This is a genomic window from Flavobacterium enshiense DK69, from assembly GCF_000498495.1.
Lineage (GTDB): Bacteria > Bacteroidota > Bacteroidia > Flavobacteriales > Flavobacteriaceae > Flavobacterium > Flavobacterium enshiense.
Genome location: NZ_AVCS01000028.1, coordinates 1 through 57,074 on the forward strand (window position 1 = coordinate 1; position 57,074 = coordinate 57,074).

At 36.5% G+C, this 57,074-nt stretch carries 64 protein-coding genes (1 of these 64 running past the window's edge); 44 read left to right on the plus strand and 20 right to left on the minus strand.

The features are described 5' to 3' along the window. Positions 1-430: DUF4294 domain-containing protein (locus tag FEDK69T_RS13190; RefSeq protein WP_035656430.1), on the minus strand; the 430-nt coding region annotated here is incomplete at its 3' end. An 81-nt stretch (positions 431-511) separates the two neighbouring features. Here FEDK69T_RS13190 and FEDK69T_RS13195 point away from each other — a divergent pair. From FEDK69T_RS13195 to FEDK69T_RS13210, 4 genes are read left to right on the plus strand one after another with little or no spacing between them, the layout of a single operon-like run. After that, positions 512-1,600 carry a M42 family metallopeptidase gene (locus FEDK69T_RS13195; protein WP_023574674.1) on the plus strand — a complete coding sequence of 363 codons (1,089 nt, stop codon included), beginning with the start codon at positions 512-514 and terminating at the stop codon, positions 1,598-1,600. Positions 1,601-1,606: 6 nt separating this feature from the next. Further along, positions 1,607-2,020 carry a septal ring lytic transglycosylase RlpA family protein gene (locus tag FEDK69T_RS13200; RefSeq protein WP_023574675.1) on the plus strand — a complete coding sequence of 138 codons (414 nt, stop codon included), beginning with the start codon at positions 1,607-1,609 and terminating at the stop codon, positions 2,018-2,020. Positions 2,021-2,022: 2 nt separating this feature from the next. After that, on the plus strand, positions 2,023-3,978 hold the full coding sequence (locus tag FEDK69T_RS13205) for a sensor histidine kinase (protein ID WP_023574676.1): 1,956 nt from the start codon (positions 2,023-2,025) through the stop codon (positions 3,976-3,978). Next, positions 3,978-4,694 (plus strand): LytR/AlgR family response regulator transcription factor, encoded by a 717-nt coding sequence (locus FEDK69T_RS13210; RefSeq protein WP_051385147.1) that lies wholly within the window; start codon positions 3,978-3,980, stop codon positions 4,692-4,694. Before FEDK69T_RS13205 ends, FEDK69T_RS13210 begins: the two co-directional genes overlap by 1 nt. 69 nt (positions 4,695-4,763) lie before the next feature. Here FEDK69T_RS13210 and FEDK69T_RS13215 read toward each other — a convergent pair whose 3' ends face one another. The 4 genes from FEDK69T_RS13215 to FEDK69T_RS13230 form a co-directional block, all read right to left on the minus strand. Then, the gene (locus FEDK69T_RS13215) at positions 4,764-5,150 is read right to left on the minus strand and encodes an ankyrin repeat domain-containing protein (RefSeq protein ID WP_023574678.1); all 387 of its coding nucleotides are present in this window, start codon (positions 5,148-5,150) and stop codon (positions 4,764-4,766) included. A gap of 221 nt (positions 5,151-5,371) precedes the next feature. Then, the gene (locus FEDK69T_RS13220) at positions 5,372-6,319 is read right to left on the minus strand and encodes a phosphoribosylaminoimidazolesuccinocarboxamide synthase (protein ID WP_023574679.1); all 948 of its coding nucleotides are present in this window, start codon (positions 6,317-6,319) and stop codon (positions 5,372-5,374) included. A 76-nt stretch (positions 6,320-6,395) separates the two neighbouring features. Beyond that, positions 6,396-7,091 (minus strand): SIMPL domain-containing protein, encoded by a 696-nt coding sequence (locus tag FEDK69T_RS13225; protein WP_035630521.1) that lies wholly within the window; start codon positions 7,089-7,091, stop codon positions 6,396-6,398. 50 nt (positions 7,092-7,141) lie between these two features. After that, positions 7,142-7,783 carry a rhomboid family intramembrane serine protease gene (locus FEDK69T_RS13230; protein WP_023574681.1) on the minus strand — a complete coding sequence of 214 codons (642 nt, stop codon included), beginning with the start codon at positions 7,781-7,783 and terminating at the stop codon, positions 7,142-7,144. Positions 7,784-7,888: 105 nt separating this feature from the next. On the opposite strand from FEDK69T_RS13230, the gene FEDK69T_RS13235 reads away from it, so the two are divergent. Further along, positions 7,889-8,764 (plus strand): lysophospholipid acyltransferase family protein, encoded by an 876-nt coding sequence (locus FEDK69T_RS13235; protein WP_035630479.1) that lies wholly within the window; start codon positions 7,889-7,891, stop codon positions 8,762-8,764. Between the two features lie 95 nt (positions 8,765-8,859). Here FEDK69T_RS13235 and FEDK69T_RS13240 read toward each other — a convergent pair whose 3' ends face one another. Beyond that, positions 8,860-10,347: an aminotransferase class V-fold PLP-dependent enzyme gene (locus tag FEDK69T_RS13240; RefSeq protein WP_023574683.1), complete on the minus strand. Its 1,488-nt coding sequence runs from the start codon at positions 10,345-10,347 to the stop codon at positions 8,860-8,862. A gap of 205 nt (positions 10,348-10,552) precedes the next feature. Between FEDK69T_RS13240 and rlmH the strand changes: the two genes are divergently transcribed. Beyond that, entirely contained in the window at positions 10,553-11,026 is a 474-nt protein-coding gene (gene rlmH / locus FEDK69T_RS13245; protein WP_023574684.1) for a 23S rRNA (pseudouridine(1915)-N(3))-methyltransferase RlmH, read from the plus strand. A 221-nt stretch (positions 11,027-11,247) separates the two neighbouring features. Further along, the gene (locus FEDK69T_RS13250; RefSeq protein WP_023574685.1) at positions 11,248-11,706 is read left to right on the plus strand and encodes a CHRD domain-containing protein; all 459 of its coding nucleotides are present in this window, start codon (positions 11,248-11,250) and stop codon (positions 11,704-11,706) included. A gap of 122 nt (positions 11,707-11,828) precedes the next feature. Here FEDK69T_RS13250 and FEDK69T_RS13255 read toward each other — a convergent pair whose 3' ends face one another. Further along, positions 11,829-12,449 (minus strand): hypothetical protein, encoded by a 621-nt coding sequence (locus FEDK69T_RS13255; RefSeq protein WP_023574686.1) that lies wholly within the window; start codon positions 12,447-12,449, stop codon positions 11,829-11,831. An 11-nt stretch (positions 12,450-12,460) separates the two neighbouring features. Beyond that, positions 12,461-13,285, minus strand: coding sequence for a dihydropteroate synthase (folP, locus tag FEDK69T_RS13260; RefSeq protein WP_023574687.1), 825 nt, complete (start codon positions 13,283-13,285; stop codon positions 12,461-12,463). 115 nt (positions 13,286-13,400) lie between these two features. On the opposite strand from folP, the gene FEDK69T_RS13265 reads away from it, so the two are divergent. The 12 genes from FEDK69T_RS13265 to FEDK69T_RS13320 all read left to right on the plus strand — a co-directional run bounded on the left by FEDK69T_RS13265 (position 13,401) and on the right by FEDK69T_RS13320 (position 25,012). Continuing rightward, positions 13,401-13,955 (plus strand): DUF1599 domain-containing protein, encoded by a 555-nt coding sequence (locus FEDK69T_RS13265; RefSeq protein ID WP_023574688.1) that lies wholly within the window; start codon positions 13,401-13,403, stop codon positions 13,953-13,955. Between the two features lie 88 nt (positions 13,956-14,043). Further along, a complete protein-coding gene (locus tag FEDK69T_RS13270) occupies positions 14,044-15,147 on the plus strand; it encodes a MauE/DoxX family redox-associated membrane protein (protein ID WP_023574689.1) in 1,104 nt (367 codons plus the stop codon). A 2-nt stretch (positions 15,148-15,149) separates the two neighbouring features. Continuing rightward, the gene (locus FEDK69T_RS13275; protein ID WP_023574690.1) at positions 15,150-15,647 is read left to right on the plus strand and encodes a TlpA family protein disulfide reductase; all 498 of its coding nucleotides are present in this window, start codon (positions 15,150-15,152) and stop codon (positions 15,645-15,647) included. A 9-nt stretch (positions 15,648-15,656) separates the two neighbouring features. Further along, positions 15,657-16,412: a triose-phosphate isomerase gene (gene tpiA, locus FEDK69T_RS13280; protein ID WP_035630477.1), complete on the plus strand. Its 756-nt coding sequence runs from the start codon at positions 15,657-15,659 to the stop codon at positions 16,410-16,412. A 7-nt stretch (positions 16,413-16,419) separates the two neighbouring features. Beyond that, positions 16,420-17,175 carry a Rossmann-like and DUF2520 domain-containing protein gene (locus FEDK69T_RS13285; protein ID WP_023574692.1) on the plus strand — a complete coding sequence of 252 codons (756 nt, stop codon included), beginning with the start codon at positions 16,420-16,422 and terminating at the stop codon, positions 17,173-17,175. Continuing rightward, the gene (locus tag FEDK69T_RS13290) at positions 17,168-17,695 is read left to right on the plus strand and encodes a KdsC family phosphatase (RefSeq protein WP_035630476.1); all 528 of its coding nucleotides are present in this window, start codon (positions 17,168-17,170) and stop codon (positions 17,693-17,695) included. Before FEDK69T_RS13285 ends, FEDK69T_RS13290 begins: the two co-directional genes overlap by 8 nt. Positions 17,696-17,734: 39 nt before the next feature. Then, entirely contained in the window at positions 17,735-18,661 is a 927-nt protein-coding gene (locus FEDK69T_RS13295) for a geranylgeranylglycerol-phosphate geranylgeranyltransferase (RefSeq protein WP_081711726.1), read from the plus strand. After that, positions 18,654-19,247, plus strand: a complete 594-nt coding sequence (locus tag FEDK69T_RS13300; RefSeq protein WP_035630474.1) for a Maf-like protein — start codon at positions 18,654-18,656, stop codon at positions 19,245-19,247. The genes FEDK69T_RS13295 and FEDK69T_RS13300 overlap by 8 nt, the downstream gene beginning before the upstream one ends. Before the next feature lie 63 nt (positions 19,248-19,310). Continuing rightward, positions 19,311-19,766: a hypothetical protein gene (locus FEDK69T_RS13305; protein ID WP_023574696.1), complete on the plus strand. Its 456-nt coding sequence runs from the start codon at positions 19,311-19,313 to the stop codon at positions 19,764-19,766. Between the two features lie 127 nt (positions 19,767-19,893). Continuing rightward, positions 19,894-20,568 carry a hypothetical protein gene (locus FEDK69T_RS13310; RefSeq protein ID WP_023574697.1) on the plus strand — a complete coding sequence of 225 codons (675 nt, stop codon included), beginning with the start codon at positions 19,894-19,896 and terminating at the stop codon, positions 20,566-20,568. 128 nt (positions 20,569-20,696) lie between these two features. After that, complete coding sequence (locus FEDK69T_RS13315; protein ID WP_023574698.1) at positions 20,697-23,186, plus strand: PIG-L family deacetylase; 2,490 nt, start codon at positions 20,697-20,699, stop codon at positions 23,184-23,186. Positions 23,187-23,329: 143 nt separating this feature from the next. Further along, positions 23,330-25,012 carry a sodium:solute symporter gene (locus tag FEDK69T_RS13320; protein ID WP_023574699.1) on the plus strand — a complete coding sequence of 561 codons (1,683 nt, stop codon included), beginning with the start codon at positions 23,330-23,332 and terminating at the stop codon, positions 25,010-25,012. Positions 25,013-25,059: 47 nt separating this feature from the next. Here the strand turns inward: FEDK69T_RS13320 and FEDK69T_RS13325 are convergent, their stop codons facing one another. After that, positions 25,060-25,911, minus strand: coding sequence for a DUF2911 domain-containing protein (locus FEDK69T_RS13325; protein WP_023574700.1), 852 nt, complete (start codon positions 25,909-25,911; stop codon positions 25,060-25,062). A gap of 135 nt (positions 25,912-26,046) precedes the next feature. Here FEDK69T_RS13325 and FEDK69T_RS13330 point away from each other — a divergent pair, with 135 nt between their 5' ends. Beyond that, positions 26,047-26,505 carry an SRPBCC family protein gene (locus tag FEDK69T_RS13330; RefSeq protein WP_023574701.1) on the plus strand — a complete coding sequence of 153 codons (459 nt, stop codon included), beginning with the start codon at positions 26,047-26,049 and terminating at the stop codon, positions 26,503-26,505. 6 nt (positions 26,506-26,511) lie between these two features. Further along, entirely contained in the window at positions 26,512-27,798 is a 1,287-nt protein-coding gene (locus FEDK69T_RS13335) for a cryptochrome/photolyase family protein (protein ID WP_023574702.1), read from the plus strand. 7 nt (positions 27,799-27,805) lie between these two features. Here the strand turns inward: FEDK69T_RS13335 and FEDK69T_RS13340 are convergent, their stop codons facing one another. Next, positions 27,806-28,477, minus strand: a complete 672-nt coding sequence (locus tag FEDK69T_RS13340) for an HAD family hydrolase (protein WP_023574703.1) — start codon at positions 28,475-28,477, stop codon at positions 27,806-27,808. 260 nt (positions 28,478-28,737) lie between these two features. Between FEDK69T_RS13340 and FEDK69T_RS13345 the strand changes: the two genes are divergently transcribed. Genes FEDK69T_RS13345 through FEDK69T_RS13355 form a run of 3 tightly spaced genes read left to right on the plus strand, consistent with a single transcriptional unit; the run spans position 28,738 to position 30,168 of the window. Continuing rightward, complete coding sequence (locus tag FEDK69T_RS13345) at positions 28,738-29,280, plus strand: RNA polymerase sigma factor (RefSeq protein WP_023574705.1); 543 nt, start codon at positions 28,738-28,740, stop codon at positions 29,278-29,280. Positions 29,281-29,310: 30 nt separating this feature from the next. Continuing rightward, complete coding sequence (locus tag FEDK69T_RS13350; RefSeq protein ID WP_023574706.1) at positions 29,311-29,718, plus strand: hypothetical protein; 408 nt, start codon at positions 29,311-29,313, stop codon at positions 29,716-29,718. 3 nt (positions 29,719-29,721) lie between these two features. Beyond that, positions 29,722-30,168 (plus strand): hypothetical protein, encoded by a 447-nt coding sequence (locus FEDK69T_RS13355; RefSeq protein ID WP_023574707.1) that lies wholly within the window; start codon positions 29,722-29,724, stop codon positions 30,166-30,168. 25 nt (positions 30,169-30,193) lie between these two features. Here FEDK69T_RS13355 and FEDK69T_RS13360 read toward each other — a convergent pair whose 3' ends face one another. Further along, complete coding sequence (locus tag FEDK69T_RS13360; RefSeq protein ID WP_023574708.1) at positions 30,194-31,282, minus strand: WD40/YVTN/BNR-like repeat-containing protein; 1,089 nt, start codon at positions 31,280-31,282, stop codon at positions 30,194-30,196. 41 nt (positions 31,283-31,323) lie between these two features. Then, positions 31,324-31,683 (minus strand): DUF983 domain-containing protein, encoded by a 360-nt coding sequence (locus FEDK69T_RS13365; RefSeq protein WP_023574709.1) that lies wholly within the window; start codon positions 31,681-31,683, stop codon positions 31,324-31,326. 101 nt (positions 31,684-31,784) lie between these two features. On the opposite strand from FEDK69T_RS13365, the gene FEDK69T_RS13370 reads away from it, so the two are divergent. From FEDK69T_RS13370 to FEDK69T_RS13385, 4 genes are all read left to right on the plus strand, one after another. Further along, positions 31,785-32,660 carry an AraC family transcriptional regulator gene (locus FEDK69T_RS13370; protein WP_023574710.1) on the plus strand — a complete coding sequence of 292 codons (876 nt, stop codon included), beginning with the start codon at positions 31,785-31,787 and terminating at the stop codon, positions 32,658-32,660. A 49-nt stretch (positions 32,661-32,709) separates the two neighbouring features. Beyond that, a complete protein-coding gene (locus FEDK69T_RS13375) occupies positions 32,710-33,924 on the plus strand; it encodes an RsmB/NOP family class I SAM-dependent RNA methyltransferase (protein WP_035630471.1) in 1,215 nt (404 codons plus the stop codon). Positions 33,925-33,938: 14 nt separating this feature from the next. After that, positions 33,939-35,027, plus strand: coding sequence for an endonuclease (locus tag FEDK69T_RS13380; protein ID WP_023574712.1), 1,089 nt, complete (start codon positions 33,939-33,941; stop codon positions 35,025-35,027). A gap of 65 nt (positions 35,028-35,092) precedes the next feature. Next, complete coding sequence (locus FEDK69T_RS13385; protein ID WP_023574713.1) at positions 35,093-35,479, plus strand: hypothetical protein; 387 nt, start codon at positions 35,093-35,095, stop codon at positions 35,477-35,479. A 10-nt stretch (positions 35,480-35,489) separates the two neighbouring features. Here the strand turns inward: FEDK69T_RS13385 and rho are convergent, their stop codons facing one another. Further along, positions 35,490-37,223, minus strand: coding sequence for a transcription termination factor Rho (rho, locus tag FEDK69T_RS13390; protein ID WP_023574714.1), 1,734 nt, complete (start codon positions 37,221-37,223; stop codon positions 35,490-35,492). A 183-nt stretch (positions 37,224-37,406) separates the two neighbouring features. Here rho and FEDK69T_RS13395 point away from each other — a divergent pair, with 183 nt between their 5' ends. From FEDK69T_RS13395 to FEDK69T_RS15565, 4 genes are all read left to right on the plus strand, one after another. Beyond that, complete coding sequence (locus FEDK69T_RS13395) at positions 37,407-37,817, plus strand: DUF4293 domain-containing protein (protein WP_023574715.1); 411 nt, start codon at positions 37,407-37,409, stop codon at positions 37,815-37,817. A 204-nt stretch (positions 37,818-38,021) separates the two neighbouring features. Beyond that, positions 38,022-38,687, plus strand: a complete 666-nt coding sequence (locus FEDK69T_RS13400; protein WP_023574716.1) for a response regulator — start codon at positions 38,022-38,024, stop codon at positions 38,685-38,687. 27 nt (positions 38,688-38,714) lie between these two features. After that, a complete protein-coding gene (locus FEDK69T_RS13405) occupies positions 38,715-39,005 on the plus strand; it encodes a hypothetical protein (RefSeq protein ID WP_023574717.1) in 291 nt (96 codons plus the stop codon). An 85-nt stretch (positions 39,006-39,090) separates the two neighbouring features. Continuing rightward, complete coding sequence (locus FEDK69T_RS15565) at positions 39,091-40,776, plus strand: tetratricopeptide repeat-containing sensor histidine kinase (protein ID WP_023574718.1); 1,686 nt, start codon at positions 39,091-39,093, stop codon at positions 40,774-40,776. Positions 40,777-40,778: 2 nt separating this feature from the next. Here FEDK69T_RS15565 and FEDK69T_RS13415 read toward each other — a convergent pair whose 3' ends face one another. Beyond that, complete coding sequence (locus FEDK69T_RS13415) at positions 40,779-41,276, minus strand: metallophosphoesterase family protein (protein ID WP_023574719.1); 498 nt, start codon at positions 41,274-41,276, stop codon at positions 40,779-40,781. Positions 41,277-41,517: 241 nt separating this feature from the next. On the opposite strand from FEDK69T_RS13415, the gene truA reads away from it, so the two are divergent. From truA to FEDK69T_RS13460, 9 genes are all read left to right on the plus strand, one after another. Further along, positions 41,518-42,261 carry a tRNA pseudouridine(38-40) synthase TruA gene (gene truA / locus FEDK69T_RS13420; RefSeq protein ID WP_023574720.1) on the plus strand — a complete coding sequence of 248 codons (744 nt, stop codon included), beginning with the start codon at positions 41,518-41,520 and terminating at the stop codon, positions 42,259-42,261. Further along, the gene (locus tag FEDK69T_RS13425; protein ID WP_035630468.1) at positions 42,261-44,015 is read left to right on the plus strand and encodes an ABC transporter ATP-binding protein; all 1,755 of its coding nucleotides are present in this window, start codon (positions 42,261-42,263) and stop codon (positions 44,013-44,015) included. Before truA ends, FEDK69T_RS13425 begins: the two co-directional genes overlap by 1 nt. Beyond that, positions 44,012-44,773 (plus strand): cyclase family protein, encoded by a 762-nt coding sequence (locus tag FEDK69T_RS13430; protein WP_035630466.1) that lies wholly within the window; start codon positions 44,012-44,014, stop codon positions 44,771-44,773. Before FEDK69T_RS13425 ends, FEDK69T_RS13430 begins: the two co-directional genes overlap by 4 nt. A gap of 140 nt (positions 44,774-44,913) precedes the next feature. Then, positions 44,914-46,302, plus strand: a complete 1,389-nt coding sequence (gene lpdA / locus FEDK69T_RS13435; protein ID WP_023574723.1) for a dihydrolipoyl dehydrogenase — start codon at positions 44,914-44,916, stop codon at positions 46,300-46,302. A 429-nt stretch (positions 46,303-46,731) separates the two neighbouring features. Next, positions 46,732-47,151 carry a cupin domain-containing protein gene (locus tag FEDK69T_RS15570; protein ID WP_051385150.1) on the plus strand — a complete coding sequence of 140 codons (420 nt, stop codon included), beginning with the start codon at positions 46,732-46,734 and terminating at the stop codon, positions 47,149-47,151. Between the two features lie 215 nt (positions 47,152-47,366). Next, positions 47,367-47,639: a DUF4242 domain-containing protein gene (locus FEDK69T_RS13445; RefSeq protein ID WP_023574725.1), complete on the plus strand. Its 273-nt coding sequence runs from the start codon at positions 47,367-47,369 to the stop codon at positions 47,637-47,639. A 123-nt stretch (positions 47,640-47,762) separates the two neighbouring features. Next, complete coding sequence (locus tag FEDK69T_RS13450; protein ID WP_023574726.1) at positions 47,763-48,542, plus strand: MlaE family ABC transporter permease; 780 nt, start codon at positions 47,763-47,765, stop codon at positions 48,540-48,542. Between the two features lie 6 nt (positions 48,543-48,548). After that, positions 48,549-49,298, plus strand: coding sequence for an ABC transporter ATP-binding protein (locus FEDK69T_RS13455; protein WP_023574727.1), 750 nt, complete (start codon positions 48,549-48,551; stop codon positions 49,296-49,298). 7 nt (positions 49,299-49,305) lie between these two features. Then, on the plus strand, positions 49,306-50,274 hold the full coding sequence (locus tag FEDK69T_RS13460; RefSeq protein ID WP_023574728.1) for an MlaD family protein: 969 nt from the start codon (positions 49,306-49,308) through the stop codon (positions 50,272-50,274). Positions 50,275-50,301: 27 nt separating this feature from the next. Here FEDK69T_RS13460 and FEDK69T_RS13465 read toward each other — a convergent pair whose 3' ends face one another. The 3 genes from FEDK69T_RS13465 to FEDK69T_RS13475 all read right to left on the minus strand — a co-directional run bounded on the left by FEDK69T_RS13465 (position 50,302) and on the right by FEDK69T_RS13475 (position 54,188). Next, a complete protein-coding gene (locus tag FEDK69T_RS13465; RefSeq protein ID WP_023574729.1) occupies positions 50,302-51,423 on the minus strand; it encodes a cysteine desulfurase family protein in 1,122 nt (373 codons plus the stop codon). Then, positions 51,424-52,332 carry an EamA family transporter gene (locus FEDK69T_RS13470; RefSeq protein ID WP_023574730.1) on the minus strand — a complete coding sequence of 303 codons (909 nt, stop codon included), beginning with the start codon at positions 52,330-52,332 and terminating at the stop codon, positions 51,424-51,426. A gap of 77 nt (positions 52,333-52,409) precedes the next feature. Beyond that, on the minus strand, positions 52,410-54,188 hold the full coding sequence (locus FEDK69T_RS13475; RefSeq protein ID WP_023574731.1) for an MFS transporter: 1,779 nt from the start codon (positions 54,186-54,188) through the stop codon (positions 52,410-52,412). A 190-nt stretch (positions 54,189-54,378) separates the two neighbouring features. Here FEDK69T_RS13475 and FEDK69T_RS13480 point away from each other — a divergent pair, with 190 nt between their 5' ends. Continuing rightward, a complete protein-coding gene (locus FEDK69T_RS13480; protein WP_023574732.1) occupies positions 54,379-54,903 on the plus strand; it encodes a hypothetical protein in 525 nt (174 codons plus the stop codon). Positions 54,904-54,956: 53 nt separating this feature from the next. On the opposite strand, the gene FEDK69T_RS13485 is transcribed toward FEDK69T_RS13480, so the two are convergent. After that, a complete protein-coding gene (locus tag FEDK69T_RS13485) occupies positions 54,957-55,514 on the minus strand; it encodes a Smr/MutS family protein (protein WP_023574733.1) in 558 nt (185 codons plus the stop codon). Further along, positions 55,504-55,686 carry a hypothetical protein gene (locus FEDK69T_RS13490; RefSeq protein WP_035630464.1) on the minus strand — a complete coding sequence of 61 codons (183 nt, stop codon included), beginning with the start codon at positions 55,684-55,686 and terminating at the stop codon, positions 55,504-55,506. Before FEDK69T_RS13490 ends, FEDK69T_RS13485 begins: the two co-directional genes overlap by 11 nt. 101 nt (positions 55,687-55,787) lie before the next feature. Here FEDK69T_RS13490 and FEDK69T_RS13495 point away from each other — a divergent pair, with 101 nt between their 5' ends. After that, positions 55,788-56,066, plus strand: a complete 279-nt coding sequence (locus tag FEDK69T_RS13495) for a DUF2752 domain-containing protein (protein ID WP_023574734.1) — start codon at positions 55,788-55,790, stop codon at positions 56,064-56,066. Between the two features lie 12 nt (positions 56,067-56,078). Continuing rightward, positions 56,079-56,438: a CCC motif membrane protein gene (locus FEDK69T_RS13500; RefSeq protein WP_023574735.1), complete on the plus strand. Its 360-nt coding sequence runs from the start codon at positions 56,079-56,081 to the stop codon at positions 56,436-56,438. Positions 56,439-56,505: 67 nt separating this feature from the next. Here the strand turns inward: FEDK69T_RS13500 and rocD are convergent, their stop codons facing one another. Continuing rightward, positions 56,506-57,074: the final stretch of an ornithine--oxo-acid transaminase gene (gene rocD, locus FEDK69T_RS13505; RefSeq protein ID WP_023574736.1), read on the minus strand. 676 nt of this gene lie beyond the right edge of the window; the window shows 569 of its 1,245 coding nt (coding positions 677-1,245); its start codon lies beyond the right edge, outside the window — the gene reads right to left on this strand; it ends in the stop codon at positions 56,506-56,508.

The window sequence follows — 57,074 nt, forward strand, 5'->3', positions numbered from 1 at the left end:
CTTTAATCAGATTAAAAGTGGTAACCCCGGTTTGACGATTAATAAGTTTTACTAAAATTTGGCCTTCCTTGCGCGAGAATTTTTTCAAGCGATCACCAAATTCATTTTCAAGATAATTTTCTACAATCTTAAAATACTTCTTCTTTTCCTTTTCTGTTTTAAGTTTGGCCATATTAGCGTTCATAATCTTTAAATTCTCGGCTGCTAATTTTGCATAGGGATACACTTTATAAACGCGGCGCTGAATTTTTTTGATACGCTCCATTTCCTCCAGTTTAGCTTTATCCTTACCAATGAACATTTCATCCATTTCTGTTTTAAAAACAACAGATGTATCCTGTTCCTGAGTTCGGACAGTATCATTGGTAACCTGACTATATATATAGGAGGAAAAAAAGAATGAAATACTCAAAAAAAGATATCGCTTCATAGACTTATTTATTATATCAAAATTATGCATTATACTAACAACTCTAATGCCATTTTATTATTTTAGCGAAAAAAATATTTTATGGCAACGAAATCAATACTGTCCGAATCGTCACTTACTTTTTTAGAAAACTACCTAAATAACGCATCTCCAACAGGTTATGAAGAAAGTGGTCAAAAACTTTGGATGGAGTACCTAAAACCTTATGTAGATACATTTATTACGGATACTTACGGAACAGCTGTAGGTGTTATAAATCCGGAAGCAGAGTATAAAGTTGTGATTGAAGGTCATGCGGATGAAATTTCGTGGTATGTAAACTATATTACGGATGATGGATTGATCTATGTTATTCGCAATGGAGGATCTGATCATCAGATAGCACCTTCAAAGCGCGTAAACATTCACACTAAAAACGGCATTGTAAAAGGAGTTTTCGGATGGCCGGCAATCCATACAAGAAATCGCGGTAAGGAAGAATCGGCAACACTTCATAATATTTTCATTGACTGTGGTTGTTCTACCAAAGAAGAAGTGGAGAAATTAGGCGTTCACGTAGGCTGCGTAATTACATATCCAGATGAATTCATGATTTTAAACAACGATAAATTCGTTTGCCGAGCCATAGACAACCGTATGGGAGGATTCATGATTGCGGAAGTAGCGCGTTTGTTAAAAGAGAATAAAAAGAAATTACCTTTCGGATTGTATGTAGTGAATTCGGTTCAGGAAGAAATTGGTCTTCGCGGAGCGGAAATGATTACGCAAACCATCAAACCGAATGTAGCCATTGTTACTGATGTTTGCCACGATACTACCACCCCAATGATCGAAAAGAAAATTGAAGGTGATCTGAAAATGGGTAAAGGTCCGGTTATTGCTTATGCTCCAGCTGTTCAAAACAGATTACGTGAGCTGATTGTAACAACCGCAGAAGACAAAAAGATTCCTTTCCAGCGTCACGCTACTTCAAGAGCTACGGGAACGGATACCGATGCTTTTGCTTACAGTAATGGTGGTGTTGCCTCTGCACTAATTTCGCTTCCTTTGCGTTATATGCATACGACGGTAGAAATGGTTCACCGTGAAGACGTGGAAAATGTCATCAAATTAATTTATGAAAGTTTATTGCGAATTGAGAACAACGAAACTTTCTCTTATTTCAAATAACATTTAATGGTTTCATTACCGACAAAATTCAAGGCAGCTCTCCTACTATTGTCATTTACTTTAGTAATGAACAGTTGTGGGTCATCGCATTCTAAAGGCAAAACTACCACTGTTTCAAAAGTAAAGGGATACAAAAGCACGGGAGTTGCCTCTTATTATCATAATAAATTCAACGGTCGTAAAACCGCAAGCGGAGAACGTTTTAGTAATAAGAAATTAACCGCTGCGCACCGGGAACTTCCCTTCGGCACAAAAGTGAGGGTCACCAACCTTGCCAACAACAAATCGGTTGTGGTTATTATTAATGATCGCGGACCATTTTCAAAAGGACGGGAAATCGACCTGTCCAAAAAAGCCTTCATGAAAATAACCGACAAGAAAACTCATGGTGAGCTAAAAGTAAAAATTGAAGTTTTATAATAATGTCTTCTTTAAAAAACATAATCCGCTGTTTACTCCTTTTTTTCCCTTTATTCATTGGAAACGCTCAAACGACCGATAAAATAGAGGAAACTTATACCTCCAAAAAAGGTATTGATAAAATCAGTTTTTACGAAAGTCTGACTCATCGTCAAAAATTGGATCATCTGGATTTTTTATATCAGAATCTACTTAAACTAACTACTGATGAACAAATTAACTCAGATACAAAATCGTCGATGCGACTTAAATTCGCATTAGCCGAAATCTATGTTTTTAAACAGGAAGACCTAAAAACCATTATTGCTTTTAAAGAAATTCTGAACAACAAGGATTACAAATTCCCCGATTCAAAAAAAATGTATGTATTGGTTCAATTGCAAAGTGCATATCTGAACCTTAATTTATATTCCAATGTTTTTAAAATAAACTCTGAAATAGCCTATCTCAGAAAAAAAGGGGTGAATTATCCTTTGTGGAGTTACAGTAATAAAAGCGGCTTATATGCCCGATTGTTCTTATATGACAAGGCAATTTTACAATTGAAATCGGAAATCAAAGAAATTCTGAAAAATCCAAAACGTGATTCACTCATTGTTCCTTCTGCTTACAACAGTTTAGGATATTATTTTTTTAAGAATAATCAAATTGACAGCGCCTACCATTATTATAATCTGTCACTACAAAAAGCAGAAACAGCTCTTAAGAAAAATGATTTTGGAAATTACAATGCATTATCCGGTCTGGTGAAAGGAAATATAGGTCTTTTAAAAATGAAACAAGGCGATTACAAAGCCGCTGTGCCACTATTGATGGAAGACATTTCCGTCGGAATAAAAATCAAGGACAACAACAACAACGATGGAATCGTCAAAACCATTATCTATCTTTCCACATGTAACATTAAGTTAAAAAACTATTCTGAGGCCCAAAAAAACATAGAACTTGCAGAACAACAAATCCTTTCAAAAGGAATATCACCTGAAACAAGAGTAGCCTACTATAGAACAAAAGCAGAATTACTGAAAGCTCAAAATAAAAAAGATGAAGCCTATACTTATAATGAGAAAGCGTTCAATTTGAGTGATTCGATAAATTCGAAAAAACAGCGCCTTTTATTGGCTGGAAACGAAATCCTATACCAATTAGAAGAAAAGGATAATTTAATTGAAAAACAACAGTCGGATATCAACGCCAAAGAAAAAGGAATACTTTATATCGTTGCAACAGCCTTAGGAATCATTTTGATGACAACTTTGTTATACCTGAATAATTCCCGAAAAAAACAGAAAGAAATCCAGCAGAAGAATGATGAAATTTTAGCAAAAAATGAAACCATCAAAGAATCGCTGGTTGAAAAAGAAATGCTTTTAAAGGAAATTCATCACAGAGTAAAAAACAACCTGCAGATTATTTCGGGAATACTGGAACTTCAGAACCTGAACATCCGTGATGAAAATGCGAAGGTTATTTTAAAAGAAGGACAGTCGAGAATACAGTCTATAGCACTGATTCACAAAACGCTTTATCAGTCGGAAAATTTCAGTAAAGTTCGGTTTCAGAATTATTTATCCGAATTGATTCAAGCCATTCAAATAGCATACAACTCTAACACAAAGATAAATATCGATGTCGAAGCAAATGAGATTGAACTAGGCATAAACACAGCTATTCCGCTAAGTCTGATTATCAACGAAATTGTGACTAATTGTTTCAGGCACGCTTTTAAAAACAAGGAAAGCGGAAATATTACAATCAATCTCACCAAAAAAAACGATATTTACACACTTATCATAAAAGACAACGGCGTTGGATTGCCTGTTGATTTTGATCCCAAGAAACTCCAATCGATTGGTTTTGATCTGATTTTAGGTTTGACAAGACAATTGGAAGGTAGTGTTGATTGGAAAGACGAAAACGGAACCAGCATTATTATTACTTTTAAAGATTTAGCATAATGAACCATCCACTGAACATATTAGTAGTAGAAGACGAATACATAACCCAAAAAACAATAACAGTCCTCTTAACAGAAATGGGCTACAATGTTGTCGGAACCGCTATGAATGCACAGGAAGCTATTGAGGTACTTTCTGAAAATAAAGTTGAATTCGCCCTTTTGGATATCACTATTCAAGGTGAAAAAGACGGTATTTGGCTGGCGAATTATATTCAGGAAAAATATTCAATTCCGCACGTATTCTTAACGGCTTATTCTGATGATGTTACCGTTAAAAATGCCATAGCCACGAATCCTTACGGATATCTGATAAAACCTTTTCAGAAAGCGGAACTTTTTACAGCCATAGAAATAGCGATGCTTAACTACAACAAACAAAACGTTACTATTCCTAAAGAGAGTGCTTACATATATATCAAACACAACGAGGTTTTTGAAAAAGTGGCCATTGAAAACATCATTTATGCAGAAAGTCAGAAGAATTACCTGCTCATAGGTACTCCGGAAAAAGAATATCGTTATCGTTCTACTATAACTGAGTTTATGGATAAACTTCCCGCTAATTTTATTAAAACCCACAAAGGCTTTATCGTAAACAAAACTAAAATTGACGGGTATAACATTTCCTTTATTACAATAGGCAGTAAAAAAATCCCGATTTCAAAAACATATAAAGATTTCGTGATTTCCGAATTGAACAGTTCTCAATCCTAAAATTTATTTTCAAATCATAAAAAAACCGGGTATAAAACCCGGTTCTTAACTACTACAACAAACTTAAACCTATTTTTTTGAAGCCGCTTTGATAATTTCAGCCACTTCGGTAGCTTTTGTTGCTTCGGCAAGTTGCAAAGCGGTACGGCCATTAAGGTCTTTAGCTGAAACATCCGCTCCTTTTTCAATTAAAAATTTTGCTATCTCAGCATTGTTAAAACGAGCTGCAAACATTAATGGTGTCATTCCGTTTTTAGTTTCGTTTACGTCTACCCCGTATTCGATGAATTTTTTAACTGTCGCTACATCTCCTTTACTGATTGCCACGATAAGTGGAGTCACATCGTGATTGTAAATTGCAACATTTTTAAAAGTTGAAGTTTCAACATTTGAAGCTAAAGCAACATTTGTAGCTGCGATTAAAGCTAAACCTAACAAACTGATCGTTTTTTTCATGATGATTTATTTTTTGATTAATGATTTAATGAATAGACGCTTTTAATTTGCTTTCGTTACTCGAAAATCCTGATTATAACACAATTTTAACAAATAGATACTGATAATCGGTGTTTTAAAACCGTTTGTCGATATTCTTAAAACCGGCTTTCATTTTGACATTACAAAGAACAAAAAAACCACGCAAAGCGTGGTTAGTATATCTTTAAATTTGGGTTATCTTATTTACTTAAAAAGGCTACGACGTTTTTCTCAATTCTTTCATTGATATTAGAAATATCAGCTTTTACGAATTTGTCACCAATAATATTCTCATATAATTCGATGTAACGTTCTGAAACAGTTTCAATGTATTCGTCTGTCATGTTAGGGATTTGTTGTCCTTCTTTACCCTGGAAACCATTTTCGATTAACCAGCGGCGAACAAACTCCTTCGACAATTGTTTCTGGTCTTCTCCTCTATCTTGTCTCTCCTGATATCCTTCAGCATAGAAATAACGTGATGAATCCGGCGTATGAATCTCATCAATCAAAACGATTTTTCCATCTTTGGTTTTTCCGAATTCATATTTTGTATCTACAAGAATCAATCCGCGGGAAGCAGCAATTTCAGTTCCTCTTTGATATAAAGCTCTTGTGTATTTCTCTAAAATCAAGTAATCTTCTTCAGATACGATTGCGTTTGCCAAAATTGCTTCACGCGAAATGTCTTCATCATGAGAACCATTATCCGCTTTTGTTGTCGGAGTAATTATCGGTGTTGGAAACTTATCATTTTCCTTTAATCCTTCCGGCATTTCAACTCCACACAACACTCTTTTTCCTGCTGCATATTCACGAGCTGCGTGTCCGGACAAATAACCACGGATTACCATTTCCACTTTAAAAGGTGCACACAAATGACCAACAGCAACATTTGGATCCGGAGTGGCGATTAACCAATTTGGAACGATATCTACTGTTAACTGCATGAATTTAGTAGCAATCTGATTTAGAATCTGCCCTTTGTAAGGAATTCCTTTTGGCATAACAACATCGAAAGCTGATAATCTGTCGGTTGCCACCATTACCAAAAGTTCGTCATTTATATTGTAAACTTCTCTTACTTTACCACGGTAAACAGATTTTTGACCCGGAAAGTTAAAATTGGTAGTCGTAATTGTGTTCATTATTTATGTGTTGTTTTTGAGTAATGCAAATGTAATTGGATTCTGAAAGCCAAACAAAATTATCGGAACAAATTTGTTACTCGATGGCAAAGTTAATAGTTACGTTTGCAATTACTTCAATCTCTCCAATTGCCAATGTTTCTCTTGCCGGTGCAGCCATTTCTGAATCCATTTTCATTGCAGCATAAACAGGTCTAGGGTAATTTGTCATAGAATTATCGGAAACCATAATTGCCTTCCCTACTTTTTGGTTTAAAGCCGATGCATAATCAGCCGCTTTGGCTTTAGCATTCTGAACGGCTTTCACTCTTGCCTGACTTTCATATTCGGCCACTTTAGACGATTTGAAATCCACACCATGGATCACATTGGCGCCTGCATCGACCACTCCCATGATTAACTCATCATATTTAGACAGATCCTTAAGTGTAATAATGATATTTTGTGAAGCTGTATAGGTATTTTTCTTTTTCTGATAATCGTATGACTTATATAAAGACACTCTTTGTGTCTGATAATCAGTGGCCGGTAATTTCATTTTTTTGATGTATTTGATTATAGCATCAATTGTTACATCATTTTTCGTTTTTACGTCGGCTGCATCATTACCGGTATTTTCAGCGCCGACAGTTATCACGGCCTGATCCGGAGTAACCTTAATTTTCCCTTCACCAGAAACTACAATCTGTGGAACCAATTTGTTTTCCTGAGTTTGTGCATAAGAAAATACCGTTGTAAATAATACGATTCCAAATAAAACTAATTTTTTCATTTTTTTTAATTTAAGTTTTTCATTACAAATCAAAAGCGATGCCAAAAGCATTAAATCTTGCCCATTTTTAATAAAATCAACAATATGATAATCGGAATCGCCAATAAAACAACCATTAAAGTATTGTCTGTCAACATTGTCGGAACCTTAGCAAGCGTGATGATATATCCACCGATTGCCCCTCCAAAATGTGCCGTATGACCTATGTTGTCATTCTTTGCTTTCATTCCGTAAATAGAATACAGCAAATAACCTATTCCGAATAAATAAGCAGGAATGGGAATTGGAATGAAAAACATATACAAACTCATCTCGGGATATAACAAGATAGCAGAATACAATACTCCTGTAACGGCTCCCGAAGCTCCGATTGCACGGTAATAATAATCGTTATTATGAAAATACAACGTGAGCAAGCTGCCAAAAATCAAACTCCCAAAGTAAATTATCACAAATGAAAATACCCCAAAAGAATCAATAACCACTGGCGCAAAGAAATACAATGTAAGCATGTTAAATAACAAGTGCCCAACATCACCATGCAAAAATGCGGAAGTTATCATTCGGATATGCTCACCTGCACGAATACTGCCAATGTGAAATTCATATTTTCTGAAAAAAGATTGATCTCCAAAGCCTTTAAAACTTGTAATGACAGTTGCTGCTATAATCAATAATAATACAGAGTTCATATATTTGTATTTTCGTTGGGTAAAAATAACCAATGTTTCTTTATAGAATGTTATTTATTATCCGAATAATCTGTTTTAAATTATATTTGCAAAAAATTTAAATAAATGCAGTTATTAATATTTGTATTGGCATATCCTATCTTATGGTGTATATCAATTCTACCATTCCGATTATTATACTTCGTCTCCGATTGCATTTACGTACTTGTATATCATATCATTGGCTACAGAAAAAAAGTGGTCAGACAAAATCTGGCTTTGGCTTTACCTCATTTATCGGAAAGAGAACGTTTGATCATAGAGAAAAAATCGTATCATCATTTAGTTGACGGTTTCATGGAAATGATTAAAACCATGACTATTTCCGAAAAAGAAATGCGCAAGCGTTTTATCATTACCAATATGGATCTCTATCAGGAATACGAAGCAAAAGACAAAAGCATTATTGCTCTGTCGGGCCATTATGCGAGCTATGAATGGTTAATCATCATGAATAAATACTCCAAATTTAAAGGTTACGGAGTTTACAAACGAATTAAAAACAGGTATTTTGACAATTTGGTCCGAAAAATCCGTAGTAAATTTGATGCCACTTTAATTGATACAACGGAAACTACTCCTACCATATTGGCTAACCATAAAAAAGGAATAAAAAGTCTTTATGGATTCATTGCCGATCAAAATCCAAAAGTATGGAAAGCACACCATTGGACAAAATTTATGGGATTTGATGTTCCTGTACATACAGGAGCAGAAATGCTTGCCAAAAGATTGAACATGAACGTGCTATATATAAAAGGAGAAAAATTAGGCCGTGGCCGATATCAGGCTACTTTCGTTCCGATGGTTGAGAATATCAAAGAAGTACCGGATTATGAAATCACCGACATGTTTTTCAGAATGTTAGAAGAGCAAATCCTTAACAAACCTGAATATTACCTGTGGACACATAAAAGATGGAAACACACTAAGGAAGCATAGCAGTTGGCAGCGTTCAGAAGGCAGGTAACAGAATGCAGACAGCAAAAAAAATCCACTTATATAAGTGGATTTTTTTTTGTCTATATGTATTTTACTTATAAAGAAAACCAGTTTTTAACCATTTCTTTTTCTTTACCTGAAGCCTCTTTGTGAAGGAACTCGTTGGAGTTTTTATTGTATTCGTAATCCTTCGCCCATTCTTTATGATTTTCTGCTAAAGCAACAATACTGTCACAAACGAATTCAATTTCAGCCGAAGTTGTAGTTGGGTGTATTGACATTCTGATCCATCCCGGTTTTTCAATTAAATCCCCGTGGGTAATTTTATCCGTCAGATAATGAGAAGTTTCCTGATCTACATGCAACAAATAATGACCGTACGTTCCTGCACAACTACATCCTCCACGTGTCTGGATTCCGAATTTATCATTTAGTATTTTTACGCCAAGGTTAAAATGCAGTTCGTCAATATAAAACGAAATAACACCTAATCTATCATTATGCTGACCTGCAAGGATATTGATATTTGGGATATTCCCTAATCTGTCGAAAACATAATCAACGATTTCATGCTCGCGTTTCAGAATATTGTCAATTCCCATCTGCTCTTTCAACTGAATTGCCAAAGCCGTTTTGATAACCTGAAGGAACCCAGGCGTACCGCCATCTTCGCGTTCTTCAATATTATCCAAGTATTTGTGCTCTCCCCATGGATTGGTCCAGCTAACTGTTCCTCCACCCGGATGATCGGGAACCATGTTTTTGTAAAGTTTTTTATTGAAAACCAAAACTCCCGAAGTACCTGGTCCGCCAAGGAATTTGTGTGGTGACATAAAAATGGCATCCAAATAACCTTCCGGATTGTCTGAAGGGTGCATATCGATTTTTACGTAAGGACCTGAACAGGCAAAATCCACAAAACAAACTCCGTTGTACTGATGTATCAATTTTGCTATTTCATGATAAGGCGTTCTGATTCCTGTAACATTTGAACAAGCCGTAACAGAAGCAATTTTCAAAGTGTGATCTTTATACTTCTCCAGCAATTCTTTAAAACTTTCCATAGAGATCAGCCCTTTCTCGCAAGCCGGGATTACTTCCACTTTTGCGATAGTCTCCAACCATGAGGTCTGATTAGAATGGTGTTCCATATGGGAAATAAAAACAACAGGTCTTTTCTCTTCAGGAACCTGCGTGTATTTCTGAAGATTTTCAGGAATTTTTAATCCTAAAATACGCTGAAATTTATTGATAACACCGGTCATACCGCTTCCGTCAACAATCAGAACATCGTTTTCATCACTGTTAACGTGTTTTTTGATTATGTGGCGTGCTTCATGGTAAGCCATTGTCATTGCAGTTCCGGATACCGTAGTTTCCGTATGCGTATTGGCAACAAATGGTCCAAATTCATTCATCAGTTTCTCTTCAATCGGACGATACAAACGTCCTGAAGCAGTCCAATCAGTATAAATTATTTTTTTTCTTCCGAAAGGAGAATCAAATTCCTGATCGATTCCGATGATATTTTTTCTGAATTGCAGAAAATATTGTTCCAGTTGTGTTGTTTGTGTTGTAATCATTCTTAAAACTTAAAAAGCATTTGCGGTCAAAGATACATTATTTTGATTATTTGAGGATTTCCAGATCTCCCGTTTTAAAGAGAATAACTAAAATTTAACATATTCATCTGATTCAATGATAATTACAATTCAAATTCAACAGATTTCAGATGCTGAAAAACTGTTTCGTAATTTTCATTTATATTTGCTTTTTTAATCAGAAGTCATGAATATCAAACTCCTAGCTATCGGCAAAACCGATAATAAAGCACTACAAACCTTAATCGACGATTACACGAAAAGGCTTTCGTTCTACATTAAGTTTGAATTGGAGATTATTCCGGACATCAAAAACGTAAAAAATCTTTCAGAGGCACAGCAAAAAGAGAAAGAAGGCGAATTAATCCTGTCAAAATTATCAGCCTCAGACCAATTGATTTTACTGGACGAAAACGGAAAAATGTTTTCCAGCGTTGGTTTTTCGGAGGAATTGCAAAAGAAAATGAATTCGGGCATAAAAACCTTGGTTTTCGTAATTGGAGGCCCCTATGGTTTCAGCCAGGAAGTTTATAAAAAAGCATTGGGAAAAATTTCACTTTCCCAGATGACATTCTCCCACCAAATGGTGCGTTTGTTTTTTATCGAACAATTATACCGTGGTTTCACAATTCTGAAAAACGAACCTTACCATCACCAGTAAAAAACTGTATAACTGCGAATTACACATCAAAATCACTTCTAAAATCAGGGTTAAATTTATCAAAAATTAATGATAATCTTGTGAAAAACACCTAATTTTACTAGTGATTGTAAATGCTACGCTATCGTAACATTATGGGTTTATGCGCAGAACTAAAAATCAAGCGCTTCTTTTCCTCAAAAATTCTATTTCCATTTAATTTTTCAATTATGAAACTTTATATGAGTTTATTAGCGGTTGCTTTATTTACATTTGGTATGGTTTCGTGTAGCGATGACAATGATGATTACATGGCTCCTACACCGACACCGAGTAATACTATTACTTTTAATGCAACTTTAAATGGCGCTAGTGAAGTACCTCCAAATACTTCCGCTGCAACGGGAACCGCAGTGCTAAAATTCAACAACACCACTAAAATATTTACCATTACGGTTACTCATAATGTAGAGACCCCTACTAATGGGCACATACATTTAGGTGCACCTGGGGTTAGTGGTCTACCAGTTTTTCCATTCACGAGTTATACATCACCAATCAATTATACCAGTAGCGCTTTAACTGCTGAACAAGAAGCGGATCTTAAAGCCAATCTTTACTATGTAAATATACATAATGATGCACCTTATGAAGGCGGAGAAATCAGAGGCCAACTCATTAAACAAACTACAGTTTATTAAAACAGATCTGCTTAAACTATCACATAAAAAAGGTCTTCCTAATTATTAAAAAGGAAGACCTTTATCTTTAAAATAAAAATAAAATTTTTACAATATTGACAAGATTAATTGTCTAACTATTTCTAATACACAAACTCAGTAAATTCTATCATTTTCAAATCTAAAGTTCTCATGAATAACTTATTCTGAATATAAGTTCCGAAACTGCTGTTTTTATCAAAACAAAACCTCACATTATCCATAGAATCTTTTGCATTGTTTAGATATCGCCCTAATTCCACTCTTTTAACGAGTGAATCGTTTACAAAAACCTGATTGTCTTTCTTAAAAAATACAATTAGTCCAGATTTTGGTTTTTCTTCTCTGTAAACAATTTTCGTAAACGGAATGAACGCCAGATTCTTCCCTATACTGTCGGCATACGAATAAAAGTTATCTTTAGGAAGATCTTCATCGCTTTTTCGTTTCAGCTTTTTCGCCTGCAATTTTTTAATTTCAGGAATTATGGTCTTTAGAGGCAGACGTTTGTCAATATTAAAAACCCAATTGGTTGTAGTAATAACTGTATTTTTATTAACGACGGCCAGAGTATCATTATTTACAACCGAAAAGAAAAAATCTACTTTGGAAAGATCCAAAACCTCTTTAACTACAGTAACATCTGATTTTGGCAATAATATCTCTTTTTTTTCACCACAGGAAAATAATAATGGCACTAGAAAAAGACAGGTAATTTTCTTCATATTCTAAAAATTTAATTTTGGATCAAGGAACACAAACGGACACACTCCACAGCTTCTTTAACATCGTGTACGCGCAGGATTTTTGCTCCTTTCAGAAGAGAAATCGTATTTAAAACCGTGGTTCCGTTGAGTGCCTCATTCTGATTGGTTTCCAATGCTTTATAAATCATTGATTTTCTTGATACAGCCGCCAAAAGAGGCAAATCCAACATTTCAAATAGTTCTAATTTCTGAAGTACTTCATAGTTTTGCTCCAGGGTCTTTGCAAAACCAAATCCGGGATCAATAATGATATCATTGATGCCTAATTTTCTCGCTTCGGCAATTCGATCAGCGAAATACGAAATCATTTCTTTTACAATATCATCATAATGCGTAAGTGTAGCCATAGTTTGAGGCGTCCCTCTCATGTGCATCATGATGTACGGAACATTAGCATTAGCAATAACATCGAGCATATTTTCATCCAGCAATCCTGCCGAAATATCGTTAATCATAGCAGCTCCGCTGTCAATTGCCTGTTGGGCAACATTGGCCCTGAAAGTATCGATGGATAATATTGCCTCTGGAAAATTTTCACCTATCAATTCCACAATCGGAAGCAAGCGGGACAACTCTTCCAATTCGGATACAAACATCGCATTTGGTCTTGAAGAATAAGCACCAATATCAATAAACGTCGCTCCTTCCTTAAGCATTTTCTCTGTCTGATTCAAAAGTTCTTCATCTGTTTGATACCTGCCCCCATCAAAAAAAGAATCGGGTGTAATATTCAAAATCCCCATTATTTTGGGTTGCGACAAATCAATAAGTTGCCCTTTGCAATTGATATTCATACTATAAATCAGTTATTAAAAGTCGAATACCCGAATAATATTGTAAAATCATTCGGCTTTGTACTTCGCCTTAATTTCTTTACATTTGAAAACTCAAGAAACAAAGATAACTTAAATGAATACGACTTCACAGGAATTTGACAAGGTAATTGCCATTTGCCGCGACTTATATACAAAGAAAATGAAGGATTATGGTAGCGCGTGGCGCATTTTACGCATGCCTTCATTAACTGACCAGATTTTTATCAAAGCCCAGCGCATCCGCAGTCTACAGGAAAACGAAGTGCGCAAAATCGATGAGGATGAAACTGGAGAATTCATCGGTATCATTAATTATTCGATTATGGCACTAATTCAGCTGGATTTAGGCGTGGCAGACCAACCCGATTTAGATTGGGAAACGGCAGTTAAATTGTATGATGAAAAAGTACAAATCACCAAACATTTAATGGAAGCCAAAAACCACGATTACGGTGAAGCTTGGCGCGATATGCGCGTGAGCTCACTTACCGACCTGATTTTACAAAAACTGCTTCGCGTAAAACAAATTGAAGACAACAAAGGAAAAACTTTGGTTTCCGAAGGTATTGACGCTAATTATCAGGATATGATCAACTATGCTGTCTTCTCTCTTATTTTAATGGGATTCGCAAAAAAAATAGTAGTCTAAAATTATGAAATCGTCATGATTCCAAAATTAAAAGTAAAATAAAAAATGGCGATACCATATTCCTTTAAAAAATAAATAATAGCTCTATATGAAATACGTTTCAACTGCAATACGAATTATAATAGCAATCTTGTTCATCATTTCGGCAATAGCAAAAATGTATCCATCACCCTATTTTGCTATTTCAACTTTTGAAGTGAAACAATTGTATCCTCTTGGTTTTTCCGAGACGATCGCACCATGGTTTTCCCGAATTTTAATAGGAATCGAATTAGCCCTCGGTATATTAATTCTGCAGAATAATTATCTGAAAAAATTAATCATTCCGGCTACGATTTTGCTATTGGTGGTTTTCATCGGGCATTTATCGTATCAGACTTTTCTAAGCGGTGGAAACACGGGCAATTGCGGTTGTTTTGGTGAATTACTTCCAATGACCCCGATTGAAGCTATCATAAAAAACATCGTTGCGGTTGTATTATTGGTCTGGCTCTATAAATTGATCAAAGAGGATGCTCCTACTTCAAAATTTTGGCTGGTCGGGTTAATTACAATCCTTACAATTTTAGGGATCTTTTTATTGGCTCCAATCAAAAAAACTACTTCAGATGATGTAATCGCACCGGTAACAAACATCGGTACATTGGAAACAAGCATCGACAGTACATCGATCCCCGCTGAAGAAAATAAATTACCTGAAACTAAAGCAGATACTGTTAAAGATATTCCTACTGCTAAAAAAGAAACTGAAAAAGTAGTCGAAAAAACCCCTGTTAATGAGCCGGCAAAACGAAAATCAGGTTATGCAAAATATTTTTCTGATATCGACAAAGGCCGCAAAACACTATGTTTCTTTGTTCCCGGATGTGATCATTGTATGGAGGCTGCCAAAGAACTTACAGAGATGAAAAGGAAAGATCCTAATTTCCCTGAAATCAAAATCATTTTCATGAATGAAGAACCGGAAAAAATTCCAGATTTCTTCAAATTTGCCGGCGCACAATATCCGTATGTGATGATTGATGTTATTCCGTTTTGGGGCGTACTTGGCTCTGGAAAAGACACTCCGGGCGTAAAATACCTGTGGAACGGAAACGATTATAAATTCTACTACGGAATAACCGATAATAAATTCAACCCCACTGAATATCAAACCATTATTAACAAACCCTACTCGGAATTAAAAAAATAATTATGAACAAATTTTTAGCAATTCTGTTTTTTGCCTTAACGCTTTCTTCATGTGCACAGGAAACGCAGACAACTTTTAAAAAAGAAGCATTAAAAAATAAAATGGTCACTTTAGACGGAAGTTCGATTACATTTAAAGACATCCTGAAAAAATACAAAGGAAAACCTATTGTACTTGACATATGGGCATCCTGGTGTTCAGATTGCGTCAAAGGAATGCCTAAAGTAAAAGCGTTACAAAGTCAGTTTCCTGAAGTTACCTATCTATTTATTTCTATGGATAAAACCCAGGAAGCATGGCAAAAAGGAATCCAAAAACACGAGGTAACAGGCGAACATTATATGGCAACTGACGGTATGAAAGGTGTTTTCGGAAAAGCAATTGACTTAACCTGGATTCCGCGCTATTTGGTCGTTGACAAAAAAGGCAAGATTGCCCTTTTCAATGCAATTGAAGCCGATGATTTAAAAATGATTGAAACATTAAAAACAATAAACTAACATAAAATAATGAGACATAACATAGTTGCAGGCAACTGGAAAATGAATAAAAATGCTGCGGAAACTACGCAGTTATTAGCGGATATCTTAAACCAACTTCCGTCAGGAAAAGAAGTTGAAGTGATTGTTGCTCCATCTTTTGTTAATTTATCGCAAGCTGTAAACATTTTGGAACATACCAATGTGAGTGTGGCTGCACAAAACATGCATCAGGCAGAAGGCGGCGCATTTACCGGAGAAGTTTCGGCGAGCATGTTATCATCTGTAGGTGTAAGCAACGTAATTTTAGGTCACTCGGAAAGACGCGCTTATTTCAAAGAAACCGATGCGCTTTTGGCTAACAAAGTTGATACAGCATTAAAACATGAAATGCGAGTGATTTTCTGTATCGGTGAAGAATTAAAAGACCGTCAGAATAAACAGCACTTCAATGTGGTGGATACTCAATTGCGCGACGGATTGTTTCATTTGGGAGCCAATGCGTGGGTAAATATCGTTTTGGCTTATGAACCTGTTTGGGCTATCGGAACCGGGGAAACCGCCACACCGGAACAGGCACAGGAAATGCACCATTTTATCCGTGAAACCATTCAGCATCAATACGGAAGTTCAGTAGCCGAGAATGTTTCCATTCTTTACGGAGGAAGCGTAAAACCGGATAATGCGAAAGAAATTTTCTCTAAACCTGATGTTGACGGCGGATTGATTGGCGGTGCTGCATTGAGCGCTGAGGATTTTGTGGCGATTGTGAGTGCTGTTGAATAAATCGGAAATGATTACAGTAAACATCATCGGTTCAGGCAATGTGTCGCAGCATTTGATTTCGGTTTTTCAGAAAACTGAAAGTATTGTGTTGCAGCAGGTTTTTTCACGGAAAAAGGAAAACATAAATCATCTGGTTTCCGATGATAAAATCACAACGCTGTATTCCGACATAAAACCGGCAGATATCACTATTATTTCTGTTACGGATGATGCTATTGCAGAAGTTTCGGAACAACTTCCGTTTGAAAACCAATTAGTGGTTCATACTTCCGGAAGCGCTGGTCTGGATACATTAAGTGCCAAAAACCGACGAGGTGTATTTTATCCATTGCAGACATTTTCAAAAACAAAGTCAGTCGATTTTAAAGTAGTTCCAATTTGTTTGGAAACCGAAAACGATCCGGATTTTGCTATCTTGGAGAACCTGGCAAAAGCTATTTCAGATAAAGTATTTAAAATCAATTCAGGACAAAGGCAAAGTTTACATGTTGCTGCAGTTTTCTCATGCAATTTTGTAAATCATTTGTATCAATTGGGAAAAGAAATATGCGACGAAAATCAGGTTCCTTTCGAAATTTTAATGCCCCTGATTCTGGAAACTGCTGATAAAATCAAAATGCTTTCCCCATTAGAAGCACAAACCGGTCCGGCAAAACGCAACGACCAAAAAACTATCGAAAAACATTTGTCTTTTTTAGAAGACGAGAATAAAAAAACAATCTACGAATTGTTAACCCAATCCATACAAAAATATAATGGCTAAGAGTTATAAAGAAATAATGAACGACATCACCACGTTTGTTTTTGACGTTGATGGAGTACTTACTGATGGAACCGTTCACATAACCCCAACCGGAGAAATGCTCCGTGAAATGAATATTCGCGATGGTTATGCTATGAAAGCTGCAGTTGAAAATGGATATACTGTTTGTATCATATCGGGAGGAAGCAACGAAGGTGTTCGTGTTCGATTACGAAACCTTGGTATTACCGATATTCATTTAGGTGTTCCCAATAAAGTTGATACGTTCAAAGAATTCACCGATATCTACAATATCAAACCAGAGCAGGTTTTATATATGGGTGATGATATTCCGGATTATCATGTGATGCAATTAGTCGGATTACCAACCTGCCCTCAGGATGCTGTTCCCGAAATCAAAAACATTTCCAATTACATTTCCCACCGCAACGGAGGAAAAGGTGCCGTTCGCGATGTGATTGAACAGGTTATGAAAGTCCAAGGAAAATGGATGGAGCATTTTGACGCGAAATTTGACTAAATTAAAGAATTCTGAAATTAAGAATTGTATATTAACCCAATGACACATTTTTTTAAACTAATTCGTTTTCAAAACCTACTGATGTTAGCCTTAACACAATTGGTTTTTCATTTTCTTTTCTTCAAAAATCAGCAGGATTTGCCTTTGGCTTTAGCCGATTGGCAATTTATCCTTTTAGTTATTGCAACAGTAACGATTGCGGCCGGTGGATATGTGATTAACAATATTATGGATCAGGAAACCGACGGATTTTCTAAGCCAAATAATGTTATCGTAGGTAAACATATCTCCGAGGGAATGGCTTACAACATTTATGTGGCGCTTAATATTATCGGTGTCGGCATTGGTTTTTACCTGGCAAATATTATTCAGAAGCCAAGTTTTTCGGCAGTATTCATTGTTGTAGCGGCGACATTATACTTATATGCCACCAATTTGAAGCAAAATCTCCTTGTCGGAAATATAATTGTTGCCCTTTTAGTAGCGTTCAGTATTATACTGGTTGGAATTTTTGATTTATATCCGGCAACATACGAAGGAAACCGTGAGCAAATGGGACTAATTTTCAGCATACTCCTGGATTACGCTTTGTTTGCATTTATCATTAATTTCATTCGCGAAATAGTTAAAGACATTGAAGATATGGATGGCGATTACAATTCGGGTATGAGTACACTTCCGATTGTCTTGGGTAAAGACAGAACTTCTAAACTGGTTTTTGGCTTGACTTTAATTCCGATAGCCTTACTAATATTTTATGTAAACAAAAATCTGTCGGACATACAATGGGTGATGTATTATGCTTTGCTTTTCGTTTTAGGGCCACTACTCTACTTCCTGATAAAAATATGGGGCGCATCTACCAAAAAAGACTTTAATCATTTAAGTCTGATACTAAAACTGGTTATGTTGTTCGGAATACTTTCAATAGTTGTCATAACACTAAACATGAAAGGGAATGCTTAGAGATAAACTGAAAAATTTCAACATTATTCTGGCTTCCGGTTCTCCAAGACGCCAGCAATTTTTCAAGGATTTGGATCTGGATTTCGAAATTCGTTTAAAAGAAATAGAAGAAATTTATCCCGATAATTTAAAAGCCGGAGCCATTACCGATTATTTGGCCGAGTTGAAAGCAAGCGCTTTTGATAACGAATTGTCAGATAATGATATCCTCGTAACCAGCGACACACTTGTTTGGCAAGAAAATAAAGCATTGGGCAAACCGAAAGACTATGACGATGCATTCAAAATGCTTAAGTCTTTATCCGGGAAAACACATGAGGTGATAACTTCTGTCTGCATAAAAACAAATGCAAAAAAAGACACTTTCCATGAGGTTACCCACGTAACATTTAATCCACTTTCAGACGAAGAGATTAAGTATTATTTAGATAATTACAAACCCTTCGACAAAGCCGGTTCTTACGGAATTCAGGAATGGATTGGCCTTGTGGCAATTGCAAGGATTGATGGTTCTTATGCGAATGTCGTTGGGCTTCCCGTTGATAAAGTATACCAACATCTGAAAAATTTTACAGAAAACAATTAAAAAACAAATATTTTATTATATTTATCCATTATCCCAAATCTAAACCCTAAAAAAATTAATCGAATGAAAACATTAAAATTTTTATTTTTCGGACTATTCCTCTTTTTATCAACTTCTGCTAATGCTCAAATAGGTGTTAATGTAAATATTAATATCCCGGTTTGGGGGCCTGCAGATACCCACGATGCCCATTTCTATTATATTCCGGATATTCAGGTTTATTATGATGTCCCAAATGCAGTGTTTATATATCCATACAAAGAAAGATGGATCAGATGTAAAAGATTACCAGCACACTATTCTCACTTTGATTTACACTCTGGATGCAAAGTAATCCTTCCTTACAGAGGTCATAGCCCTTATGACTATTTCCACACCCATAAATCAAAATATCCAAAAGGATATATAGTAAAAGGTCAAAAACCTTATAAATCTAAAGGGAATAATGGTCATCATTATGGTGAAGGCAAACATGAATCCAAGCATGGGCATCATGGAAAACATGGGAAAGGACATTAACATATTACCTTTTTTAAAGATGAAAGACGAGTTTTACTTGTCTTTTTTTTTGTTCAAATAATTTTTGGCACGGTAGTTGGAAACACTCCAATAACAAACCCCTTAATGCTAATTAAATTTTAGAACTATGAAAACTTTCAAACTATTATTTGCAGGATTATTTTTAATGACTTTAAGTGCCAACGCACAGGTTTCTGTGAATGTAAACATTAACACACCCCCACTTTGGGGTCCGGTTGGGTATGCCGAAACACGTTATTATTACATCCCTGATATTGAAGCGTATTACGACATCCCATCGGCAATGTTTATTTATTTTGATGGAGGCGGATGGGTAAGAGCAGCCTACTTACCATACAGATACAGACATTATGATTTATACGGAGCCTATAAAGTTTGTTTACATGATTATGGTCCAAACCCATATGTTTATTACAAACACCACAAAGTGAAATACCATCATGGTTACCACAAAGGGCATTATCAAAAGACAATAGGTCATCGTCCTCAAGTTGTTTACAATGGCCCTAGAGATGGTTATCGAAACGAACGAGATGATGATAACAGAAACGACTATTATAGAAACGATTACAACAGAAGTGAAGATGGTAATCGCGGAGAACGTAGACACAATGATTACTACCGTACAGAATACAAAAGTTCAGGTAATGGTTATAGCAGAAATGACGAAGGTTATGGAAATGGCCGTGGAAAAGGAGGAAACGGTAGAGGCAATGGTCATGGCAATGGAAATGGTCATGGCAATGGAGGCGGAAGAGGTCATGGTGGACAAAGAGGATAATCCAAAACTATCATAATCTATATAGAAAAGAAGCAAAGTCATAAGAGACTTTGCTTCTTTATTTTTGTAAAACACCTTCGTCTAAACGTCTATTTCACTATATTTGAAAACAAGAATAACACTACATTATGAAGAAGCCTTGCTTACTTTTATATATATTTTCCCTGCTTTTTTTGCAACCCATTCTTGCGCAACAACCGCAAAAACCAACATCTTCCGATATCTACAATCAGATAGAAAAATTAAATTTTCTGGGATCAGTCCTTTATGTTGCTGCACATCCCGATGATGAAAACACTAAACTCATCTCGTATTTGTCAAATGAGACCAAAGCCCGAACAGGTTATTTATCATTAACCCGAGGCGATGGCGGACAAAATCTTATCGGAACCGAATTAAGGGAACTGTTAGGTGTTTTACGGACACAGGAACTTTTAGCCGCCAGAAGAATCGATGGTGGCGAACAGTTTTTTACCCGTGCTAACGATTTCGGCTATTCAAAAGAACCGCTTGAAACTTTTGAAATATGGAATAAGGATGCAATTCTAAACGATGTAATCCTAACAATTAGACGATTCAAACCTGATGTGATCATTAACCGTTTTAATCACCAGACTCCCGGCACCACACATGGTCACCATACGGCATCTGCAATTTTAAGTTTTGAAGCCTTTGATAAGGCCAATGACCCTGCCATTTATCCGGAACATCTGAAAACAGTTTCCATTTGGCAGCCAAAACGATTGTTTTTTAATACTTCGTGGTGGTTTTACGGAAGCGAAGAAAATTTTAAAAAGGCGGATAAAACCAATCTTGTTGCCATTAATACCGGCGTTTATTACCCTTTAAAAGGAAAAAGCAACGGCGAAATCGCAGCTTTAAGCAGAAGCCAGCATCAGTGCCAGGGATTCGGAAGTACCGGAACACGGGGCAATGAAACGGAATATCTAGAATTTTTAAAAGGGGATTTCCCAAAAGATAAAAACAACATTTTTGAAGGTATAAATACCACTTGGACAAGAGTTAAAGGTGGTGAAACCATTGGTAAAATCCTCACCGATATTCAAAAAAATTTCAACTTCAAAAACCCGGAAGTCCATTTGACAAAATTGATCGAAGCTTACAAACTCATCAATCAACTTGAAGATGAACACTGGAAAAAAATAAAAAAACAGGAACTGGAAAACATTATTATTGCCACCTGTGGTTTGTATCTGGAAAGTGCAGCTTCATTGCAAAATACAAATCCAAATGGTGAAATCTCCTTAAAATTAGAAGCTACAAACCGTTGCAGTGAACCTATAGAAATAATTTCAGTCGATTTTTTAAATACCGTTCTGACAGAGGATGTAAAACTGGAAAACAACGTCCCTTTTAAAATAGAAAAACAAATTAAGATTCCGGAAAATGTGCCGTTTTCATCTCCTTATTGGCTAAACGAAAAAGGAACCTTAGGTTTATTTTCCGTGACCGATATGAATATGATTGGTAAATCCGAAACCGATCCATTGAAATTGCATTGGAAAATCAGACTTTGTGATGTTACGTTAGACATTTACAAAAACCTGGTATACAAGTTTAATGATCCCGTGAAGGGAGAAATGTACAAGCCATTTGCGGTTCTTCCGGAAGTTACCACCGAAATCCTAAACAAAGTGGAGTTGTTTCCGAACAATAGAAAGCACATTGTTACGGTAAAAGTCAGAGCAGGAAAAGACAATTGTAAAGGAGATGTTATCTTCGATTTACCGGCCGACTGGAAAGTATGGCCAAAGAAAATCGCATTTGAAATTCCCCAAAAAGGAGGCGAAAAAACGGTTACCTTCGAAGTAACTCCACCCTCCTATCCAACTGAAGCTGTTGCAAAAAGCATTGCTGTAATTGATGGTGCCCGCTTTAATAAAAGACTGGCTACCATTGATTATTCGCATATTCCGCTTCAACAGGTTCTGATGCCTTCGGAAGCTAAATTCAATAAAATTGAAATTGAAACCCGAGGTACTAATATTGGATATATAATGGGTGCTGGTGATGAAATCCCCGAAAGTTTACGTCAGATGGATTATAACGTAACCTTACTTTCTCCAGAAAAAATAACATCCGAAAATATTAAGGATTTTGACGCTATCCTTATTGGAATCAGGGCTTATAATACCGTTGAAGCATTAAAATTCAAACAGAACACCCTCTTTGATTATGTGAAAAATGGAGGAACGATGATCGTACAATACAATACAGCCGGAAAATTGGTTACGAACGACATTGCTCCATTTGATCTAAAATTATCACAAGACAGGGTTACGGAAGAAACGGCAAAAGTTACATTCTTAAATCCGAAACACCCCGTTTTAAATTTCCCGAATAAAATCACCGAAAAGGATTTTGAATGTTGGATTCAGGAACAGGGACTGTACTATCCAAACAAATGGGCAAAAGAATTCACTCCGATACTTTCTTCCCACGATAAAAACGAAACTCCTAAAGATGGAGGATTATTGGTAGCAAAATACGGAAACGGTCACTATATTTATACCGGTTTAAGTTTCTTTCGTGAATTGCCTGAAGGCGTTCCTGGAGCTTTCCGACTAATGGCCAATCTGATTGCTGTTGGAGAATAATAAGGAGGGATAAGAATCAAGAAATAAAAACAATGAAAGAAGGACGCGAATTTAAGTGGAAAAGAAGCTACACTATTGTATTGTTGCTTAATGCATTTTATATCTTATTGTTCTATTTTTTAATGCAAATGTACGCCTAAGCCATGCAACTAATCGATTGGATTGTATTATCAGTAACGCTATTGTTCATAGTTATTTACGGAACCTTGAAAACCAAAGGAAGTAAAAACGTCGAAGAATATATTTTGGCAAACAACGAAACACCTTGGTGGATGGTGGGTATATCCGTAATGGCAACGCAGGCAAGTGCGATTACATTTCTTTCGACTCCAGGGCAAGCCTATCATGACGGAATGGGCTTCGTTCAGTTTTATTTTGGGTTACCGATTGCCATGGTGGTCATCTGCATCACTTTTATTCCGATTTATCACCGGCTGAAAGTTTTTACAGCTTATGAATTCCTTGAACAACGTTTTGATGTAAAAACACGTTCAATTGCTTCTATCCTATTTTTAGTGCAGCGCGGACTCGGAACCGGTTTAACTATTTATGCACCGGCAATTATCCTATCAGCTTTATTAGGATGGAATCTTACCCTTATGAATGTTGTCATAGGTGTACTGGTAATTATCTATACTTTTTCGGGCGGAGCGAAAGCTGTCAACGTTACCCAAAAACAACAAATGTTTGTCATCATGACGGGAATGTTCATTGCCTTTTTTCTGATTCTGAATTACCTCCCAGACGAATTAAGCTTCAGTAATGCCCTCGGAATTGCAGGAGCCAATGATAAAATGGATATCCTTGATTTTTCGTTTAACCCTGAAACCCGATATACTTTCTGGAGCGGAATTACAGGCGGATTCTTCCTGGCTCTATCCTATTTTGGAACCGATCAATCGCAGGTTGGCCGCTATCTGACAGGAAAATCAATTCGCGAAAGCCAGTTGGGTTTAATCATGAATGGTCTGTTGAAAGTTCCTATGCAGTTCTTGATTCTATTAACCGGCGTAATGGTTTTTGTATTTTTCCAATTCCATTCAGCCCCGTTACATTTCAATCCGACCAATAACGAGCTGGTAAAAAATTCTGACCGTAAAGCCGATTTTGAAAAATTAGAGAAACAACTTGATGCGGTTCAGGAAGAAAAAAAGGAAATAAGCATGTTGTATGTGGGACAATTGAATCAGGATTTTGACAACCCAATTTTACAGCAAAAGATGATTTCCCTTTCCGGTAAAGAAAAAGATTTACGCGAACAGGCAAAGGAAATAATCAGTGAAGTGGACAGCAAAACAGAGACCAACGATAAAGACTATGTCTTCTTATATTTCATTCTGAATTATTTACCGAAAGGACTGATTGGTTTATTGCTTGCCGTAATATTTTCAGCAGCCATGTCGTCGTCGTCGTCAGGATTATCAGCGTTGGCATCAACCACAACGATTGACATCTACAAAAGAAACCTGAAAACCGATAAATCCGAAAAACATTTTGTGAATGCTACAAAATTATTCACGCTGCTTTGGGGTGTTGTGGCTATTCTCTTCGCCTGCGTGGGAACACTTTTTGAAAACCTTATTCAGTTGGTAAACATAATCGGTTCTATTTTCTACGGAACAGTTTTAGGGATTTTCCTTGTGGCTTTTTATGTGAAATTTGTGAAAGCGGAAGCTGTTTTCTGGAGCGCCGTGATTACACAGCTGACCATATTTTATATTTACTATCTTGATGTAGTTAGTTTCCTTTGGTTGAATTTCATCGGAGCAATTCTCACTATAATATTAGGAATGCTGTTTCAGACGGTAATAAAATCAAAAGAATAAAAAAGGCTGTCGATTGACAGCCTTTTTTATTTAAATATCAAAACGGTTTATTTTTTTGACCACTCTGCAATCGAATCTTTATTCATCTTTACATAATCCATATTTTTATCTTTTTCAGCTCCGGCCAAAGATAATTTAGCAGTTTCAATAGCTCCGGCTTTATCGCCTTTTTTTGCCTGAATTAATGATTTAAGACGATAAAACCAATACGGAACATCTTTATCTTTTTTCATTTCAATGGATTTATTCGCCCATGTAAGTGCTTTGTTCAAATCGCCGTTAGACTGATACAAATATTGAGCAGATGAAAAATAATCTTCTGCTTTTGGTCCGGCCAATGTTTTATCGATGCTTTCCATGGCAGTTTTCTGTGTAGGCACTTCAAATTTAAGAGCTACAATAGTTTTCTCCCACATCATTTCCAAAAAGCCATAATCGTTATCCAAATTATTAATACCAATTGTAAACGTTTCAACTTTGCGGTTTAACGACTCCGGTTTTACTGTGGCACGCACTGCTACTTTGGATTCATCCCAATTTTGAGGAACCCCCCAGTTATCGGTATCCTTGTATAAAATAATATCCCAACTGTCCGCCTTAGGGAAAGTGTATAAAGCATATTTCCCTTTTTCAAGTTTCTTACCTGAAATAATTACATCTTCACTGAAGGAAATTGTAGTATTTGCATTGGCACCTGTTCTCCAAATTTTACCAAATGGAACCAATTCACCAAAAACGGTTCGACCTTTTATACTCGGACGGGAATAATCAACTTCAACATTTGTTAAACCTACAAGCTGCTCAATTTTAGCGCTCGGACTCGGCTGTGGTGTTTTAACCTGCGCCTGAATTGCCAATGTCGCGAAAGCAAAAATAGCAGTAATCATTATTTTTTTCATATTTATCAGTTTTTTGATTTATGCCTAACGAAAATAAGGAAAAATATAAATTCAGCTGTTAATATATCTCTAAATTTATTTTGTTTATTATCTTTTATATAAAATTAAACGAAATTGTAATTTTACAGAAAAAAGATGTACTCGATAAGCAACACGCAACAATTACCCGTTGGAATCGACGAAGCATGGGATTTTTTTTCTGATCCTAAAAACCTGAATATCATAACGCCGGATTCCATGAAGTTTGAAACGCTTTCGGGTGACGAACGAAAAATGTTTGCCGGGCAAATTATTCATTATAAAATTTCACCTTTCAGCGGAGCTGTAATGGAATGGGTCACAGAGATATCGCATGTTAAGGAAAAGGAATATTTTGTAGATGAGCAACGTATCGGCCCTTATAAATTCTGGCATCACAAACATTTTTTTAGGGAAATTAAAGGCGGAGTGGAAATCGAAGATGTTGTACATTATAAATTGCCTTTCGGTTTTATCGGAAGATTATTTCATCCAATACTCGTAAAACCGAAACTGAAGGAAATTTTCGATTTCAGAAAACAAAAACTCACCGAACTCTTCGGAGAATTTAAATAAAAAGCCATGACAATTTTCTGGTTTCGACGCGATTTACGGTTAAATGATAATGCCGGACTTTTTCACGCTTTGAACAGCAGCGAAGAAGTGTTGCCTATCTTTATTTTTGATGAAAACATACTTTCCCAATTATCAAAAGACGACGCCCGGATAACATTCATTCATAATCAATTAGAAAGAATTCAATCGCAACTTAAAACCATTGGTAAATCACTTGCTGTTTTTCACGGAACTCCAGAAAATATCTTCAAGAAACTTATTGCTGAGAATAAAATTACAGCTGTTTTTACCAATCACGATTACGAACCGTATGCCCGGAAAAGAGATAACGAGCTAAATCTTCTATTCAAAGAAAACGGAATTGAATTCAAAACCTGTAAAGACCACGTGATTTTTGAAAAAAGTGAAGTGGTTAAAGATGATGGGAATCCATACGTTGTGTACACTCCTTATTCGAAAAAATGGAAGGAAAACTTCAGAAAAAAAAATTTAGTTCATAATCCATCAGAAAACTTACTTAACAATTTCAAGCCACACTCCTACCCGTTTCTGACGTTATCCGATATTGGCTTTTCAACTTCATCCATAAAAGTTCAACCCTTTGATATCTCAGATAAACTAATCGAAAATTATGAAGCCACACGAAACTTTCCGGCTATTTCGGGCACATCAATGTTGGGAGTGTACTTAAGATTTGGAGTGGTTTCTATTCGGGAAATAATAAGGAAAGCCGCCGAAGCAAGAAATGAAACTTTTTTGAATGAACTCATCTGGCGCGAGTTTTTCATGCAGATTTTATGGCATTTTCCACATACAGTGAACCGAAGTTTCAAAGAAAAATATGATGCCATCCAATGGAGTAACGATGAGGAACTTTTTCAAAAATGGTGCGAAGGAAAAACCGGTTATCCGTTTGTCGACGCAGGAATGCGTGAACTGAACGCCACCGGACATATGCATAACAGAGTGCGTATGATAGTAGCCAGTTTCCTCTGCAAACATTTATTGATTGACTGGCGCTGGGGCGAAACCTATTTTGCACAAAAACTATTGGATTACGAACAATCAAGCAACGTCGGCAATTGGCAATGGGCTGCCGGTAGCGGAGTCGACGCTGCACCCTATTTCAGGATTTTTAATCCTAGTGAACAGATTAAAAAATTCGATAAAGATTTTAAATATATTAAAAAATGGGTTCCGGAACTTGAAACTTCAAATTATCCGAAACCCATTGTAGATCATAAAGAAGCAAGGGAAAAATGCTTGCTTGTTTATAAAGAAGCTCTTGGCTAACCCCTTACTATATGTTGTTTTTCAACTTGATAGTCGAAACAATATCATAATTAATTTCATCGAAATGATGAATGATATGGTCCGCTAACGATAAATCCTGATGTTTTGAATTTTCACTGTGGTAACCAATACAGAAAATTTCTGCTGCTTTGGAAGCTTTGATTCCACTAGTGCTGTCTTCGATTACGATACAGTTTTCTTTTGGCGCAACGGAAAGTGAAGCCGCATGCAGGAAAATAGCCGGATCAGGTTTGGATTTTGGAAAATCTTCACCACTAACCTTATGTGTAAAATACTGGTGAAGATCGAAGCGGTTGAAAACACGCTGAATCGTTCCTTTCGATGCCGAAGAAGCTAAAATAAGCTGCATTCCGTTTTCATGAAGGTTTTTAATCAAATCATGTACTCCTGATATCAATTCCAAATCGGGTTTGGTATCAAAAGCTTCATTGAAAAGGTGGCGTTTGCGCAAAATCAAATCTTCTACATCGTGCTCTAAACCGAAAGTGTCTTTAATGCGCTGGAAAACATTTCGGGTTGAATTCCCGGTAAAAGAAGCATACATTTCTTCTGAAACCTGGATTCCCAATTCGTCAAAATGTGTAAAATAAGCATATTTGTGAACCGGTTCCGTGTCGACAATCACACCGTCCATATCGAAAATTACAGTCTTTATCATTATATCATCGTGTTGTGTGTCGCAAAGGTACAAATGCAGCGCGAATTATTTGTTAACAAAAATAAAAATGGCTTACTATTTAGCCCTGATTACAGAGAAAATCCTTTTTTTGGGATTTTGCCTTTGAGCAAGATTCCAAAAAAAAGATTGCATCGGAAAGCAGGAATTACCATTGCCGATACAAAATGACCATTCGCTCCAAAAAGCAATAAGATTAAACTATTTGCCGTAACTTTAGTCTTAATACAAATCGATTTCACTTGCAGGACGAAAAAGAATTCATAGCAGACTTACTGAACCCGAAAACGCAAAATGAAGCGTTTCGAAGGTTGGTACGCGAGTATCAGCGTCCGTTGTACAATCATATCCGTACTATTGTGCTGAATCATGATGATACTGATGACGTGCTGCAAAACACCTTCGTGAAAGTTTTTCAGAACCTGAAGAATTTTAAAGGCGAAAGTAAATTGTTTTCCTGGGTGTATCGTATTGCGACTAACGAATCGATTACGTTTATCAATCAGCGAGCCAAAAAATCGGGAATTTCCAGCGAGGAAATAAAAGATAAAATGATTAACAATTTACAGGCCGATGTTGATTATGATGGTGATGAAATTCAGATGAAACTGCAAAAGGCTTTAGCATTGTTACCGGAAAAACAGCAATTAGTTTTTAAGATGAAATATTTTCAGGAACTGAAATACGAAGAGATATCAGAAATACTCGGGACTACGGTAGGCGGACTGAAAGCGTCGTACTTTCATGCCGTAAAAAAAATTGAAGAATTTTTAAATAAAAATTAAACCTTTAGAGGTAAATTTTGTCCAATACATATGAAAAAGTTTGATTTACATAACGATAAGAAAATTGAAACGGGATTTAAAATTCCGGAGAATTACTTTGAGGATTTTGAAGCCCGAATAATGAGCCAACTTCCACAGAAGGAAGTGAAAGTAATCTCATTATGGCAACGAAAATCAGTTTGGATTTCAAGTGCCGCTGCTGTTGCTTTAGTTGTGTTTGGTTTGACTTTTTATTTTAATTTTAATTCAAAAAGCAGCCTTGATGACACTACGGTTGAAAACTATCTGGCGAGCAACATGACAGCGGATGAACTCATGCAGGAACTCGATCAGCATGATATTAATGAATTAGAAAAATCAATAGCATTGAATGACGATTCAGTTGAGAGTTACTTATCTGAAAACGAAAATGATATAGACCTTTATTTAAACGAATAAAATATGACACTAAAGAAATTTTTACCGATAGTTTTTCTGTTGATTTCCACCTTTTCCTTCGCACAGCCAAGCGATGAAAAACGCGAACAGATCAAGCAACTTAAAGTAGCTTTTATTACTACAGAATTGGATTTATCTAAGGATGAGGCGGAAAAATTCTGGCCTATTTACAACACATTCGAAGAAAAACAATTTGAAATGCGTCATGAGAAAATGAGAAGCTTTAAAAAGCGCATGGATAAAGAAAGCGTAGATAAAATGAGTGAGAAAGAAGCCGCAGCGCTTTTAGCCCAAATGGAAGATAATGAAGAAAAAATGCTTCAGTTACGCAAAAAACTCAGCAGTGATTTACGCCCTGTAATTGGCTCTGTAAAAATCCTTAAACTGAGAAAAGCGGAAGACGATTTCAACCGGAAACTGATTAAACAGATTAAAGAGAGTAAAAAATAAAAAAAGGAGCGTTTTGCTCCTTTTTTTATTTGAATCTTAGTCTGAGAATTTTTTTGTTGCCGGCAGCAATGGCCGTTTTGGAATCAACGAATCGGATGGTAAACAAATCTTTGTAATCTGCTATCTTTTTCCATTTTTTTCCCTGATCGTATGAATAATATACTCCGGAAGCTCCTACGCTAACCAATTCATTTCCGTTGCTTCCCGGTACAAACTGGACACAGGAACCATAACCGTAACCTTCATTTTCACCAACTAAGCTCCATGTTTTGCCACCATCAAGCGTGATGATTTTGTTCCCGAAATTCTGATTCGGTTTTTCATAATCACCACCTGTCGCAAAACCGATCTTTTCATTATAGAAATCGGCTGAGAAAATTCCAGTCATTGCACTTCCCTGAATAATTGGAGTTGCAATAACATGCCACGATTTCCCCTTATCCTCTGAATAAAAAATATTCGATTTCTTTCCGCCTGAAGCAACCCAGACTTTATTCCCTTTTATGTTGATATTAGTATTGCTGGCCGCAAAAAACGCTTCTCCATCAGCCACCTTGGGTACACTTTTACAGGATGCTTTTTTCCAGGTTTGGCCTCCGTCATTTGTGGTTATCAATGAAAAACAGTCTTCGGTTGGATCTCCGACAGCAATTCCGTCTTTGTCATTCCAGAATTGTATGGCATCATAGAATACTTTTTCGCCTTTTTCCTGATACACCAGTTGTGTTTCTTTTTCATCTTTTGAAATTCGGTATAACAATCCAGGATTTCCGATACTTAAAACAAAAATATTGTCCTTCGTTTGCGCCATACTCCTGAACTCCAGTTTCAGGGTATCTTTTACAATATTGCCAACAAAATTCTTCCGACTGTTCAAACTCAGATAACCGTAATTACCATTATTCGCAGCATACCAAACTTTATTGCTGTCGATGCAAATCGCACGAATACTTAGTTTTTCAGACAGCAAAGTGTCTATTTCCACCGAAGTAAAACTTGGTTTAAAAATCCCTTCCTTAGCATTTGAAATTTCCGATTTCGGATTATCAGAAACCTTTTTCACACTACAGGAAATACATACCGCAGAAAGCAAAGCCAATAAACTTTTTTTCATTTCTAAAAATTTAGAAATGCTAAATTACAAAACTTTTACTGCTAGAGTTGTTTGTTTTTTCCGTCGAGCAGGTAAATCCACAACATTCGTGAAAGCCTGAAATTAAACGTACTCAAAACAACTGAAAGTATGCCAATTAAAACCACTATGGTTAAATAGCTGTCAACAAACTGATTGGCAATCAAAAAGAAAACTACCATTTCAGCGACAGCAACCGCATAACTAACGAACATTGATCCAAAAAAGTAGCCAGGTTCTTTTTCAAACCTATGATTACAGTGCGAACAATTGCTGTGCATTTTCGGTAAACGAAAAAGAAAAATATTTCCTTTTTCAGAAAAAACATGCCCTTTTCCGCATTTCGGGCATTTTTCGGTGAGTATATCTACTAAAGTTGACATATGAATTATTTTTATACAAAGTTCAGAATTATACAGTAATCGACTATAGACGAATTGCACAATAATTTGTACTTTTAGGACATTATTAAAACCAACTCGTCATGAAAAGTTTTACTGTCCTAGACATTCAGCAATTCGAATCGGACAAGCAACGAAAAGTTTTTTATGCTAATACTATAGTAAATCATTTGATCACTAGCCATAAAAACATTTTCAAACCCCACAAACACAACTTTTATCTAACTGTACTTTTTACACATGGGAGCGGAACACATGAAATTGACTTTGTAAAATACTACGTAAAGCCGGGCAGCCTTTTTTTTATGAATCCCGGACAAATACATCATTGGGAATTATCAGATGATATTCAGGGATTTATATTCTTTCACACACAATCCTACTATGACATTCATTACACCAAAAATCGGGTAAACAGTTTTCCTTTCTTTTACAGCGTTCAGAATTCGCCATTATTGTATTTAAAATCATCTGATATTATATATTTCAAATCGCTTTTTGAACAAATTCATCTTGAAAATCAATCCGATAACCTATTAAAAACCAATAAAATAATTTCACTGATTGATTTGATTTATATCGAAAGTACGCGTCATTATATTCAAAAAAACGAGATGGAAGTTGTTCCGCAAAATTCATACACCCTTAAATTTCAAGAATTTAAGACTTTGGTTGAAGAACATTACAAATCAGAAAAATCACCTTCGCAATATGCCGACTGGTTAAACATATCGGCAAAACACTTAAACAGAATTACGCAGAATATGGTTGGAAAAACCACAACCGACATCATTTTGGAACGGGTTTTCCTCGAAGCGAAACGCGAAATGATAGCACAGAAACTGAGTTTCAATCAGATTGCTGATCTCTTGGGATATGAAGATTATGCCTATTTTTCGAGACTTTTCAGAAAAAAATGCGGTGAAACACCTACTTCTTTTATAAAAAAATACAGATAAGTCATATAAATAGATAAATTACCTATCTTTGCAGGCTTATTTTTTTACGATGAGATTACACAGAAACTTAGTATTTACAACCATTGATTCGCTGATGGCGATTTTCAATGAAGGACAATATGCCGATAAAGTGGTAGCTTTTGCTTTGAAAAAAGACAAACGCTGGGGAAGCCATGACCGAAAATTTGTTGCGGAAACCATTTACGAAATCGTTCGATGGAAGCGTTTATACGCAGAAATTGCCGAAGTAAAAGAACCGTACGATAGAGATAATATCTGGAGAATGTTTGCGGTTTGGGCCGTTTTACGTGGCTACACCCTACCCGATTGGAAATATTTTGAAACTACTCCTGTTCGTAAAATCAAGGGTCGTTTTGACGAACTTTCTAAAATCAGAAAATTCCGTGAATCTATTCCGGATTGGATGGATGAATTGGGTACTAAGGAATTAGGCGAAGAATTATGGACCAAAGAGCTCCACGCACAAAACGAGCAGGCAAAAGTGATTTTGCGTGTAAACACTTTGAAAACCACTCGCGAAAAATTACGAGCTATTTTAATGGATTTAGATATCGATACTGAACTGCCGAACGAATATCCGGATGCCCTTATTTTAAAGGAAAGAGCCAATGTATTCTTAACAGACGCTTTCAAAGAAGGTTTGTTTGAAGTTCAGGACGCTTCTTCCCAATTAGTAGCTCGTTTCTTAGATGTAAAACCGGGAATGAGAATTGTTGATACTTGTGCCGGCGCAGGAGGAAAAACATTGCATATCGCTTCTTTGATGGAAAACAAAGGACAGTTAATTGCAATGGATTTATATGAAAGTAAACTTAAGCAGTTAAAACTTCGCGCTAAAAGAAACGGTGCCTTTAATATTGAACCCCGTGTAATTGAAGGAACAAAAACCATCAAAAAACTTCATGAAAAAGCCGACAGGGTTTTAATAGATGCTCCGTGCAGCGGTTTAGGCGTTTTAAAACGTAATCCTGACAGCAAATGGAAACTTCAACCGGAATTCATTGATAATATCCGAAAAGTGCAAGCCGAAGTTTTAGAAAGCTATTCTAAAATAGTGAAACCAGGGGGAAAGCTAGTGTATGCTACCTGTTCTGTATTACCATCTGAAAACCAGGAACAGATTGAAAAATTCCTGAAAACGGAAAGCGGTAAGAACTTCACCTTTGTAAAAGATGTAAAAGTTTTGGCTTCTGAATCAGGATTTGATGGTTTTTACATGGCGTTATTGGATAGAAAACCATAAATCAACCATCCCAAATGAAAAAAAACTACACCTTAACCTTACTATTACTACTGAGCGTTACTATTGGTTTTGCTCAAATTCCGGCCGGATATTATAATTCTGCTATCGGAACGGGCTATACTTTAAAAACTCAATTATATAATATTATAAAAAACCCATCTGTTGTGAGCTATTCGCCGGGATTATGGAATTTGTATTACACATCCGACGTGAGGCCAGACGGAAAAGTTTGGGATATCTACTCAAACTGTAATTTTATATTTGGATCCGTTGCAAGCGGTGGAAATCAAGACGATGGAAATTTGGGCACATCAGAATGCCAAAGATATAATCGTGAACACACATTCCCTAAAAGTTGGTTTGCAAACGCCACACCAATGTATTCAGATGCCTTTCATGTAATGCCTACTGATAAAAAAGTAAATGGCCTTAGAGGAAACTTAGCTTATGGAAAAGTTGGAACAGCAACATATACAGCCAGCAACGGTTCTAAAATAGGAAATTGTGTAGCTCCAAATTACCCTTACTCTTTACAGGTTTTTGAGCCTGCCGACCAATATAAAGGTGATATAGCAAGAAATTATTTTTACATGGCGACTTGCTATCAAAATTTAATTGGTGGATGGGAAACAAATGATGCGGATGCCAATACAGTACTTGACGGTACCAGCGACAAAGTTTTTGAACAATGGTATTTAGACCTACTATACAGTTGGCATATTGCTGATCCTGTCAGTCAAAAAGAGATAGACCGAAACAATGCAGTATATGGTGCTCAAGGAAACAGAAATCCTTATATCGATCATCCGGAATGGGTATCTGTAATTTGGGGTTCGACATTAGCAACAGAATCTTTCGATGCTTTAGCGAATGCTACCATCTTCCCTAACCCCACAAATGACAGTCGAATTAACATCGTATCTGAAGCAGAATTGAATGAAATTCAGTTAATCAATAGTAATGGTCAAATAATTCAATATATTAAAAAACCGGCCTCAATCCAAAATACTTACAGATTAGATAATTTGCCTAAAGGTTTTTATTTGGTAAAATTATCTTCTGAAAACAATAAAACGATAACAAAGAAGATAGTAGTTAACTAATTCATTTTCTTTACTTACCATATAAAAAATCCACCTTTTGGTGGATTTTTTGTTACTTTACTATTATGAAACGATTAGCGAATATTGGTCTTTTAATAACTTCCCTATTCGGCTATACAGAATGGGGAAAAGGAAGAAGTGCGTTTCTTTATGAAATCGAATACGAATTACTTTTCAGGCAGCCTCATTTATTGGAATCCTTAACCCATCCGCTCATTCTTGGAAGCCTGGGCGGTCAACTGATATTATTATACTGTGCCATTAAAAACAATAGTTCAAAAAAACTCAATTTACTTGGTTTAGTATTGCTTAGCTTACTTATGCTTTTGGTGTTACTTGTCGGAATCCTATCCTCTAATTTCAAAATAATTCTTTCCACTACCCCCTTTTTATGCTTTACAGTATTGCTGATTATTGCCATAAAAAAAGAGAGGCTTAAAACCTCTCTCTGAATCTTTATTTTTAATCGTTCATCGAAATCAGGAACTCTTCATTGTTTCTGGTTTTCTTGAATCGGTCGTTGATGAAATCCATCGCTTCAACCGGATTCATATCCGCCAGGTATTTACGCATAATCCACATTCTTTGGATTGTATTTTCATCCAACAATAAATCGTCACGACGCGTACTTGAAGATGTAAGGTCGATAGCAGGGAAAATACGTCTGTTGGCAATCTTTCTGTCCAACTGCAATTCCATGTTACCCGTTCCTTTGAATTCTTCAAAGATAACTTCATCCATTTTAGAACCGGTTTCTGTCAATGCCGTAGCAATGATACTTAATGAACCTCCGTTTTCTACATTACGGGCCGCCCCAAAGAAGCGTTTTGGTTTTTGCAATGCATTCGCGTCAACACCACCACTCAAAACTTTTCCGGATGCTGGCTGAACTGTATTATAAGCCCTCGCTAAACGCGTAATCGAATCCAAAAGAACTACAACATCATGACCACATTCTACCAAACGTTTTGCTTTTTCCAAAACGATGTTGGCAATTTTAACGTGCTCCTGCGGCTCTCTATCAAAAGTAGAAGCGATTACTTCTCCTCTTACACTGCGCTGCATGTCGGTTACCTCTTCCGGACGTTCATCAATCAATAGCACAATTAAATACACTTCAGGATGATTGGCTGCAATCGCGTTGGCAATGTCTTTTAACAACATTGTCTTACCAGTTTTCGGTTGTGCCACAATCATACCACGCTGTCCTTTTCCTATTGGAGAAAACAAATCGATAACACGGGTCGAAATCGTGCTTTGTCTTTCTGCTAAGCGGAATTTTTCAGTTGGGAAAACCGGCGTTAAATGCTCAAACGATATTCTGTCACGAACAACCTGAGGGTCATGTCCGTTAATTTTCAACACTTTAACTAATGGGAAGTATTTTTCTCCTTCTTTTGGAGGACGAACAACACCTTTTACGGTATCCCCCGTTTTCAATCCGAATAAACGAATTTGGGAAGTCGACAAATAAATATCATCTGGAGAAGCAAGGTAATTATAATCCGAAGAACGTAAAAATCCGTAACCGTCCGGCATCATTTCCAAAACACCTTCGCTTTCAATGATTCCGTCGAATTCATATTCAGGTTCTCTGAAATTCTGCTTTTTATGTTTTTGACTTGGATTTTGGTTCTGATTGGGAGTATTCTGATTAGCTCCACCCTGATTAGGATTTTGAGGTTTCGCTACCGGAGCTTCTGTAATTGGTTCCGCTACTTCTGCAACTGAAGCAGTTTCTTCAACTTCTTTATTTTGCGCAGGTCTTATCTTAGTATTCTGATTGCTTTCTTTCGTAAAGTGTGGCTTCTTAACAAACTCTTTCTTTTTGCTTACGAAATTTTCGCGTTTTGGTTCCGATGCTTCTGTTGTAGGTTTTTCAACAACTTCTTCTTTTAATTCAGTTTCAGCAACTTTCTTGTGAAGCTTAGGAGTGAATGTTTTTTTCTCAGCCTGAGCAGGTTGTTCGGATTCTTCTTTAACAGGCTTAATGCGCGCGCGCTTTGCCTTCTCCTCCGGTTGGGGAGTTTCCTGAAGCGCAGGCTTAACAACCTCAGGATTAGCCGCTTGATAATCTAAAATCTGATAAACCAATTCGTCTTTCTTAAGATTACGATATTTATTGATTTTAGCGATTTTAGCGATTTCTTGAAGCTCAGGCAGCTTCATTTCTTTTAACACAGAAATATCAAACATGTAGTGTATCTGAATTTAATTAGAGTAATGTGATACTAAAATTTGGGTAAGGATTTTTTTGAATTGAAACAATCGTAAAATGAAGTACTTACGATTTTGTATTGCAATAATACGAATTTTATTTAAAAAACAATAGCATTTCTAGGAAAAAGAAACTATTTTTGTCCGACAATAAACCAAAAAATGATACAAAGAATTCAGACTGTTTATCTTTTCCTTGCCTTTGTTTGTTCAGGGGTTTTGCCTTTTGTTTTTCCGTTATGGAAAGATATGGCCGGAAAAGATTTCTATTTCATGCTGGATGTAGTGTATGCTGCCATTTTTGGATTGTGTACTACACTTGCCTTAGTAAGCATAGTTAGTTTTAAGAAAAGACAAAATCAGTTTGTGATGAACAGACTGAACATAATATTAAACTTTATATTACTAGGATTATTTGTGTATCGTTTACTAAACCTATCCGGAGAAGCTACGGTTTCTGAGAAGGGTATTGGGATGTTTCTTCCTGTCATTTCTATCGTTTTGTTAGTCTTAGCCAATAAGGCCATCAAAAAGGACGAAGATCTCGTAAAATCTGTAGACCGATTACGATAAACCTTTCATCTTAGTTTATTAGTGCGCGAAGAATCCGAATCTTAAATGGTTCGGATTTTTTTATCCAATAAAGTAAAGTGACATTCCGAAGTTTTCATGATTTGCAACGTTCATATCACCAAATTTGGTGATACAAAATCACTAATTTTAGTGATGCAAATTTTAAATTAAAATCTTACATTTGGTTTTACCAATTTGAAAAGAATGTCAGAAAAAATACGAATCTACCTTGCCGACGACCACCAAATTCTTATTGACGGACTTATTGCCGTTTTAAAGACCAATAAAAATTTCGAAGTTGTTGGTTATTCTCTATCCGGTGAAAATCTAGTCGATGAAGTTACAGGCAAGAATATCGACATCATACTCATGGACATCAACATGCCAAAAAAAGACGGCATTGAAGTCCTTAAAGAATTTCATAAAAACAGATTCCCATGTAATGTAATAGTTTTTTCAAGTTTTGATGACCTGAAACTTATAAAAGAAGTTCTTCAGTTAGGTGCCAAAGGGTACTTAACAAAACAATCTGCCGGAGAAAACATAATCGAAGCCATCAACACGGTTTACAACGGGGAAGAATATTATTCCAAATCGGTACGTGAGAAAATTTTTCTTTCTTTTACGGGAAACACAAAAACAGAAAGCAACACCTATAACCTGATTACTCCCGAATCTATAACAGACCGTGAACTTGAAATTTTAAAACTAATTTCCTTGGAATACAGTGGTAAGGAAATCAGCGAAGCATTATACATCAGTGTGAATACTGTAGAAACGCATCGCAAAAATCTTCTGAAAAAACTAAACGTTAAAAGCACTGTCGGTCTGGTGAAGTTTGCCATGAAACACAATTTAATCAATCAATAGAATATTAACCAAAAAAGAAAAACAATTATGGCTACACCACTTTTAAAAAACTACGGTTTTCAATCCACATCTGAAGATGAATTTGATTTTGATTTCGAAATCCCAAACAATTGCAATTATACAGCGCAATACGATTCAATCAAAAAAGTCAACATTATCAGTATTCAGTTAAATTCGGGTCAGTCACAACCCTCAACTACTTATGCAAAGCAATATTCGACATTTAGCTCTGATAACGGTATTTTAAACCTACAATTTCAGGAAATCTTTAATGGAGTTACTTCTATCAAACCGAAAATTACAGTAACCTCAATTTAAATAATAACCACACATTTTTAAGTTGTTTAAAAAACACCTGATACTATTATTATTTTCTTTCACGGCCTTTTCGCAGCAAAAAGCCGTGAAAGATTCTTTTACATATTATCGAGAAACAAATCAATTCCAAAAGGCACTGCAGTACTCAGATAAAAATGCTGCCTTTTTTTTAAACAAAAAAAATTATCCAAAATACATTAAACATATTAATGAGAAGGCAACCATTCTCACCAACGACATTAAAGTACCGAAGCGTTCGTTAAAAATAGTTTATGAAGCTCTTACGAATTTAAACAAGACATCTGATTTTGAAAAGGTTAAATTGTACCCTGAGCTAGCAAGGACATATATTCGTTTACAGCAATTTGACAAGGGAATTGATTTCGCGAAAAAAGGATTACTGATTGCTGCCAAAACCAAAAATGACAGTATCAGTCAAAGACTGAATCACATTATTCTTACCGCTTATTTAGCAATTGAAGACACTCAACACTCTTTCAAATACCTAGAACCCACACTTTTATATGCAAAAAAAATAAAGAACAACCAAAAAATTGCTGAAGCTTATAACCATTATTTTGCTTTCCATTCCTACATAAAAGAAAGGGATATTGCAAAAAAATATCTTGATTCCAGTATCATTTATGCCGAAAAATCAAAAGTAAAGGACGCCATCAACACCGCAAAAAGCAACTTGGGGGTTCATTATCTGGTGGAAGACATAAACTACAAAAAAGCCATTGACTTATATTCGGAATTAATAAAAGACAATCAGAACGATTCTCTTGACACTTATTTTTCTAATTATTATTTAAACATTTCATGTGCCTATGAAAACATGGGCGACTATAAATCTGCCACTAAATATTTAAACAAATATGTGGGTTTGTTGGATTATGCCCTCGTCAAAAAATTTGACAGTGAACTAGAAGGCATACGAACCAGTTACGAACTGGAAAAAGCTGAAAGTAAATACAAGGAAGAAAAACAGCTCCTAAAACAAAAACAGTTTAAAAGCGAAAAAATGCTTTACCTGATGCTGTCACTCCTTGCGTTGTCTGGTGTTTTGTTTTATTTCTTTTATCAGAATTTAAAGCTGAAACAAAAGAACAAACTTAAAGACCTTAGCCATAACGTCCACCAAAATCTGATAAATGCAACCATCGACGGACAGGAAGAGGAACGCAAAAGACTTTCCGGTGTTTTACATGATAACATAAGTGCTCTGCTTTCATCGGCCAGCCTACATTTAATGGCTTTTGAAACCAACCATCCTGAAACAAAAAGCGAACTGGAAAAAACCAAAGCCATTATTAAAGAAGCGCATGATAAAGTCCGTGATTTATCGCATTCCCTGATTCCGCCAGTGTTAGAGAAACTGGGTTTAATTCCTGCCTTTGAGGATTTATGCGAAAAGAATTCCAATTCGCTTATCCATTTTAAGTTTAACAATTTCATTGAAGAAGAAATCCGTTTTCAAAATGATTTCGAAATGAAATTATACTTTATCGTTGCCGAATTGTTCAATAACATTATTAAACACAGTGATGCTTCTGAAGCTTTTTTAACAGTTGATAAAGACAACAGTCTGCTTTCCGTAAATATCGAAGATAACGGAAAAGGATTCAACGCTATACAAGGAAAGCACAAAGAAGGGCTTGGACTTTCGCAGATAAAAACGCGTATCAAAAGCCTAAAAGGAAGCATAGATATCATTTCCACAGAAAAAATGGGAACATTGATTTATATCAAAATACCGATTACAAACTAAAATTAGACGCGCGTTCCAATTTCCACTACGTTCAAATTCTGAATTTTATCCCCGTCAATTTCAAACTGCAGCATGGTTCGTACCTGATGAAAACCATGTTTCCCAGCAGCACCAGGATTCATGTGCAGCAAATTCAGTTCCTTATCAAACTGCACTTTCAAAATATGGGAATGTCCACAAATAAACAACTTTGGCGGATTGGATCTTATTTCACTTCGAATATCCTGATTGTATTTTCCCGGATAACCACCAATATGCGTAATCCAGACATCCACGCCTTCACACATAAACCGATTATTAAGTGGAAATTCCAAGCGTGCTTTCCCATCGTCAATATTACCGTAAACCGCTCGCAACGGCTTTATTTTTTTGATGGTATCCGTAACCGATAAATCTCCAATATCCCCGGCGTGCCATACTTCATCGGCCATGCGGACATATTTTAAAATCGTTTCATCAATATGACTGTGGGTATCGGAAAGAAGAAGGATTTTTTTCATTTTTTGTGAAGGTGCTAAGACTCTAAGGCACTGAGATGCTAAGATATACTGAGTAACGAGCTGCTAAGGTAAATATCCACAAGGCATTTCGCAAATTCCAAATTAAATAAATCAGAAACAACCACCTTGAACATCAGTCCCTCAGCATCTTAGCTACTTAGTACCTATCAAAATAAAAATCAACAATCACAAATCAAAACTTTGTAAATTTGCTACTCTTACAACTTAGAGTTTATACACCTTGAGATATTTCATAGAATTTGCTTACAACGGAAAAAATTACCACGGTTGGCAATACCAGCCTCACTCTGTATCCGTGCAGGAAACTTTAGTCAAAGCCTTAACCACTCTGTTCAGAAAAGAAATAGAGATTACAGGGGCAGGTCGCACCGATACAGGCGTACACGCCAAACAAATGTATGCGCATTTCGATCATGATGAAATCTTGGATTCTGCCTATTGGACTCAGAAATTAAATTCATTTTTGCCGAAAGACATCGTGGTTTTCCGTATAATTCCGCTTAAAGATGATGCCCATGCAAGGTTTGATGCCATCAGCAGAACCTATGAATACCACATCCACACTTTCAAAGATGCGTTTGAAAACGAAGGAAGCTGGTATCATTTTCATCCGCTTGACGTAGATAAAATGAATGAAGCTGCAAAAATCCTGTTCGACTACATCGATTTTGAATGCTTTTCGAAAACACATACCGATGTAAAAACCTTTAACTGCGTTATCAAAGAAGCCTATTGGCAACAAAACGGAACAAAACTGGTTTTCACTATTTCCGCCGACCGGTTTTTACGAAATATGGTTAGGGCAATTGTCGGAACGTTAATCGGAGTTGGCATCGGTAAAATTTCATTCGAGGATTTCCGAAAAATAATCGAAAGCAAAAACAGAGGAAATGCCGGATTTTCAGTACCTGCTCACGGATTATATTTAACCAAGGTAATTTATCCGTATATTCACCAGCAGTAATGAAAGTCATACAATCCATATCGCTTAAAAAAGTAATGCACTATGCAAAACCTTATCAAAAAAGGCTTTATATGGTTGTACTGTTTTCAATTACGCTTTCCGTTTTTGCAGCAGTCCGCCCTTATTTGTTAAAACAGACCATAGATACTTATCTTAAAGTTCACGATCAGGTTGGGCTATTGAATTATATCATATTAATGGGTGTCGTATTGGTACTCGAAGTCGGTTCACAGTTTTTCTTTACCTATTGGGCAAGCTGGCTGGGTCAGGACATTGTAAAAGACATACGCGAAAAATTATTTCATCACATTACGACATTCCGAATGAAATATTTCGATACTGAACCGGTGGGAAAACTGGTAACACGATCGGTTACCGATATCGAATCCATCGCCAGTATCTTCAGTCAGGGATTGTTCATGATTGTGAGTGATTTGATGAAAATGACGGTCGTACTCGGAATCATGTTTTACATGAACTGGAAACTAAGTTTCATAGTGATACTCGGAATGCCTGTCTTACTGTATGCGACACGTATTTTTCAGCAAAAAATGAAAGTCGCTTTTGAAGAAGTGCGTAATCAAGTAGCCAATTTGAACACCTTTGTTCAGGAACGCGTTACCGGAATGAAAATCGTTCAGCTTTTCAACCGTGAAGAAATTGAGTTGGAGAAATTCAAAAAAATCAATGAATTACACAACAAAGCCTGGTTAAAAAATATTCTGTACAACTCCATCTTCTTCCCCATTGCCGATATCTTGTCGTCATTAACTTTGGGTATGGTGGTTTGGTATGGCGGATGGAACATTATGCACGGCGATACCATGACGACTTTCGGGGATTTGTTCGCTTACACAATGCTTATCGGAATGTTGTTCAACCCGTTACGCCAGATTGCGGATAAATTCAACGTGATGCAAATGGGAATCATTGCGGCCGAACGAGTTTTTGAAGTTTTGGAGCGTGAAGACCTGGTGCAGGAAAACGGCAACGTGACGGCGGGTCATTTTAAAGGAGACCTTACATTGGAGAATGTTCATTTCAGCTACATTGAAGGAGAAGAAGTGCTGAAAGGCATTAACCTGGATATAAACGCAGGTGAAACCATTGCCATTGTTGGTGCCACCGGAGCAGGAAAATCGACTATCATTAATCTATTGAACCGATTTTACGAAATCAGTAACGGGCGTATTTTAATTGACGGAACCGACATCAACGAGTTTGATTTATACAGTCTTCGCCGACAGATTGCTATTGTTTTACAGGACGTTTTCCTCTTTGCTGATACTATCCTGAACAACATCACACTGGACAATCCGGATATCAGCAGAGAAGAAGTTATACTCGCTGCAGAAAGAATCGGTGTACACAATTTCATCATGAGTTTGCCGGGCGGTTATGATTACAACGTAAAAGAACGAGGAGCCATGCTTTCATCGGGTCAGCGTCAATTGATTGCCTTCTTGCGGGCTTATGTCAGCAATCCGAGTATTTTGATTTTGGATGAAGCTACATCGTCCATCGATACTTATTCGGAAGAATTGATTCAGCTGGCAACCGAAAAAATTACAAAAGGAAGAACCTCCATTGTTATTGCACACCGTTTGGCAACCGTTATCAATGCCGATAAAATCATCGTGATGGATAAAGGACAGATTGTAGAAGAAGGCAAACATTTCGAACTCATTGCCAAACCAGAAGGTTATTACAAAAGTTTATACGAGTCACAATTTTTATCCAATGAAATTTCATGAGAATCATTGATCTTTCCAAAACAATACAGCACAATCCCGAAGATCCCTTCTTTATGAAGGTGAAAATAAAGCACAAACCCCATCAGAAAGCAAAATGGATTATCCGGCTTTTTGGTTTGCCGTTTCGTCTGTTCCCTAAAAACTTTACAGGCTGGGCTGATGATACCATTCAGAAAATGGGAGTGCATTCCACAACACATTTGGACGCCCCTTATCATTATGCACCAACCAGCGAAGGAAAAAAAGCAAAAACAATCGACGAAGTTCCGTTGGAATGGCTTTTTGCTCCCGGTATCGTATTTGACATGTCCCATAAAGCTGATTTCGAACCGATTACTGTTTCCGATTTACAACATTTCCTAAAAGGGCAAAACCTCACGCTGGAACCTGGAATGATCGTTTTGATAAAAACCGGTCGGGACAAGTTTATCAATACCAAAAACTATTATAAAACAGGTACCGGAATGAGCGCCGAAGCCACGGTTTGGTTAATCGATCAGGGCATAAAAATAATGGGGATCGATCAATGGGGATGGGATTTGCCCCTACCTTATCTGATTGAACAGGCTAAAAAAACAAACAACTCCGAATTGTTCTGGGAAGCACATTTGGTGGGCCGAGAGAAAGAATACTGCCATATGGAACAATTGGTCAACCTTGACGCTTTGCCTTATACCGGATTTCAGGTTGCGGCTTTTCCTTTGAAAATTAAGGGAGCATCGGCAGGGCCAGCAAGAGTTGTTGCTATTTTAAACTAATTATTTGACCAATAAACTTTTTTGGGATTTCTCTTTCTTAAAAAGCAAATAAATCCCTATTTTCGTACGCTGAAATTAAAACCGATATTTGATGTATTTACGCATTGAAAATCAACTTAATATAAAATAACACCTTAAAAATGAAATACGATATTATTGTTTTAGGAAGTGGTCCGGGCGGTTATGTAACTGCTATCAGAGCATCACAATTAGGCTTTAAAGTAGCCGTTATCGAAAAAGAAAACCTTGGTGGAATCTGCCTTAACTGGGGTTGTATCCCAACAAAAGCCTTATTGAAATCGGCTCAGGTTTTTGATTACCTAAAACACGCTTCTGATTATGGTTTGACCGTAAAGGAATTTGATAAAGACTTCAACGCTGTTATCGCACGTTCTCGTGGTGTGGCAGAAGGAATGAGCAAAGGAGTTCAGTTCTTGATGAAGAAAAACAAAATCGACGTTATCGACGGTTTTGGTAAAGTAAAACCAGGCAAAAAAGTTGATGTTACTGCGGCTGACGGAAAAGTAACTGAGTACACGGCTGATCACATCATCATTGCTACAGGAGCACGTTCTCGCGAATTGCCTAACTTACCTCAAGACGGTAAAAAAGTAATCGGATACCGTCAGGCAATGGTGTTGCCTGAGCAGCCAAAGAAAATGATCGTAGTAGGTTCTGGTGCTATCGGAGTTGAATTTGCTCACTTCTACAACGCAATGGGAACTGAGGTTACTATAGTTGAGTTCATGCCAAACGTAGTTCCGGTTGAAGATGAAGATATCTCAAAACAATTTGAGCGTTCATTGAAAAAAGCAGGAATCACTGTTATGACTAATTCTTCAGTAGAAAGAATCGACACAACAGGAAACGGAGTGAAAGCTTTCGTTAAAACTGCTAAAGGAGAAGAAGTTTTAGAAGCTGATATTTTACTTTCAGCTGTTGGAATCAAAACCAACATCGAAAACATCGGATTGGAAGAAACAGGTATTGCTACAGACAAAGATAAAATCTTAGTAAACGATTTCTATCAAACCAACATTCCTGGTTACTACGCAATCGGAGACGTTACTCCGGGTCAGGCTTTAGCTCACGTAGCTTCTGCTGAAGGAATCTTGTGTGTGGAGAAAATCGCAGGTTTACATGTTGAGCCGTTAGATTACGGAAACATCCCGGGTTGTACTTATGCAACTCCTGAAATTGCTTCTGTTGGTTTAACTGAAAAACAGGCAAAAGAAAAAGGATACGAATTGAAAATCGGTAAATTCCCGTTCTCTGCTTCAGGTAAAGCAAAAGCAGCTGGAACTCCGGATGGTTTCGTAAAAGTAATTTTTGATGCTAAATACGGGGAATGGTTAGGCTGTCACATGATTGGTGCCGGTGTTACCGATATGATTGCTGAGGCAGTTGTAGCTCGTAAATTAGAAACTACAGGTCACGAAATCCTTAAAGCGGTTCACCCTCACCCAACTATGAGTGAAGCGGTTATGGAAGCTGTTGCTGATGCTTACGGAGAAGTAATCCATTTATAATTTATTCCGATACTAAAGTTTTTTTAGTTCAAATACTATAAATCCGCTTTGTGAAAACAGAGTGGATTTTTTTATTGCCTTGTCTAATCCGAAAGATACAACGCTATCAGTACAATTTTACTATCTGATCAAATCCAAAATCATCTACTCTATGACTTAATTTTTGATTAATACATCGTCGTATTAAAAAAACGAAGTCAAATCTGGTTATTTTTTTGTAAATTAGCACTTATTAAAATACTGTTTTTCAATTATTTACAACTATATATTAATCGTTTTTAATTCCTACTACTTAGGAACATTTTATTACTGCCTCAACACATTATACTCTTAATTACTGCTATTTTTTGAATGCCGACCTCTAACTTGTTTTAAACAAGATGCAAAAGAAAAAACGAATGCAATACAATAAAAAAAATTAAGAATACGATGAAAACAATCAAACTTATTTCCATGTCATTTATTTTCGGAGTAATTCCTATGCTAAGCAATTCGCTGTATGCTCAGGATCCCGTTGTGGTTGCTCCGGACATCTACAAAAAAGTGGTTCTCGATAACGACAATGTCCGAGTGATACAAATTGAACTTGCTCCAGGGGAATCCACTCCGTGGCACAGCCATCCTAACCATGTTGCCTATGCACTTACCGATGGTAAAATAGAAATCACAGACAAAGGCAAAGCACCTGTTGCAATGGATATTAAAGCCGGTGATGCCTTATATATTCCAGCTGTTACTCACATGGCAAAAAATCTTGGTACATCCCCAATAAAGATGGTTGTGACCGAAATAAAACATCCGGGTAACAAAAAACCGAAAACGGCAGCAGCTCCAGCTCCTAAAAAATAGAGAACTTCATTATGCTAAAAAATCCGATCTGTTTTCACAGAACGGATTTTTTCAATTTTACAACGATTAAGCTTACAGTAAATTAACGGGAAAAGTATTAATACGTATCTTTAATATTGCTTTTTGAAACTTTTAACGCAAAAGTAAAATTCAGAACCAATGGATTACATGGAAGCAAAAAAGCAAAACGATTAGGAATCTAAAAACTAAATAATATGCCAAAGTATGTAATCGAAAGGGAAATCCCCGGAGCAGGTAAACTTACCCCTCAACAGTTAAAAGAAATCGCAGAAACTTCCTGTGGAGTATTGATCAAAATGGGACCTGATATTCAATGGGTTCACAGTTATGTAACTGATGACAAAATTTATTGTGTTTATATAGCACCAAATGAAGAAATGGTTCGTGAGCATGCGAAACTAGGTGGATTTCCAGCAAATTCTGTCAGCGAAGTTTCGGCAATTATAGACCCAGTAACGGCAGAATAAAATGTACTATCAATTCCTAAGGCAACTTATGCGATTTAAGGCATCATAAGTCTAATACTAAATCCGTTTTGCGTAAGCGAAACGGATTTATTGTTTTCAGCTATCTAAAAATGAATTCAGTCAATGAATACAATTTTTAAAATATCCGAACCAATACAATCTTTTTTAACAGAAATTGGTGAACTCTCCTATTTCTCAGGTCGGTTTTTTAAAGAAGTAGGCAAGAGACCTTATGAATTCAAGGAATTCCTGAAACAGTGTTACAACATGGGGTATCAATCACTCCTTTTGGTAGGGGTGACCGGATTTATCATCGGTTTGGTTTTTACACTGCAGTCCCGCCCTACCCTGCAACAATTTGGTGCGGTCTCCTGGATGCCGTCAATGGTTAGTATTTCTATTATCCGAGAAATTGGACCTATCATTACAGCGTTAATTTGTGCCGGAAGAATCGGTTCGGGAATTGGGGCCGAATTAGGTTCTATGCGGGTAACGGAACAAATTGACGCTATGGAAGTTTCCGGAACCAATCCCTATAAATTTCTGGTGGTAACCCGAATTTTGGCCACCACTTTAATGCTCCCTATTCTGGTTTTCTTTGCTGATGCTATTGCAATTTACGGCTCTTTTCTCGTTGAAAACACTAAAGGAAATGTGTCTTTTTTGTTGTATTTTAATCAAGTATTCAGACACTTGGAATTTAGCGACCTGATTCCTTCCACCATTAAAACTTTCTTTTTTGGGTTTGCAATTGGATTGGTGGGCTGTTTCAAAGGATATAATTGTAAAAAAGGTACTGCCGGAGTTGGTATCGCTGCAAATTCAGCAGTAGTATATACGTCAATGCTTTTGTTTATAATTGATTTTATTGCTGTTCTTGTGACCGACATATTCTACAATTAAATAATTATGGAAAAACCAACTCTCAATAAGCCTATAATTATAATTAAAGACCTGATGAAAAGTTATGGTGACAATAATGTCTTGAATGGATTTAATATGGAGCTTAATGAAGGTGAAAATCTGGTAATTATGGGCAAATCGGGATCGGGTAAATCCGTTATGATTAAATGTCTTATCGGCCTTGAAGAAGCTGACAGTGGCTCAATCGAAATCATGGGCAAAGATATCATGGCACTGGAACAGGAGGAAATGGATGATTTGCGTACTGAAATTGGATTTCTTTTTCAGGGAAGTGCGCTCTACGATTCAATGTCGGTGAGGGAAAACCTGGAATTTCCTTTACGAAGACACACCAAAAAATTTGGTATCATTGAAGATACTACACCGATGGTGGTCACGGCATTGAAAAATGTAGGTTTGGAAAATGCAATCAATCTGATGCCCAATGAACTATCGGGGGGAATGAAACGCCGAATTGCTCTTGCACGAACGTTGATACTTCAGCCCAAAGTAATATTATACGATGAACCAACGACTGGGTTAGACCCTATTACATCGAAAGAAATTATCATGCTGATGCAATCTGTACAGGAAAAATACAAAACGTCATCTCTTATCATCACGCACGATGTGGATTGCGCCCGTGTAATTGCAAACCGCATGATTTTGTTGGTAGACGGAATTAATTACGCAGAAGGAACCTTTCAGGAACTAGCAACCTCAAAGGATCCTAAAGTTCAAGCTTTCTTTAAATGATTTGGCAATGGAAAAAACAGCAACACAGAAAATAAAGCTCGGAATATTTGTCATTGTGGGACTATTGATCTTTATTACCACTGTCTACTTTATTGGTAAGAAGCAAAATATATTTGGCAAAACCACGGAAATAAGTAGCATTTTCGACAATGTAAACGGATTACAACTTGGAAATAATGTTCGTTATTCAGGCGTAAGCGTGGGAACGGTAACCGCAATCGAAATGATTAATGATACCATGATTCGGGTAGAGATGGATATAGATGACAAAATTATCTCCCACATAAACAAAGATGCAGTCGCCATAATTAGTTCCGACGGATTGGTGGGCAACAAGATCATTAGCATTCTACCCGGAAAAAAAAATAAGATACCCGTAAAAGAAGGTGATGTCATAAAATCCATGAAGCGTCTCAATACTGAGGACATGCTTAAAACATTGAATGTAACCAATGAGAATACAGCCAAAATAACTTCCAATTTGGTAAAAATAACAGAAGAAATCACCAAAGGAAAAGGAACTATTGGAATGCTGATAAATGACACTACAATGTCAGCCGATTTAAAAGAAATAACTCAGGGCCTTAAGGAATCGGCAACCAGTTTAAGCCAATTAACCACTTCATTAAACAGTAAAGATAATGTAATTGGTGTGCTTAATGATACAGGAACAGCCAATTCAATAAAACAGACTCTAAAAAACCTGGAAAATTCAAGTTTAAAAATCGATGATGCCGTTAAAAACCTAAATACAACAATTACAAATGCTAAAGAGGGAAAAGGAGCTATAAACTATCTTTCCAACGATCCCAAACTGGTCCAGAAAATAGATTCTATCATGACCAATATAAATAAGGCTAGTATAAAACTTAACGAAAACATGGAAGCCATGAGACACAATTTCCTTTTCAGAGGTTATTTCAAAAAACAGGAAAAAGAACAGAAAAAGAATCAGAAAAATAGCAGCTCAAAATAAAAAAGCAGCTCAATTGCTGCCTTCTTGTTATATGCTTTTTAATGCCTCAATAAATAAATCAACATCTTCTTTAGTGTTGTAATGGCTGAAGGAAATCCGCAAATTCGGTTTCTTAACTTCATCTTTATTCAGAATTTCAGCTAAAACATGTGAAGGCCTTATGCTACCACTTTGACAGGCACTACCTCTTGAAACAGCTATTCCTTTCATATCTAAATGAAACAGCAACATCGATGTTTTCTCTTCCGGTAACGGTAAATTCACGTTCAGAATATTGTAAAATGTTTCCTCACCGTTGATTTTGAAATCAGGAAAATCAATTTCAAAACGTTTAACAGCATATTTCTTCAGTTCCGAAATATAGCTTCTTTCACTGTCAAGGTTTTCATATGCTAATTCCAAAGCCTTTGCCATACCAACAATCTGATGCACCGCTTCCGTACCTGCACGTAATCCCTTTTCCTGCTCACCTCCGTAAAACATCGGTTGCAAAATCGTGTTCTTTTTCACATAGGCAAATCCAACTCCTTTCGGACCGTGAAATTTATGGGCACTGGCTACAAGGAAATCAACTGGAGCTTTCTCTAAATCAATTTCTGTCTTTCCGATGGACTGAACGGTATCAGTATGGAATAATGCGTTGTAATCGTGTGTAATTCTTATCGCTTTTTCAAGATTCAGAACAGTTCCGATCTCGTTGTTGATATGCATCAAGCTGACCAATGTCTTTTTGCCTTGTGAAAGCAATTCGACCAAATCCGTAAAATCGATTTCACCGTTGGGTTTTACATTTACAAAATCAACTTGTACACCATACTCCTGCCCTAAAATCTCTACCGTGTGTAAAACAGCGTGATGCTCAATTCTACTTGTAATGATGCGTTCGATTTTCAAATCACGGACACAAGAGCGCAGAATCCAGTTATTTGCCTCTGTTCCGCATGACGTGAAAATAATCTCCGAAGCGGCAGCATTAATTTGTTTGGCGATCGATTTTCGGGCTGATTCAATCAGCACTTTAGCACTACGTCCAAAACTATGGGTAGACGACGGATTTCCGAAATCTTCCAGAAGTACTTTAGTCATTTCCTGAACAACTTCAGGACGAACGGATGTCGTAGATGCGTTATCGAGGTATATTTTTTTCATTTATTCTGAAACTCGGTGTTCCTTTAATTTTCGGTTAAAGATAAGTTTTTCGTTGAAAACTATGATGGAAATTAAAATCAGGGAATACGAAATCATCTGAATTTCGGTCACTTCCTCTTTATAATAAAAAACAGCCAAAAGGAAGTTCAATATCGGATTGATATACAACATGATTCCGACTGTAGATGAATTCACTCCTTTAAGTGCATACAGATTCAAAAACAAAGGAATGATTGTAAACAGGATTACAATGAAAAGCAAACAAATGTAGAACAGACTTTCTGTGGGCACTGGTCCACTAAACGCAGGAAAAAAAGGCAGAATGATCAAACCTGCAGTCAGAATCTGAATATTCAGCCCGACAAACTTGTCCACTTCCGTATTCTTACGTTGGGAAACCAAATAAAGCGCATATGTAAGCGCTACAATCAGGCTGTAAAAAATATCGGAAAAACTATTGAAAGAAAGCAAAACACAACCAGACACGCTGATTCCCACAGCGACCCACTGCCATTTGCTCAGTCGTTCTTTCAGAATGAAAAAGGCCAAAACTGTAGTCAATATTGGGCAAACCAAATACGCAAACGAAGCTGCTTTAACGCTGATATGGTTCATAACGAAAATAAAAATAAACCAATTGGCCGTTAACAGTAAACCTCCTCCAATATTCACACGAATGATTTTATTCTTATCTGATTTGGATTGCTTCTTAAAATTATTCCAATCTTTCAGAAGTACATTTTTTCTAAGTAAAAGATTGATGGCAGATATAAGTACAACGCTCAAAAAAACGCGATAAAACAAAATATCCAATGACGGATAATTATGAATCGGCTTTAATGCCAGACTGAAAAAACCCCATATAACAAAAGCTGTAAATGCGGCCAGGTAGTATTTGTTGATTCGCATATAAAAGAAATTCGGAGCAAAGGTAAGTCTTTTCCCCTGCTCCGAATCTGATATTATTATTTTATTAAGATTTGATTTTAATGTCCGCCTTCAGCTTCAATTTCATCAACTTCAATCCCCTGTTTCTTCAGAATTGATTTTACAACTACCGCAAAGAACAACAAATAACCAAAACACAATACTGGAACAACATATGATTGGTGAATTCCGATGATATCCGATAATTTACCCTGAATTGGCGGGATAATTCCACCTCCAAGAATCATCATTACAAGGAAGGCAGAACCCTGTGAAGTATATTTACCCAATCCGATGATTGACAAACTGAAAATTGCCGGCCACATGATGCTACATGCCAGTCCACCAGCAAGGAATGCATAAATAGCAACTGTACCCGTTGAAAACAATCCAATCAACATGGCTGTAACTCCGAAGACCGAAAAAACAGTCAATGTACGTGCCGGTTTGTCTTTACTGATAAAGAAAGCTATTGTTTGTAGAACAACACAAACTATATAGTAATATAAAGGTGTCATGTCTTTCTGTGCCAATGTATTTACGCCAATAATAACCGAAAAAGCAATTAGTGGAACAATGACTAGAGCCAATGTCTTTTTAGCCGAATTTAAATGAAAAACGCTGATGGCACCAGCCCATCTTCCGATCATAAGACTTCCCCAATACATTGAAATATAAGGCGCACTGTCCGAAACACTGAAAGCGCCGAATTCTTTCAACTTCAACAATTCAGTTAAGTTACTTCCAATGGCAACTTCCACACCAACATAAGTAAAGATGGCCAACATCCCCAAAACCAATTGAGGATACTGCATTGCCCCCCAACCTTCATTGTTTTTCTGAGCCGATTTATACGAAAACAGCAATCCGCCGACAACTACAGTAAGAGCTCCAAAAAGCCAATACATCCTGTATTTTTCCAAATCGCCTTTTATTTCTTTTATTTCAGTTTCATTATTCTTGACTTCTGTTCTTAATTTAGTCAATTCATCACCTGATAAATCTTTAATTTTTTCACCAAAATTCTCAGTTTTGATTTTTTCGATTTTTCTTTCCAAAGTTTCAACCGTAAGCGCTTCTTTGCTTTTATAACTATTAAACACCGGCGCAAACATAATTGCTAACAATCCGGTCATAATTACTAAAGTACGCAACGCCTTATTGGCTTTTTCCATCGGTTCATCCGAGATTCCGGCAGGTACTTTTTTAGAAAATCTAAACATAGCTGCAGCTGCAATGAACAATAATCCTACGCATATATAAAGTAGAATTACTTTGCCAAGATCCAAATGTTTTATCTGATCATCTGTAACTGAAGCTGTAGTTCCGAAAAGTGCAAAAGCCACAACTAACGGACCTATGGTTGTCCCAAAAGAATTGATTCCTCCTCCAAGGTTTACGCGGTCGGCACCGGTTTTAGGATTACCCAATGAAATCGCAAACGGATTTGCTGCGGTTTGCTGCAACGAAAATCCTAATGCCACAATAAATAATCCCGCCAACATTCCCGCATAAAGATTTGCCTCTACCGCAATAATCATGGCTCCGGCTCCCAGAGCTGAAAATAACAGTCCGAAAACAATACTCTTTTTATATCCCCAGCTTCCAACAATGTCTTTTTGTTTTGATGTTCCAAAAATAAAAAGCAACAATGCCCCTACATAATAGGCAGTGTAAAAAGCGAAATCAACTAACTGGGACTGAAATTGATCAAGTAGAAAATAACTTTTACAAAACGGAATAAAAATACTGTTCCCTGCAGCTATGAATCCCCAAAAAAAGAAAACGGTAATGAGCGTATAAAGAGCAGGATAATTGGTTTGGTGTTTAGATGACATAAATTAATTTTTCATTTGGACCCAAATATAGGAATTATGATGAATTTTCAGCGGTTCTTTTATTGGCTTTTGCCATCTAAATATATTATTTTTGTCCCTTACAATTCATCTTTTATGAAATTGCCTTTGTTATGAATCATGTATTTTAAATAATTGGCGGTAGCATAACCAATAAAAATAAATTTCTTTTATGAAAAAAATATTCGGATTACTGGTTTGTCTGTTTCTTCTATCTTCTTGTGATGATGGGGATTTAGTTGTGGAAACTTTCAATTTTGACAATGTTTCCATTCAGAAATGCCCTAGCAAGGATCCGTTATTTAAAATCAATGGTCAGGAATTATTGCTGTTAGACATTCCAAGTTCAAATTTCCCGAACGAAATAACCCCGGATGGAGAACCCAGAATTGTTACGGTTTCTTCAACAGACAGAATCATTTACCGTAAATACGATGCAAACCTTAATGATAATTCTGTTATTTGTTCCGCTGTCCCACCGGCTACCCCATTGGTTCAGCAAGAATGGAATGCAGCTGAAGGAGGAACGATTCAGATTACGACAACTCAAAATACAACAACCGACCCTGATACCGGAATTGTAACAGTTACAGGATACAACCACCGGATAAAATTCATCAATGTTGAGTTTGTGAATGGACAAAACAGTTTTGTGTACGATGATTATTTCTTTGGCGATTATATTACAACTCCATAGTTGCAATTCATCTCAAAAAAACACACAAAGGATTTAGGATTTTCAGGTGTTGATTAACGGTTTGGGTTTTGTTTGATATATACTTCTGTAGCTCCTAATCCGTATTTCTGGTAATTGGCATCCTGGAAAGAAATTCCGTCGTAACGTCCCAAAAGAAAATCTAGTTCGGCTTTTAGGACACCTTCGCCTACACCGTGAATAAAAACCACTTTCGGCATTCTGTTTCTGATAGCAAAATCCAGTTGGCGTTTTACGGTTTCCATCTGCAAATTCAGGATATCAAAATTGGACATTCCGCGTTTGGAAGGCACCAGTTTTTCAATATGTAAATCGACTTCCAAAACAAATTCATCCTTACGGGATTTCTTTTCTTTTGCAAAAGAACGCTTTGGAGGAAGTTCCTTTTCCTTCAAAACCTGACTTATACTTTGATTTGAAGTAAACGAGTTTAAATCACTGATATTTTGTTCTTTAATCAATTCATTCGCAGCGTAAGCCATTTTAAAACCATCCTCGGTTTCAATCAGAATCTGATCCTTCTGAAAACCTACCACTACCCCAGTGAAATCATCATCAAGCACCGAAACTTTATCTCCAATATTAAACGTCATCTTCTTCTTTATCTTTTGAATTAGAGGATACTTTAGACATCAATTTCATCATTCCGAAGAAGAAAACCAATACACCGATTACCTGAATAAAAATATTAGGTTCAGGCTTTGTCTGTTCATAGAAAGCCCAGCCCATCAGCGCGAAAATAAGTATGATATAAATTGTTTTCATTTCTTCAGATTCAGAATTCAAAAATACTAAACTTTAAAATATACGTCTACTGTTTTGTAACTTATATTTTTTCTCTAAATTGCCGACAGAAAAAGCTTACCATGGAAGAATATATGTTGCCTTGTTTGAGCAAAAAATTCTTAGGAATTGAATGTTTTGGGTGCGGTACACAAAGAGCGCTCGTTTTAGTATTTAAAGGAGAATTTACAGCTGCCTTTAAAATGTTTCCAGCCATTTACACCTTATTGTTCTTTCTTGGACTTATAGGAATAAGCTTTATTGATAAATCCAGAAATTATCATAAACCAATAATCACCTTAGCAATAGCAAACGCCATTATTATGGTAGTTTCCTATTTCATTAAACATTTTTATATCTAACCAAAAACAATTATGGAAGAAACAAATTTCAACAATTTTGAAGCTCAACAAAAACTACCTAATGCTACACCGGTAATCATACTGGGAGTCCTATCTATTATCACCTGCTGTTGCTATGGTGTAGTCGGTATCCTATTAGGTGGTATCGGAATGTATTTAGCAAACAAAGACATCAAAATATACAATGAAAACCCAAGTGGATATTCTAATTTCAACAACGTTAAAACAGGTAAAATACTTTGTATCATCGGTATTGTCCTGGGAGTTCTTTATCTAATAATGATGGCCGTAATGATCAGTTATTTTGGAATGGAAGCACTGCAGGATCCTGAATTAATGCAAGAAAAAATGAGAGAGCTCCTTGGACAATAACCAAGCATTCACAACATAAAAAAATCCGCTTTTCAGCGGATTTTTTATTTATTATCTTTAGATTTTATTATTTCTCAAACTGTTTTAAAGTCTTAATGATAATACTAACACAGTCTAAAAGTTCTTCTTCATTCATAACCAAAGGCGGTGCAAAACGAATAATGTTTCCGTGAGTTGGTTTTGCCAACAAACCATTATCGCGCAATGCCATACAAATGTTCCATGCTGTATCGCTTTCTTCTGTATCATTGATTACAACTGCATTCAACAATCCTTTTCCGCGAACCAATGTAGCAATATTGGAAGTTTCAATATATTTCCCAATTTCAGAACGGAAAATTTTCCCTAATCGCTCAGCATTTTCAGCTAATTTTTCATCGGTTACAACTTCCAAAGCAGCAATCGCCACTGCTGCAGCAATTGGGTTTCCTCCAAAGGTAGAACCGTGTTGCCCCGGTTTGATAACATTCATGATAGCATCATCAGCCAAAACAGCTGAAACCGGATACACACCCCCAGAAATTGCTTTTCCTAGGATCAAAACATCCGGCTTAACATTTTCATGGTGTACTGCTAATAATTTTCCTGTACGCGCAATCCCGGTTTGAACTTCATCAGCTATAAATAAAACATTGT

Bases quoted from the DNA above. Each gene is read 5' to 3' on its own strand.
- FEDK69T_RS13455 (WP_023574727.1), top strand. From the start codon at position 48,549: ATGGAAAAACCAACTCTCAATAAGCCTATAATTATAATTAAAGACCTG.
- FEDK69T_RS13210 (WP_051385147.1), top strand. From the start codon at position 3,978: ATGAACCATCCACTGAACATATTAGTAGTAGAAGACGAATACATAACC.
- FEDK69T_RS13470 (WP_023574730.1), bottom strand. From the start codon at position 52,332: ATGCGAATCAACAAATACTACCTGGCCGCATTTACAGCTTTTGTTATA.
- FEDK69T_RS13325 (WP_023574700.1), bottom strand. From the start codon at position 25,911: ATGAAAAAAATAATGATTACTGCTATTTTTGCTTTCGCGACATTGGCA.
- FEDK69T_RS13250 (WP_023574685.1), top strand. From the start codon at position 11,248: ATGAGTTTATTAGCGGTTGCTTTATTTACATTTGGTATGGTTTCGTGT.
- FEDK69T_RS13445 (WP_023574725.1), top strand. From the start codon at position 47,367: ATGCCAAAGTATGTAATCGAAAGGGAAATCCCCGGAGCAGGTAAACTT.
- FEDK69T_RS13450 (WP_023574726.1), top strand. From the start codon at position 47,763: ATGAATACAATTTTTAAAATATCCGAACCAATACAATCTTTTTTAACA.
- FEDK69T_RS13285 (WP_023574692.1), top strand. From the start codon at position 16,420: ATGATTACAGTAAACATCATCGGTTCAGGCAATGTGTCGCAGCATTTG.
- FEDK69T_RS13490 (WP_035630464.1), bottom strand. From the start codon at position 55,686: ATGAAAACAATTTATATCATACTTATTTTCGCGCTGATGGGCTGGGCT.
- FEDK69T_RS13230 (WP_023574681.1), bottom strand. From the start codon at position 7,783: ATGAACTCTGTATTATTATTGATTATAGCAGCAACTGTCATTACAAGT.
- FEDK69T_RS13485 (WP_023574733.1), bottom strand. From the start codon at position 55,514: ATGACGTTTAATATTGGAGATAAAGTTTCGGTGCTTGATGATGATTTC.
- FEDK69T_RS13495 (WP_023574734.1), top strand. From the start codon at position 55,788: ATGGAAGAATATATGTTGCCTTGTTTGAGCAAAAAATTCTTAGGAATT.
- FEDK69T_RS13290 (WP_035630476.1), top strand. From the start codon at position 17,168: ATGGCTAAGAGTTATAAAGAAATAATGAACGACATCACCACGTTTGTT.
- FEDK69T_RS13425 (WP_035630468.1), top strand. From the start codon at position 42,261: ATGAAAGTCATACAATCCATATCGCTTAAAAAAGTAATGCACTATGCA.
- FEDK69T_RS13365 (WP_023574709.1), bottom strand. From the start codon at position 31,683: ATGTCAACTTTAGTAGATATACTCACCGAAAAATGCCCGAAATGCGGA.
- FEDK69T_RS13265 (WP_023574688.1), top strand. From the start codon at position 13,401: ATGAATACGACTTCACAGGAATTTGACAAGGTAATTGCCATTTGCCGC.
- FEDK69T_RS13240 (WP_023574683.1), bottom strand. From the start codon at position 10,347: ATGATTACAACACAAACAACACAACTGGAACAATATTTTCTGCAATTC.
- rho (WP_023574714.1), bottom strand. From the start codon at position 37,223: ATGTTTGATATTTCTGTGTTAAAAGAAATGAAGCTGCCTGAGCTTCAA.
- FEDK69T_RS13375 (WP_035630471.1), top strand. From the start codon at position 32,710: ATGAGATTACACAGAAACTTAGTATTTACAACCATTGATTCGCTGATG.
- FEDK69T_RS13400 (WP_023574716.1), top strand. From the start codon at position 38,022: ATGTCAGAAAAAATACGAATCTACCTTGCCGACGACCACCAAATTCTT.
- FEDK69T_RS13270 (WP_023574689.1), top strand. From the start codon at position 14,044: ATGAAATACGTTTCAACTGCAATACGAATTATAATAGCAATCTTGTTC.
- FEDK69T_RS13480 (WP_023574732.1), top strand. From the start codon at position 54,379: ATGAAAAAAATATTCGGATTACTGGTTTGTCTGTTTCTTCTATCTTCT.
- FEDK69T_RS13335 (WP_023574702.1), top strand. From the start codon at position 26,512: ATGACAATTTTCTGGTTTCGACGCGATTTACGGTTAAATGATAATGCC.
- FEDK69T_RS13415 (WP_023574719.1), bottom strand. From the start codon at position 41,276: ATGAAAAAAATCCTTCTTCTTTCCGATACCCACAGTCATATTGATGAA.
- FEDK69T_RS13305 (WP_023574696.1), top strand. From the start codon at position 19,311: ATGAAAACATTAAAATTTTTATTTTTCGGACTATTCCTCTTTTTATCA.
- FEDK69T_RS13465 (WP_023574729.1), bottom strand. From the start codon at position 51,423: ATGAAAAAAATATACCTCGATAACGCATCTACGACATCCGTTCGTCCT.
- FEDK69T_RS13215 (WP_023574678.1), bottom strand. From the start codon at position 5,150: ATGAAAAAAACGATCAGTTTGTTAGGTTTAGCTTTAATCGCAGCTACA.
- FEDK69T_RS13235 (WP_035630479.1), top strand. From the start codon at position 7,889: ATGCAGTTATTAATATTTGTATTGGCATATCCTATCTTATGGTGTATA.
- FEDK69T_RS13385 (WP_023574713.1), top strand. From the start codon at position 35,093: ATGAAACGATTAGCGAATATTGGTCTTTTAATAACTTCCCTATTCGGC.
- FEDK69T_RS13205 (WP_023574676.1), top strand. From the start codon at position 2,023: ATGTCTTCTTTAAAAAACATAATCCGCTGTTTACTCCTTTTTTTCCCT.
- FEDK69T_RS13405 (WP_023574717.1), top strand. From the start codon at position 38,715: ATGGCTACACCACTTTTAAAAAACTACGGTTTTCAATCCACATCTGAA.
- rlmH (WP_023574684.1), top strand. From the start codon at position 10,553: ATGAATATCAAACTCCTAGCTATCGGCAAAACCGATAATAAAGCACTA.
- folP (WP_023574687.1), bottom strand. From the start codon at position 13,285: ATGAATATCAATTGCAAAGGGCAACTTATTGATTTGTCGCAACCCAAA.
- FEDK69T_RS13315 (WP_023574698.1), top strand. From the start codon at position 20,697: ATGAAGAAGCCTTGCTTACTTTTATATATATTTTCCCTGCTTTTTTTG.
- FEDK69T_RS13220 (WP_023574679.1), bottom strand. From the start codon at position 6,319: ATGAACACAATTACGACTACCAATTTTAACTTTCCGGGTCAAAAATCT.
- FEDK69T_RS13300 (WP_035630474.1), top strand. From the start codon at position 18,654: ATGCTTAGAGATAAACTGAAAAATTTCAACATTATTCTGGCTTCCGGT.
- FEDK69T_RS13395 (WP_023574715.1), top strand. From the start codon at position 37,407: ATGATACAAAGAATTCAGACTGTTTATCTTTTCCTTGCCTTTGTTTGT.
- FEDK69T_RS13330 (WP_023574701.1), top strand. From the start codon at position 26,047: ATGTACTCGATAAGCAACACGCAACAATTACCCGTTGGAATCGACGAA.
- FEDK69T_RS13200 (WP_023574675.1), top strand. From the start codon at position 1,607: ATGGTTTCATTACCGACAAAATTCAAGGCAGCTCTCCTACTATTGTCA.
- FEDK69T_RS13430 (WP_035630466.1), top strand. From the start codon at position 44,012: ATGAGAATCATTGATCTTTCCAAAACAATACAGCACAATCCCGAAGAT.
- FEDK69T_RS13275 (WP_023574690.1), top strand. From the start codon at position 15,150: ATGAACAAATTTTTAGCAATTCTGTTTTTTGCCTTAACGCTTTCTTCA.
- FEDK69T_RS13225 (WP_035630521.1), bottom strand. From the start codon at position 7,091: ATGAAAAAATTAGTTTTATTTGGAATCGTATTATTTACAACGGTATTT.
- FEDK69T_RS13350 (WP_023574706.1), top strand. From the start codon at position 29,311: ATGAAAAAGTTTGATTTACATAACGATAAGAAAATTGAAACGGGATTT.
- FEDK69T_RS13380 (WP_023574712.1), top strand. From the start codon at position 33,939: ATGAAAAAAAACTACACCTTAACCTTACTATTACTACTGAGCGTTACT.
- FEDK69T_RS13340 (WP_023574703.1), bottom strand. From the start codon at position 28,477: ATGATAAAGACTGTAATTTTCGATATGGACGGTGTGATTGTCGACACG.
- FEDK69T_RS13255 (WP_023574686.1), bottom strand. From the start codon at position 12,449: ATGAAGAAAATTACCTGTCTTTTTCTAGTGCCATTATTATTTTCCTGT.
- FEDK69T_RS13355 (WP_023574707.1), top strand. From the start codon at position 29,722: ATGACACTAAAGAAATTTTTACCGATAGTTTTTCTGTTGATTTCCACC.
- lpdA (WP_023574723.1), top strand. From the start codon at position 44,914: ATGAAATACGATATTATTGTTTTAGGAAGTGGTCCGGGCGGTTATGTA.
- FEDK69T_RS15570 (WP_051385150.1), top strand. From the start codon at position 46,732: ATGAAAACAATCAAACTTATTTCCATGTCATTTATTTTCGGAGTAATT.
- FEDK69T_RS13295 (WP_081711726.1), top strand. From the start codon at position 17,735: ATGACACATTTTTTTAAACTAATTCGTTTTCAAAACCTACTGATGTTA.
- FEDK69T_RS13320 (WP_023574699.1), top strand. From the start codon at position 23,330: ATGCAACTAATCGATTGGATTGTATTATCAGTAACGCTATTGTTCATA.
- FEDK69T_RS13195 (WP_023574674.1), top strand. From the start codon at position 512: ATGGCAACGAAATCAATACTGTCCGAATCGTCACTTACTTTTTTAGAA.
- FEDK69T_RS13500 (WP_023574735.1), top strand. From the start codon at position 56,079: ATGGAAGAAACAAATTTCAACAATTTTGAAGCTCAACAAAAACTACCT.
- FEDK69T_RS13360 (WP_023574708.1), bottom strand. From the start codon at position 31,282: ATGAAAAAAAGTTTATTGGCTTTGCTTTCTGCGGTATGTATTTCCTGT.
- tpiA (WP_035630477.1), top strand. From the start codon at position 15,657: ATGAGACATAACATAGTTGCAGGCAACTGGAAAATGAATAAAAATGCT.
- FEDK69T_RS13370 (WP_023574710.1), top strand. From the start codon at position 31,785: ATGAAAAGTTTTACTGTCCTAGACATTCAGCAATTCGAATCGGACAAG.
- FEDK69T_RS13310 (WP_023574697.1), top strand. From the start codon at position 19,894: ATGAAAACTTTCAAACTATTATTTGCAGGATTATTTTTAATGACTTTA.
- FEDK69T_RS13475 (WP_023574731.1), bottom strand. From the start codon at position 54,188: ATGTCATCTAAACACCAAACCAATTATCCTGCTCTTTATACGCTCATT.
- FEDK69T_RS13460 (WP_023574728.1), top strand. From the start codon at position 49,306: ATGGAAAAAACAGCAACACAGAAAATAAAGCTCGGAATATTTGTCATT.